This is a genomic window from Paenibacillus taichungensis (assembly GCF_047302525.1).
In the GTDB taxonomy this organism is placed as follows: Bacteria; Bacillota; Bacilli; order Paenibacillales; family Paenibacillaceae; genus Paenibacillus; species Paenibacillus taichungensis_B.
Map to the genome: position 1 here is coordinate 4,031,920 of NZ_CP168020.1, position 57,671 is coordinate 4,089,590.

Here is a 57,671-nt window from a genome sequence, read left to right on the forward strand (position 1 = left end):
TTTTCTTTTGGCTAAATCGCCAGTCGCACCAAATAAAATAATGCTCGTTGGTTCCATCTCACTATTCTCCTTCCAAGTAACTCTGGTTTCTTTGCTGTAGTTACACTATAATACGTTTCATAGCCATACAAGTAATTAATATATTTCACAGGAGCTATAGACGATATCTATGACAACAAATTATGAATTATATAAGGTATTTTACTGGGCTGCCAAAACAGGCAGTTTAACCCAAGCCGCCAAAGCGCTATATATTACTCAACCTAGTGTCAGTCACGCCATCAAACAGCTGGAGGAAAGTTTTGGTCTTACGTTGTTTTACCGGAATTCCAAAGGAGTTGCTCTAACACAGGAAGGTGTAAGTTTGTATTCCTATATTGAACAATCCCAGATTCTGATCTCGCTGGCCGAGGAGAAAATGGCTGCATTGAAGAGTTTAGACAACGGAGAACTAAGGATTGGTGGCAGTGATTCGCTGTTCAAGCATTACATGCTGTCCTATCTGGAAGAATTTCATGTGCTCTACCCTAACATCAAGCTACATCTAAGTCATGGGACAACGCCGGAAGTCATCACGTTTTTGAAAGAAGGCAAAATTGATTTGGGTGTTGTGCGGATGCCCATTGTTGATCCGCAACTTGAGGTCAGGGAAAGTATCCAGCTCAAAGACTGCTTTGTCGCGGGCGAACGTTATGCTCAACTGAAGGATAAAGTTATGACTTTGGAAATGCTGCTGGAGCATCAACTGATTCTTTTCTCCAGAAACAGCCGGGTTCGGATGGCAATTACGGAACTGTTCAATAGCTATGGCTATACACTCAAACCCGAGATCGAGGTCGGCAGTGTGGATTTGTTGATTGAATTTGCACGGCGAGGATTGGGCATATCGTATGTCACTCGTGAATTTATTTCCAAAGAGCTGGAAGAAGGCTCTCTCTTCGAAATTCAGTTGGATGTTTCTTTGCCCCCTTCACATGTAGGCATCATGACCAAGCGTAATATGCCAATTTCCCTGGCAGCCAACCGGTTTATGGATCTCATTTTCAAGGCGGTTTAGATTCGTTGGTCTACAGGTCTACAAAAAAAAGTGCCTCTTCACCCCAAAAGGATGATGAAGCACTTTTTCTCATCTTAAATCAAGTTCTCTCAATCTGCTCTCAATTCGCTCAGGAATCATAGCAAACAGTTGCTCCCAGGGCATGAATAGACTCGGCTCAAGCAAAAACTCTTCAAACTCCATTGAGGGAACAAACGCCTTGGTCTGCAGAAAACTCCGCACGCTGGCGTCAATTTCTTCATTGGTTTCGAAATAACCTCTGAACATCTCGTTCACGAGCAGGCCGTCACAACCCGCATTGGCGCCTGCTGCACTATACATATCTGGCAACAGTTCAAACACCACAGGGATTGGTGAAAAAGCATGCTTCCCTGGCTGCGAATATAGACACACATGGCGTCCAACCACATTAACTCGATCCTTCAGCAATCCCCGAAGTACTCTGCCATGGAAGCTGGCTTCACAATCCACGACTTCACCGTCATCGCCCACATATATCCAAACATGCTCCATTTCGTACAAATGCCCAATTTCATAATCCCACCAAATCGAAAATTCAATCACATATTGGACTGCCTCCACCGGAAAATGAATTTCCCGCTGAAATGACGGTGAAGGTCCCGATTGATCCAGAATGGAAACGCCTACAAAATCCGGGTAAAAGGGTTCATTTCGATCAAACATCAATACAGGTGCATAGCTCATCGCGGTTTCCAGCATTTCCTGCTCAGTCATGGTCATGGATCGTCCCTCCACATTCTTTGAGTGCTACTACTGTAACAAGCCAATGTTATGCCTATCTTAACAGAGAATTCGGAATGTGTTAATTGGAACAAAATTTAAGCCCGTAATCGGATAATTTTCCGGTCACGGGCCTGAAATCGGTCATTTGAAAGGAGAACGAGATAACGTTATCCCTTTGAGTTTTTGGATGATTTAGAAGCTTTGATCGCCTGATCGGAAACAGAATCTACACAACCAATCGGCGGTCCCAAAATAGCGTCATTTTTGATGGATGCCACTGCCGTCCTGTACGCCTCCTCATCAATACAGTATGCACGATGGGCAACTTCAGGCGGTGTTGCAGCCAGGAAGTCAGCCCCCAGCACAATGTCTGGTGTAGGTTGGTCAAAAATCGTCAACAAGTGCACATCATCGGTCTCCGCCACAAACCAGTGAAACCATCCTTGAGGGAATATCGAAACCTGACCTGGCTTCAAGTGATAACTTATCCGCTCCCGCTTGAACGGATCGTAGACAGAGGTGGTAATTTCCCCGTTGATCAGAACGACCATCTCGGTCACATTTGTATGCCAGTGTGGCTGCACAATAATTCCTTTGCTCATGTGTACATTGAAGAAACCATTTTTGATCGTAGGCAGCTGCGGTCCAAACAACTGAGTAATATAATTGCGCGAATCACGCTGATAATTCAACACCGCTGTCGAATCGGCCGCCAGCTGAACATTCGGGGCTTGCAGAATCGGATTAGTCATACCGCTGTTTCCTCCTTATAGGCATACATCTCATTGTTGTACTGTATGCGCTAATTAGCGGAGATAATACCGAGGACACGGTTCCATTGCAATTTTTAACCGCCTGTGTAACTTCATAATATATTAAGCAAGCCCCGGGTATCTTCCCCCTGCGGCGAATCCTTTGGGAGATATCCGTTCAATCTCAGCCAATTCATCATTGGTGAAAGAAACCTGCAAAGCACCAAGATTCTCGTGAACTCTCTCCAAACTGCGAGTACCAGGAATCGGAACGATATGTTCTCCCTTTTCAAGTAACCAGGCGAGTGCGAGCTGAGAAGCACTGCATCCTTTTTGCATAGCCAGCTCTTGGATCAGGCGCACCACCTCTAAATTTTTCTCGAAATTCTCACCCTGGAAACGTGGATAATGACGACGATAATCGTCCTGCGGCAGGTCGTCTATCGATCGGATCTGACCTGTTAAGAAGCCGCGCCCCAATGGACTGTAGGGTACAAGCCCAATGTTCAACTCGCCGAGCAATGGCAATATCTCATCTTCGAGCTCACGACTCCACAATGAATACTCCGTTTGGAGTGCTGTGATGGGATGAACGGCATTCGCACGACGAATAGTCTCTGCAGACGCTTCAGACAGACCTATATAACGAATCTTGCCCTGCTGTACCAGATCAGCAAGTGTTCCCACCGTTTCCTCAATTGGAGTATTGGGATCAGGGCGATGTTGATAATAGAGATCTATATAATCCATCCCCAGGTTGTACAGACTGGCATCCACGGATTTTTTGATATACGCCGGATCTCCCTTTGGGCCCTGGGTATGTGTTATACCGAACTTGGTCGCTACAATAGCATCGGCTCTTCTCCCTTTGAGCGCTCGCCCAAGCAATTTTTCGTTACCTCCAAATCGCTGCTTTTCATATTCACCGTACAGATCGGCTGTATCGAACATCGTTACTCCTGCATCCAGCGCACCCTGGATTGTATGAACGGATTCTTGGTTGTCTGGCATCATCATCACGCCCAACCCAAGCCCGGATACCTGCAAATTATCTCTTCCCAACGTTCTTGTCTTGATCATGTGGTTCCCTCTTTTCGTTAATAAATAGAAAGATATTGAACTTGTATTCATTCTATTTCACGAACAGAGACCCAACCACAGTCTGTTTATGCTAGTACTAGAATTACCACCCCTGATCGTTATTGTCACTCCACAACGGGGATGTACACACAACAATGAATACCTGACTGTTCGTTGAGATTGCTCATGGAAAAGATATCATAGGCATGGGCAATGCCATCCGTCCGATCTGTTCTCTCGAGAAAGATCCGGTTGACCTTTTTCTGTTTAATTTGGTGCAGGTTCCAAATGTGTTGAAAATCCGTGCTATCCTCGTTCAACTGTTGAACTATTTTGGAAAACTCAACTTCGCCCGGATATTTGTCATAGTACGTACGAAACACCGCTACCGAATGTCGTGCAAATTCATCCCAATTATGCATACGTTCCCGGATCGTTGCATCTAGAAATAACATTCGCATCATCACACGGTCGTTCACGTTCATCGAGGAAAAGTCGAACAGCTTTTCATTCGCTGCCTCATTCCATGCAAGTACTTCAGACCTCTCATTCGTTATAAATGAAGGATAAGCAAGTTGATTAATGATGCTCTGCCATCCCGCTTCGAGATGTGAATAGGAGGCAGGGAATACATGCTCTGCATTAGGGTCCCATAAACGAAATAGGTGGTCCTTCTCTTCCTCACTTAACTGGAGTGCATTTGCTATACTTTCCATTACCTCTCGAGACGCGTTAACCTCCCTCCCCTGCTCAAGCCACGTATAGTAAGTTGCACTGACACCTGCAAGTACCGCGACTTCCTCACGTCTTAATCCAGGCGTTCTGCGCTGTCCATACGATCCGGTGATCCCGACTTGCTCTGGTTGAATTCGGCTCCTCCGAGATTTCAAAAATTCACCTAGTGTTTTACTTCGGCTAATACCTGTAGTCATAAATAACCTCCCTTAAATGTTTAGATCTCTATGGATTCAAATACGGCTCTATCCAAAATGGATGTGATTGAACGCCTTTGATATAATTCTTTTATTATCTTTTTGCAAAATCCTTAGTTTACAAGAAGCTTAGCATTGATTCATGCATAACGAAAGGAGCACAACATGGTCCCAACGGTCGGAGACATTTACTGTGTATACGTCGGAAATTTACAACAATATGCTGCCTGCCAGGTCACTGGCCTGAAAGAAACCGGTAGTAAGGGATCACGCCAGCTTGCCGCAATCCTGCAATTGGACTGGACAGGAGATCAGCCGCCCGATGAAACGGAACTTCTGGATATGAAACCACTGAGCTGCAATTACTATTTTTGGAAAGGCGATTGGGATCACAGCTTCGTGCAAGCTGTGATTCCACCGCATTATGTTCTTGCTGGTAATCGGGCTCCTCTCGTAACGGAAGAAACCCGAAGTTATAGCTCAGGGTGGCAGATTGGAGAGAGTCTATACCGGCAACGTCAATGGGATGCCATCGATGAATCGCGAAGGGAACACTTCAAACAAGCTGCCGAAGACTATAGTGTAATTCCATTAGGTGATGCAATGGTGGGAAAAAATACCAGTATCTTGCGCAACTTCAGACCAACGTCTGCCGAGGATGTCGCAGCACTTGTTCAGTTTCCTTGTCTTACACATATCGAAATGCACGGATATACGGAAGGCATCATTCCTTTTTTGGAGCAGAATCCCTTTATATATGAACTTCATATTCATGAACACGGACAATCCGCGCTGGATTTAAGCAAAACACAACTAACCAAACTTGTGCTGGATATGAACCGTTTGAACAGCTTGACTCTTCATTCCAGAATCGACTTTCTGAGCTTCATGGGAGACGTGCCCCCTGACTTGCATGTGAATGCTTATGAAGATGGCCAACGAATGACGTTGAGTGTAGCATCGACTGTGCCTCAGGTTATAGCATTATCTCGGCTTGGAGGTTTGCATGTTCGAGAGATTACGGAACTTGATTTACAGCCTGTTGTACATACTTATCCTGAGCTTACTGAATTAAGATTGTGGGGAAAACCCGGCAACGTAAGCAATATACAGTTAATTCAGCAATTGACCTCTTTGAAGACCATATCCCTGAACGATCTTTTTGGATTTAAAGGAGAAGATTTTCCTGGCCCCGAGCAGTTTCCCGAACTAAGTACACTCTCGCTGACCAGCCTTCCCTCAGACGCCGCCAAATCCATTAAGGCAAACTATAAAAAGGCGGCGCAAACCCGAATCGATCTGGAGATTGGGAAACCACGCAAACCGGAATGGCTTTCCGAAAATCTCAGCAATCCCTTTCGGGATTGGGACGGAAGGGATCACATCAAAGCAGCGCATGCCAAAAGAGCAGCTAAAACCTACAAACAACACCTCAAGGAAATTCGAAAAATAAGTCAAAATATGAGCGATTTGGACCTTATACAGAAACAACTGATGTTATTAGTGGAGGTGTACACCGAGACGTTTAACCAAATGGAGGCCAAAGCCAACTTTATTGATACAATCGAACGTGAAGAAATTTATAACGCCCTTGTTGAATTGTTGGATCAACTGGAATCACAACCGGGAATTGACCAGACAAGTGCTATTAAGGTTAATCGCAAGGAGCTGGATGAAGTGTTTGAACGCAGGAGAGTTTTTTAGATTCAGTATGAATGAGATAAGAGGTTCTTTCTCTTACTTTTATCCGCAAAACGGGCTAAAAGATAAAAGGCTGACTCCATGTAGGAATCAGCCTTTTATCCTTTTCGTATCCATTCTCAACCATTTTACAGTGCTTCAACAGTTGTTCCAAAATACTCACAATCCGTGGATTGCTTCCGATATACCTTCGCCTTCGCCCCACATCCCGGACAACTCACCGAAACCTTCCTTTGTGGTTCCTCGACCTTTTCTTCAGTGTCTTTCTCATCGGATGTATTAATTTCTGTATAGTTGATTGTATTGTGACTGGTGTAACTAACGGTATTGCTATTGTAACTTGAATAAGCATGCACATTTTCATTTTCGCGATCAAGATTACTTCCATAGTCTGCACCATAAAATTTCCGTTGTGGGACACGTTTTTTTCTCAGCATTTTAATACCAAAATACAAAAAAATACATTCAAGAATAATAAATTCAACGACAACAACCATATCCAATCTTTCGATGAGATTCTCTTCCATAAGAAGTCTGATCGGCATGGCAATTGCAAAGAACATAAAAAAGAGTCCAAAAAACGTTCTCAACTTCATTCCTCCAAATAACAAATAGAGCAAACTGTGGTTACAACTCGTATCAACAAAATGGTCAGATGTCTATTATTTAAGCTAGGAGATCCTCATCGTTGTTCCGCAATACTCACAGTCCGAAGACAAATTCGGATATACCTTTACTTTGGCTCCACACCCCGAACAATTCACAGATACAGGTTCTTGCGGTCCCTCGTATTCATGATCGTGGTACTCATCCTCATAATACCCTTCATCATCATATTCCTCTTCATTGTCATAATGGTAGTGATAATGATCAACCTTGGGATGGAATTTAGGTCGACTACACATTTTAATTCCTGTAACAAGTACGATAACGCCGGGTATAAAAAGAATAATCGTACTAATAATAGCCATTTCGGTTCCCTGGGATATTAATAATATAGATAATAAGATCGTCAGAGATGAAAGTATAATGAATATAATTCCAAAAAATTTCTTCACAGCTTTTCCTCCTATGAATTTATGATTTGCTTGTCACGATCTGTTGATTCCGCTCTTTCAAACGGGACTTTAACCGGGATAGTTGTGAAGCAAGATGCTCGCTATTCACCAGTTCCCCTGCTTCGTAATGAGTTGAAAGCTCACTGTTCATCTTTTCAATATCCATCAAAATCTGGCGGTCATTATATTCAAGTGAATGTGGAGTGATCGGGTCACTATATTTTACAAGTTCTATTAATGTTTGAAGGGTCTTCCTCTCTTCTTCCGCAGTCAGAACGGAATGGCGCTCCATCGTGTGAAGCAGCTGCTCCAAAGCGTTTTCAATCAAATGTAGATTGACCAATTTCGTTTGCTCAACGGCTTCATTACGACGTGTACTTTGAATAAAGATCAAAATGATGCCACACAGAATGAGGGCGATGGCTAGAGTTACCGTATGTAACAAAACGAACCAGCGGAGACCATGATCTGCTAAACCTGTAAACAGAGAATATATCATTACACAAATCAGATACATCACCAACACGATCCCTAACGCTGTGTAACCAGGAACCAATTCTTTAAAGCGATCCATATGTAGCATAACATGCCTTATATAAATCCAAATCGCCGTAATCGCGACATAAGAAGCCACAAGATTCATCCAGAAAGAAAGCGATACAATGGCATGATTAAACACTGTAAAAGAAACGACTGAGGCTACCAGCATGCTGATCAGATAGATGGCATCCAAAATGAAAAGTTTGCTCCGTTTAATTATCACTATGCCTGCCCTCCATCTTGCAGATTGTTTCCGCAATCCAGACAGAACTTCTGACCGGGCTTCACTTCATGTTGACATTGACTGCATTTCAAGGACAGACTGGAGCCGCAATTGCCGCAATATTTAGTTTGACCCGAATTCATATGATTGCACTTGGGGCATGGGCTAGGCATCGGTTCGTGACACTGAACACATTCCAAAGCATTCTCCGCATTATCCGCCCCGCAGGATGGGCATGCATGATATTTGTCACCACAATTGGGACAAAATTTGGTCCCTTTTTGCAAGGCATGTCCACAGTTGTTACAACCGGTCGTTGCTGATTTTTCGGCAAGTGAATTGCCACACTTGCTGCAAAAAGAACTATGCTCCTGGTTCGGATGACTGCAATGTTTGCATATGCGTACAGCAGGCGTTTCCGTTGTAGCCATCACTTTGGACATCTGGGACATCTCGCTGCTGAATGATCCTCCCAGTCCAACACCCATCCCCATACCAAGCCCTGCACCCATTATATCCGATTGCATGCTTCCTTCATTTTTGGCTGCACCTTCAAGCGTATCGAATGAACGCTCCTGTTGATAGGTGTACCCGATAATATCCATTTCGGCTTTGCGTGCCAACGCTTCTCTCAATCGTATGACCGAAGGGTCCTCTTCAGGCAGATTGACATTGTGGATATACAGGTTGATTAACTCAATACCAAACTCTTCAAAAGCAGATGCAATCGTATCAGCAAAATGTCGTGATATTTCTGCGATATAAGCATTGATTTCCAGTACACTTACTTTTCTATGTATTAGATAGGAAGACAGCATGGAGTTAATGTTCATAATAATTAGCCCGCGAAAGTAATTGACCATATCAGCCTGGTTAAATTCAGGCAGTGTTCCCACAAGTTTGACCAGAAATTTGCGAGAGTCTGCTATTTTTATTCCCATCTGTCCAAATGCTCTCACGGGAACGATAATATTATATTTTGGGTCCTGTACCTGAATTGGATTTGCTGTTCCCCATTTCACGTCTAGTGCGCTTACTTGGTTGACGTACCACACTTCTGCTGCAAAAGGTGATTTACCTCCGAACGGAAGGTTAACGAGTCGGTTTAAGATCGGGATATTCGCCGTACTTAGCGTATGTCTTCCTGGGCCGAACATATCAAGCGCCCTTCCATCCTTAAAGAGGATTGCCTGTTGGGATTGATTCACAATCAACTGGGTCCATGTTCCCAATTCATTCTCAGGGTGCTTCCAAGCAAATACATCAGGTGAACCGTCATACTTGATTACGTCAATAATGGCCATTTCTCTTCCTCACTCCATAAGTAGAATACTATAATTTCATTGAAACAATCGTACTAACAATCGCTTTCTAACAATCTAAAGTTAAACCATTTAATATCTTATTTATCTGCTAATCTTTCAACAAAAATGTTTTTTCATGTTTAGGCATTGCTATTTTACCATTTATAACCTCCTTTCGCACTAGTATAGTTCATATTTCATGAGATATTTTTCCTATAGATGAATGGTATAGACACTAAAAAACCTCCTGTATATCGACAATATACAAGAGGTTCTTGTGATAGTGGAGTCCCTCTGGTTAATTCAGAAGATTATCCATATATGATGCGGGATCGGCCATGAACGCTTCGAACGTGGAGATCGTTCCAATCTCCTGATGTTCAATATCTGCGTAGCCAATCATTTTTTTGCTTGGATTCCAGACGATCAGGATATGGGAGTACTGATCCACGTCAGAGGATATGCGCAGCAGTTTCTGTCTGCCCAGCTTCATCTCTACGGTATCGATCAGATGAAAGAATTCGAGGTATCCCACGCCGGACGAATTGTCCGGCAAGTCGATTCTTCGCGGACCTTCCGTTAGAAAACGGATTAGTGCACCAGGCAGCTTGTACGCTTTGAGCACATGCAATTTATTGCTCAGATTGTGAAAGTCATGCGGCTCATGAGCTTTTCAAATACTCAGCCATTTCTGTGTTCTTCTGACTGACCGCAATTGTGTATGCTCGTTCCCCGTCCTTCTCCTGAATGGTCACATCCACGCCCTCGTCCAGCAAATACTGGACCATCTTCATATCGTGATTCGAAACGGCTTTTCGTAACGTTTCCCCACCATATTTTCGAATATCCAGTCCGAGGTCCTTCAGCACTGCGATGTTCTTTTTGTTACCGTAATAGGCTTCATCATACGCATTCGACTTCACCTTGCTCAAACCACTCAATTTGGCACCCTTCTGATGCAAATATCGGATGATCTCTTCCCCGCCATATCTGACCGCCTTAAGGATCGCTGGATTATCCTTTACATTCAAGTTTACTCCGTTATCCACCAAAAGCTTGACCACTGCCTGTTGATTGGTGATTAGAGCAATATCTAATGGCGTCAATGCTATGTATTTGCTGAGCGTAATCTCTTTTTCGAGATCCATGCCCTGTTTAATGAATTCTTCTACAGCAATAACATCTCCCTTGTAAATCGCTTTGGCGTGATCAGGCAACGTTTCAAACGTTCCTTGATTTCCGATTTTGAACAAAAGGTGTAACCTCCCTCTGGTTAATATCTCATGACTAAAAGCCCCTGATGCTCATTATTATTAGTATACCTGCTATCCTTTTCATTTGTACAAACCTCTACCAAAATCATGATTCCAGTCCTAAAGCCTTTCATACAAACCAACCCCGAAACATATAGTTCCGGGGCCAATATCATCCTTTAAACCACATCACACCAACTCAATCAATCATGCGCTAAATTCGTTGGGTCTGTTGGCACAATATCACCCCCCTTCTCTAACCCCTTAATGGATTTAAGTTGAGAAGTGATGGCTGCAATAGCGATAACAAATACTCCTGCAATAATAAACAACAGCGCAATGCCTCTTCCCGGGCCAACGCCGATATATGATCCTACGGTCGAAGCGAGTGCTCCACCTTCCAACAAAAGCGGGTTAAAGACACGGTCTGCCAAAAATCCTGCGAGACTATAGGATACAATAAAACCCAATTGCGATAAAATGCCGATGATGCCCCACACCCTGCCTTGCTTCTCGTTGGATATGTTATTGCGCACCAATACTTCTGCACTCATGTTGACAAAGGGCAAGGAGGCCAGAAAAAGGAAACCCGCAAAGATAATGAAATAAATATTTATTGAAAATCCCAAAAGGGAAAATGACAATCCGGACATGATCAGACCCAAAACAAGTGTTTTTGAATATTTTTTACTTAGGGTGAACATGCCAATACACAGACTGCTGATCAGCATACCGATCGCGCTCACAGATAGAAACGTGCCAAGCATCCTTGAATCCGAAAATGATAAGATCATAGGACCAATGAGCGTCTCAAGGAATCCCAGATAGAACGTGATGATCGAAATAATGATAACAAGCAGAAGCACGCCTTTATTCGTCGTGACTTCAATCCAGCCTTCGTTAAGCTCAGCAAGCCAGTGGTTCCTCTCAGCATCTCTTCGCGCTGCTTTAATGCTTTTACGGATAACAAGCACCGCCACGATCGCAACCAGATACGTCAACATATTAATGACCAGAATGACTTCAATGGTTGTTATACCGAGCAGAATGCCCGCTATAATGGGCGAAAATAGAAACTTGGATGATTCGGCAAGCTGCATCAAGCCGCTGCCCTTTGAATATTGATCTTTATCGAGCAAATCGGTAGCTGAAGCCTTGTACGCCGGACTTTGAATGGCCGAGAACACGGAACTGAAAGCGACACCAGCATAGAGATGCCATAGTCCAATTTTTCCCGTCAAGATCATGGTCAAAATAAAAATTAGTCCAGCTGCAGAACCAAGATCACCTATGACCATCATCGTGCGCCGGTCAAAACGATCTGCAAGGACTCCACCTATAGGACGCAACAAGATATTAGGCAAAAAGGTAAACAGTGTAATCAGCGCCACAGCTGTCGCCATATGGGTTTTCTCAAATGCGTACACTCCAAGGGAGAATGCCGTCATTCCGATCCCCATTGTAGATATGAGCTGTCCGAACCATACCATTAAAAATTTTCCAAATGACCCGTGTTCCATCTGTTTCATTGGATAAGCCCCTCTCCAATTAACCGTGTTAGAACCCGTGATTCGTTAGCCACTTACCTAAGCTGCTCTCTCTCGCCTTAAGGTCATGCTGCTTGTTAAACTTGCCCATGTTATGATCTGCCACCAGTTTGCCGTCCATCATGAATAATACCCGTTCAGATCGAGCTGCGACTTTGACGTCATGGGTAACGATTAATATCGTTGTTCCAGAAGCATTAATGTCTCCAAGAATATCCATGATTTCATTGGTTGAACGTGAATTCAGTGCCCCTGTGGGTTCGTCGCCAAACAGAATATCAGGCTGATTGATCAGTGCCCTGCAGATGGCGATCCGTTGCAATTGCCCACCCGATGCCTGAGTAATATTGTGGTTGGCCAGTTCTTTAATTCCCATTTTTTTCATCAAATTGAGTGCTCGTTTATTAATGGAATCTCTACTGCTTTTTTTGGCCAGATAAGCAGACAGAATGATATTGTCGAGTAGATTCAGATTTTTCAACAGATGCATGTTCTGAAATATAAATCCCATCTTGTTCAAGCGAAGCTGTGCCAATTCTTTCTCCGAGAAATCCGAAATTTTCTTGCCAGCAAAATAAACACTCCCGCTACTTACTTGATCCATGCCACTGACATTGTATAGCAAGGTTGATTTTCCTGAGCCCGACGGACCCATAATGGAGACAAATTCGCCCTTCTTCAATTGAAAACTAATATCCTTCAAAATAGGATGCTTCTCACGCTCACCAGTACTGTACGATTTGTTCACGTTTTTGGCTTCCAGGATCATAGTCATGGTCGTCCCCCTATTCGACAATCATTTTGGAAATGCTGGTTTCTTTGATGGATTGAATACTGATTAGAGCGGTACAGATAATAGTTGCTGCCAGCAGTAGCGGACAAAGTACGTACGCTTGTAGCGGGTCAATGACAAAAACAATATGGGACGCTCCGAAAGAAGCCATTATTGCACTGATCAACCACTCGCCTGCCGTATTCGATAACAAGGTTCCTACAAGGACCCCAACACCCAAAACAATAAGGGACATCGATACATATTTGAATTTAATTGTGGAGATGGCAAATCCCAAACTTCTGAAAATCGCGATATCACTGCTGTCCTTTGCGACAAGCATTTTCAGGAATAATGATGTGATCAGGATAGTAACCAATACTGCCACAACAAGCGCCAACACCGTAACCAGCTTAAGCTGATGAATTGTTCCTCCAAGCGTTTGATATAAGTACCCTTTTAAATCGGTCACCTTTGCAGGTGAGAATGCCTGCTCATATTCCGAAATTTTATCTGAGATCTTACTACCGTCATCTTTCAAATCCAGACTCAAGACATACCAGAGCACACGATCTTTGTTATAGGGCAGCCGTGATTTTGCAGTCTTTCCACCATTGGTCACATCCTGATATACACCACTGACGGTCATTGTTTTTTCCTGTCCATTTACGATCAGTACCAAGGTATCTCCCGTCTTCTTCTCCATGTCACTACTGTTCGCATCAGACAAAGCAATTTCATTTTCATTTTTCGGTGCCGTGCCGTTCACGTAAGACAAAGGAAAAACGTCAAAATCACCTGTCTCTACGCTTAAATGATCATAGCTACCTTCACTGTTCAACACTTTGAATTGGCTTGTGACAAGGGGGGAGTATCGAAGTACGTTCTTATCCTTTTGAACATAATCAATTAATTCTGCGTAACGCTGCTCGATATCTTCAGAGTGCCTCATATCAATACGCATATCGCTTTGACCTACACCCATGTAAGAAATGAAGCTAGGAGCTTGTAACGTATGGAGGAAATTTATAGGTACGATCATAATAAATGAACTTATAATAAACACTAACAACAGCAAACGGAACACTTTCAGTCGTTGGATGACTTCTTTTAAGCCCAGAAAAACCGGAACCGATAACCATCGATTTTGGGACAGGCTTAGTCTGTTTTGACTCATTCTCGTTTCACCCAGACCGCCTGAATGTAATGCTTCAACAGCTGAAATGTGATCAAAACGCCGAAGCACACGGTTGCAGAAAAATACAACGATGGCAAAAATGAAGACAGCCGCAAACAATGTTATGCCGTAGTGCAACCATGTTTTGGGAGCTGCCCCCATGTAGAGCATCATATTGGACATGAAGAAACGGTTAACCCATAGTGATGCAAGAAAGCCTGCGATGGAGCCCAGTCCTGCCATAACAACATATTTGCTCAAGTAGAGTTTCTTAATATCACGCTCGGATATGCCAATAGCTTTCATGACGCTAATCTCTCGATAATCTTCTTCAATGGTAGCGAGCATGGTGAAACGAATGCAGAGTACAGCGATCACAATCAAGATCAAACTGACCAGAATGACTACAGCTGCGACTACCCCATCGGTCAACGCATTCAACAACTGAAACAGATTGTAGTTCACAACAGGACCAGCGTTCGGCAAATTCGTATTTTGATAGGCTTGGGTAAAGTCGCTGATCATCTTTGAATCTCTAAGTCGAAATTCAATCAGATACTCCGACTCTCCCGTATTTTGTTTCAAGGTTTGGAATTCACCCTGACTGATGACAAAACGTTTGGAGTGAATAATTGATGGATTCATTTGAGCATCACGTACAAATTCCACGATCTTGTATGTTCTGCTGAAAGAACCGTCTTTAATATGAATACTGTCACCAATGCTCAATTCCTTCTGCTGCAAGTAATAAACGGGAACCGCAATTTCTCCATCATTTACCCGCACAATCTCACTATCCAGATTCAGCAGAAAATCAAAATCCTGATTTTGTACAACAAAATCAATATCCATAATACTGTTTTTCTCGGCCTCCGCTCCAAACAACAAATGAGAACCGTCAATGTTAATCATTTCTACGATCTGGTGTTTATCTACCATCTCATTGGCCTGTGCCCACTCATTCACCTTTGGTTCATCCAACTCACCTGCGTGCATTTGCACCACATGTGGCGTCTTGGATTCCGTAAATAAATAGTGAATTGAACTTGTTAGCTCCATAATCATTCGTGTACCTGAAGAAACAAGCAAAGCAGCCAGCATAATAAAAACGAATAAAGCGATGTTGATTCCTTTTTTCCTGATCAGATCATTCCTCAACATACGTAATAACATAAACAATCACTAGCTCCTTTGCATCGAACACCACTTGGGGATAATCAGGTACACTATATGTAATTTATTTCCATGTATGTCGAACCCTCTGAACCAATATACACGCCCTTCCCACCTGTAAAATATACCCATATGTTACTGACCTGAGTGTATCAATAAATATGAACTTCTGAATCAGTCTGCGGTCCAGTCCTTTCTAATTCCCGAGTCTGAGGTGTATGGATTGAGAACTTATTTATTGGTATGCTAAGATAATGGTTCAAACCTTTTTCTAGAACAATCAATTTATGGGATAAGACCCAAATAAGAAAGGACACTATGAATCCTTCATCCATACCATCCCTGTTGCAACCAATGATTCCGCCGCTGGATCTGCGTAGTTGCTTAGTCAGCGTACGTGGTGAGCTTATATACGAGCACTACCGCAATCAACAAGCAGCAACTCATATTGCAAAAATCAATTCCTGTACCAAAAGTGTGCTGTCCGCACTCATATGTATTGCGATGGATCACGGGTGGCTGTCCAAAGCTCCTACTCCAATCTCCACCTTTTTCCCGCAGTTGGTGTCAGACCCTGACTCCCGTAAACCGGAGATTACGTTAGAGCAGTTATTAACGATGACGGCCGGATTCAACTGGGACGAATTCGGAGGACAGAATTCATTTCCGCGCATGACACGTACGGATCACTGGGTGAAATTTGCGTTGGAACAACAATTAAGTCATGTGCCAGGTACATATATGGAATACAATTCGGGGGTATCACAAATATTGTCTGCCATCCTCATGCAAAGTACAGGTATGTCCGTAGCCAAGTTCGCGGAACGTTATCTATTTGGTCCTTTGGGGATCCAAAACTATGAATGGGAAAGTGACCCACAGGGTGTGCATACTGGGGGGTTCGGCTTAAAGATGTTGCCTCAGGATTTGCTGAAATTCGGGCAACTGTTTTTGCAACAAGGCATGTGGAACGGGCAGTCGCTAATTTCAATTGATCTGGTTAGTCGCTCTACAAAACCTGCCATTACAGTTACTCCACCCAATCATGGTAGTTACGCTTGGCATTGGTGGGTGGATGCCTATACCAACGAAACTTCAGAAGCTAAGGTTGCGGAACAGGAACAGCCCACTCCCATACTCCATTATTACTACGCCCGTGGATTTGGCGGTCAATTTGTATATATCGTCCCGGATCTGGAACTCGTTGCCGTGCTCACCAATGACAAACGAAAGAAGGAAAAACCGCCGCTGGATGTGTTCCCCAAACGGATTGCACCCCAATTGGCGAAACTCTTATAGACCTTTTCTTTAAGTTGTGGATCATACAAAATAACCCCATAGTTTACCCGGCATTCACCGGTAACTATAGGGTTATTCAATTACTTCTTAACATCAATCCTCAGACCAAGGTCATCTCACCAGAACCTCTTCCACAGCAAAGGTTATGGGATAAGGACCCGATTCTTTGTTTGAGAGGACAACAACTTGCACGTTGTGATCTGGATATACGGAAGACATGAACGACACGCCAGGATCGAAACCCATCACATGATATTTAAATAACTGTTCCCCTCTCCGATCAATCCAGATCCCCTGCCCATAATAGGTTTCATCATCCTCATGAACATATGGCATGATTAACTTTCCCGTTGTTTCTTCGCCCAACAGTTCATTACTGAATAACGCATTCCAGAAACGAATCATATCCGGCGCTGTTGTATAAGCTCCACCATCAGCCCCACCCTTAACAGGAATGGAAAAAATGTTACTTGTCCACGAGCCGTCCTCCTGATCCATATATCCGATCGCAGTATTACGGGGAAGACGATCTGTCTCGAAGTAACCCGAATCCAACATGCCGCACTTTATAAAAATATATTGCTCTACATAGTCCGTAAACGACTGCCCCGTGTGCTCTTCAACAATGAGGCCCAATACGATAAATGCCGCATTATTATAATGGAACCGTTCACCCGGAGCTGATTTCATGTGCTGATGCTGAAACATCGGCAGAAAATCATTCAATTGCCGCATCGAATAGACGGGCCGTTCCTTCCACAACTCAGCGAAATCCTCCATCACTTCTTCATCAAAATAGTCCGGGATGCCTGAAGTATGTGTTAACAGCTGCTGAATTGTAACTCCTTGATCCCATAGAGGAAACTTAATGCTCAAGACATCTGCCAATCTGGAATCATACGATAATTTCCCTTGTTCAATCAATTGGCATATACTCACTGCCGTAAAAATCTTGCATCCAGATGCAATGGCAAACCGTGTATCTGGCTGATTCAAACGTTCATCACTTCGATTGGCATATGCACGAGTCGTACTTAATAGTGTATGCCCGTTTTGTTTTATCAAAACTACGCCCGAAAAATCAACGTTCTCCATCACTTCTGTTATTCTGCGAGTTAGATCCGTTATACGCTTCATTCATCGTTCACCTAACTTCTTCTAATTCAATTTCCATGCTCAGATGCTGTTCAATCACGTTATTGTTCCAATGTTAAACAGTCCATTACCGCAAGCCTTGCAGATCCGCCTCGGAACTTCCAAGCTCCGTCTTCCTACGATGTGTATTTATTAAATAATACAGCGTTACGTAGATCGTAAGAATAAATGTGCCAAAAAACATACAAAAAGCAAGTGACGGACGACTTACGCTCTCATGCATAAGTTCAACTAGCATCTCGCGATTGGTTAACGCATCCCAGCTGTTCAGGCGATATACACGTCCCAGCAGAACACCGTAACTACCCAGAGCACAACCCCCAAGCACAAAGATCCATGAAACCCAACGTCCCATTTTGTAATGGATCACTTCCTGAAGCTGATACATCGACAGGAATCCGAGCAACAAGCCCGTCCAAACGAACATTAAGACCACGATTAAGTCATACCAGTACTTGTAGTCCAATCCATTGCCTCCGCCATAATAACGGGAACTGCGTGCCGTCAGGTGAACAAGATCCGTTACAATGTAGGAAGAGTTGGGAAAGAACAATAGCCATAGCAGTCCGCTCGCAACGCCAAGCCATGCTGCCCCTTTCCATTTTACATGGCTAAAGCCATAGGCCACATATGAGAATACAAAAGGTATCCAGCCCAAGAACAGGTTCCAGATGAGGAAGCGAAAATAGCGCTGATCCAGCCAATCTGCAGCCGCGTAATACAAACCAAGGGTCACCATCGTGACCACACTAAGGAAAATAAATATTTTGATATAATTCAGTTTTCTCAATGATATTTACCTCACTTGATCCAATGAAATACATTCAGTTCCGAAAATAGCGGATAATCTCTTCCTTGTTCTTTTCCACACGTAGATTCAGTCCACGTTTATCCTTTAACCCATATTGCTTTAGTTCATGTTCCGGATCAAGCACCAACGGTTTGGTTGCTACATCCTCCAACAAGTTCATTGTCAGTTGATAGGCTTCACGAAGCTTATCCACCGGAATAATGGATTCATACCGCTTAATCAACTCAATCAGACGTTCCGCATACACCAGACGCACCATACTGTCCGCACTCGTCAGTTGTCTTGATGCGAAGGCTGTAATTGCAGCGATAATCAGCGGATTCGCATGATATCTGGCAATCGACGTAAGCTCATCAACTGCGCCCCAGTTCATGATGGATAATTCAGAAGTTAACTGATGTATCCTTTCTTCCATCCATGACTGCTCCAGCTCTTGCGGCACATCCCATTGTTTATATTCCGCATAAACACCACCATGATGCATTTGAATAGCGCTCCCATAATGTTTAACGAATAACCCTTTGGGAACACTCCAATCGGTTTCCATCCAACCACCACCATACCTGTCTCTATTTTCGTTTATAACCTACACACATTACATAAATTTACTGTTGAAGACCATACTAGGATCATACCACTTCCCAAAGGAGAATCAAATTCACAATGAATCCAAATTCAATGCAACCCCAAAACCAAATGCAACCTACAACTAATGCAAATCCAGGTCTCACCCCTCAGATGAACCATGGCGGACATGAAATGTTCGATATGCATGAAATTCTGTCAGGAGCCATCAACGTGTTGGATCAATACATGATCTTCAGGACATTTGTACAAGACACTGAACTTCTTAGTATTCTTGATCGTCAATACAACTTCATGTTGTCCCAATATAATCTGACTGCAGAATGTTTCTCAACTGGACAAAAACCGCATCAGGAGACGGCAACCTACATGATTCCAAATATCGTTCCTCCTATATATGGCCTTAAGCCGTCCGCACCGAAAAAGCCGAATCAATCCCTTTCCGATGTCAAAGATGCCGGAATCAGTGGTCATATGCTGGGGTTGATCAAATCACATGCCTCCCTACTGGCCATGTCTGCTCCTGAAATTACAAATGGAGCCGTACGCCGAGTCATCGCTTCGCAGGTGCAAGAGTTTGTCGAGATGGCCTACGAAATTTTTATGTATCAAAATCAACACGCCTATTATCAAGTTCCTCAACTGGATGCAAATGATACCACACAGATGCTTCAGGCATACGTTGCAGCAAACGGTGCACCTCAGATGCCAAAGAACAATAAATCGCATCTTCATTAATTTAAATTGTGTGGTGAATAAGGAGCAGCATCTTCAACCCACCCAGGGTTGTAAGATGCTGTTCTTTGTTTTTTCATGAATCACCTGATTTTTGAAGCAAACCTTGGATAACACATTTTTAAGGGAATCATACTTGATCCGATTACCAGAAACTGGTTTAATCAAATAAAACCTGTACATCTATGACCGATCCATAACATCTCTAATACCTGCATCATGCTCTAATTCCGCTCATAACAATATAAATACATATGTGATCACAACTACTCATTATGTAACAGAGGAGGTACTTGAATGCGATTGAAGCCATCTATTAAGCTCGGTTTTCTAGCCATTACCCTAAGCTTTACGGCTATTGGTGCGACATTGACATCATCCCCAACCACGTTGGCTGCGCCTGTTCCAGCTTCCAAAGCGGTATATCATCAATTTCAAATCTATTCAAAAAATGCAGTGAAATCCACGCCCAGCCTGGTTCAGGCACGTAAATATCTATTGAATCATATCGATGAAGTCGGCCCTTGGCAGTCCACTTTGATGACCCTTCAACTGGAAAATTTGCAAAAGATCAGACTGGCTGACTTGGATCAAAAAATGTATACAGAATTGTTTCAAAAAGTTCTTTACGAAGCGCATTCCAACATAGGTTATGAACAAAAGCTTACATATAGCAGTCTGCTCAAAGTGATTAAAGATCCGATGGTTCGCAAACTCTTGCAGGAAGCTTCCGATCTGGGATTCAAACTGGAAACCAGTGAAGGTCTGTACTATCCCATTATCAATTATGAGATGTACAAAAAGTTTCAGCCCTACGTGAAACCTGACATTGTTGCTTACATTGATATTATGGCTGCGGTATCCAACCAGTCCACGACTTCCGATGCGGCCTTTATCATAAGCTGGGATGAACTCATCCGGCGTACTCTAGAGAAGGAGGCTTTCCTGAATAACTTTCCAAGCTCTAATCGTGCGTCAGCAGTCAAGAATTCACTGTACGTTGGTTACCTGTTTTATGGAAGTGATAACTCTCCCGCCTATGATTGGTACACGGAAGAAGAAATTCGTACTATCGATCCAGAAGTGAAAAAAGCATACCAGAAGGCTGTGGCAAATAGGGAGCCCAATACGAAGAGTGTCCTTCTGGATACAGTGGAGAAGATTTTACATCTTCTCGATGAGAACAATGACGAACTTACCCCGGAAATTAAAGAAATCACTGACCATGTTGAAAGCCTGTTTGCCAATGATTAATGAGTGTAACCGGTCCAAAGTAAAAAAAGCGGCACCCTCTTTACAGGTGTGCCGCTTTTGCTTGCCTTTATGACTTCTTATTCCATTCCGTTCCAATATTGTACTATGTCGTCGATACTGATGTAAGTTTGTCTGGATTCACAACGAGATAGAATCCCTCAATCCGTTCTCCGAGAGAGTCCAGCTCCAGACACAGCACTTCGGACAACCGCCCGTTCTCCAATAACGCAAAGTGAGACTCTCCGTTGATAACTGTGGGCACCCACTCTCGTTCTCGCAATCGGGTAAGCACCCGACGAGAGGTCAACAAAGCCAGTACGCCCTTGCGAACTCTCATCGTTCTCATGACCGTATGCACACGCCCACCACCATCTGCAGTAAATACAGGTTGTTCGGCCAACAAATCCAGCATCTCGGAGACATCATAATTTAGAAAAGCCGTTGTAAAACGGGCAAGCAATTGCTCTTTTGCAGCATAATTATCAGAACTCTGTTCCATCGGTGGAAGTCTATCAGGCAGTTTGCGTCTGGCCCGACTAAAGATCTGACGACAGTTGCTCTCTGATTTACCCAGCCAATCCGCTATTTCCGTATATTCATACTGGAATGCCTCACGAAGTACAAAAACGGCACGCTCCATGGAGGACAGCTGCTCCAGCATAACCAGATAAGCGTAGGAAATCATCTCCTTCTGCTGCATGGTTTCCTCCGGAATGTTCGCTATTTCACCGACACTCATTGGCTCAGGAAGCCATTCCCCAACATAACTTTCCCTTTGATTGCGGGCAGAGTTTAGCAGATTCAAACTTCGGTTTACGACCAGTCTTGCAATATAGGACTTGGGATTACGGATGTCATTAAGGGGCTTGCTCTGCAGCTCTGCAAAACAATCCTGCACAATATCTTCAGCCTCCACAACACTGCCGAGCATGCGATAAGCAATGGAAAAGGCATAGGCTTTGTAACGAATATACAATTCACCAACTTCCAGAGAAGACACTTCTTGCTCATTGGTGAGGGAATTGGATTTCATGAGAATGGCCTCCTCTGGCAGATGATCGAATGTTTACTTAATTAAAGCAGCCAGGATACATCCCTGTTGTAATCGCAATCCGGTTCCAGTTATTAATGGTGTTGATTGCCAGAATCAGATCCAACAGTTCGGCATCACTGAAATGTTCTTTAACTTTTTCATACAATTCAAGTGGCACGCCTTGATCCGAAATAAGGGTTACGGCTTCAGCCAGTTCCAGCATAACACGTTCTTTTTCCGTAAACAAAGGTACCTCACGCCACACACTCAACAGCAAAATGTGATCGGCGTAATCTCCAAGCTTCAACAGATCTTTGGCATGCATATCGAGACAAAACGCACAGCCATTGATTTGCGATACACGGATTTTCAACAGCTCATATAACACTTTATCTTCAAACTGACCCGAAACATGCTGCTCCATAGCCATCATTGCTTTGAAAGCCCCTGGATTAGCCACTCTATAGTTTACTCTTAAACTCATTGCATTCGCCTCCGTATTTTGGTCTACAACCTTAAGACAAATCAAGGCTCACATCTGTGACATTTTTTCTATAAAAAATTTCTTCAGCATATTCGGGCACAGATTTAGCTTAAAAAAGTTAAGATGATTAATCTGCGTGGAGCTTGCCCGGCATGAATATATTTCACATAAAGCGTTATGTATAAACTGATAATTCCGTATTTATGTTAGCTGTTTGATGTTTTGTTTGTGATTTTGAACAAATAATGATTATACATATTGATACACGAAACAAAAGAGTAGTAACATACGGCTACAAAGTAAACTTTCCTAACATAAAAAAATGAACGATTCATTATCCTAGCAAGGAGTGACTTCCATGATAACTTCCAATTCCAATCCTCAACTTACATCCGAACTGCCTCGCGGCTGCACGTTCTCCGCTGAAGACTGGCATGTATTATCTCAATATTGGTATCCGATTGCCCAGGCAAGCGAAGTGACAGATAAACCACTGGCCGCTCAATTGCTTGATGTCCGCTTGGTACTGTATCGCAGCAACGACAAAGTTGTAGTTGCCAAGGATCTTTGTTTTCACCGTGGTGCTCCGCTCAGTAAAGGTTGGGTAGAAAATGGAGAAATCGTCTGCCCTTATCATGGTTTCCGTTACAACTGTGAGGGTAAATGTACCGTAGTTCCTGCACACCCAAGCTCCAAAATATCTCCCAAACTGAAACTTATCGTATATCCTGCGGTCGAACGTTATGGCCTGATCTGGACTTCACTCGCAGGTACCGACGAGCAGATTCCTGCATTCCCGGGATGGGATGATCCGGATTATATCAACATCCTGCCCCCTAACTTTGATATCGCAGGTTCTGCTGGGCGTCAAATGGAAGGATTTCTGGATGTATCCCATTTTGCCTACGTGCATACCGAGACGTTCGGGGACCGAAACAACACGGAAGTGCCCCAATACAAAGTAAAACGCGAAGGCAATGAACTGCTTGCCGAATACTGGAGTTCCGTTAGCAACTATGGCAAAGGTCAGGATAATGTGGCACCCGAAGGTTTTCAGTGGCTGCGTGAATTCCGCGTATTTCCGCCATTCGCCGCATCACTTACCGTTCACTTCCCGGAGAACGACAAGCTGAACATTCTGAACTGTGCCTCTCCCATCTCAGCACGTTTTACGCGGTTGTTCTGTCTGATTACCCGTAACTTTGACAAGGATGCTCCGATAGAAGATACAATCAAGTTTAACTTGCAGGTGTTTGAGGAAGATCGTGAAATGGTGGAATCTCAAAAGCCAGAGGATTTGCCGCTGGATCTGCATGCAGAAGCGCACATTCCCGCAGACCGTACCTCTATCGCTTATCGTCAGTTATTGACAGAACTTGGTTTGGGACGAAATTACACATCATAAATTGAACAAAAATGAACAAAAAAAGAAGTGTTCATACGAACGCTTCTTTTTCTATAATTGCTACACTTTCGCTCGTGACAATGTACTGGGGTTGATCCCACTTATGATATGCCTATCTGTGTGACTTACCCTTGATTACTCGTGCTTACAGGAAGTTCTGTATAATACGGACAGCCTGGTTCGTGAATAATACGGGGATCAACCCATGTTCCCCAATATGGAAGGCGATTCACATACGGCTGTGCGTTAGGCTGGCTATTCGGGTGTGGCATGTTTGTGGCTGGGGAAACTTGAGTAACACAGTCCACAGGCGGTCCAACGATTACCGTTTTTTGAATTGGAGCAAGCGTTTCCTTCACCTTGTTCTCATCCAGACAATACGTGTGGGCCAGAACACTCGCAGGTGTCAGTCGTAAAATGTCCGAGCCAAATATAGCTTCAGGAACCGGGGCATCGAAGATAGCCAGCAGATGGGTCTGATCTACCGTTGCAATTTCATAGTGCCACCAGCCTTGCGGAACATTCGCTACTTGACCCGGGGTAATCGTAAAGTTTAACAACTCATTGGTAAATGGATTGATGAGGGAAACGACGGCTGAACCACTGATACAATACACCAGCTCGGATGCATTCTGATGAATATGAGGTTCAACCACATTGCCCGTGCTAAGAAAAATGTCCAGCAAGGACACGTTTCCCAATGTGTTTAGTTGATGAATGGAGAGAAAGTTAATATAGTTATTTCCGTCTTTTTTGAAGAAAGGATTCTGGTTCACGTCAAATGTAAATTGGGTGGTTGGTAAGGTGTAGTCCATATAGGAAGTTGCCAAAATAAAACGCCTGCCCTTCGCTCTCGGTTTAGGTCATAACCTATACGCCAGCTTATGCTCTGGGCTTCTATGCGTGAGCCCATTTATGCCCAAGGCTCGTTTATCTAAACAAACCCTGGCGCTGAAAGCATGATTAGGGCTTGTTCGTTATAAATCTTCTTTTCCCGCCAAAATCTCTTCCAAACTGATGCCCACTCGTGTATTGGACAATTCCACATGTTGCAACCAAATCATCCGCGAAACGACTTCAGGAGTCTCTTCAATTAAGCTATTCGTCACACCCAGATAACGCAGATTCTTCAACTTCTCCAGCTCAGGAGGAAGCTCACGTATGCCAGAATACCCAATGTTTAAACTCACTAATTCGGTCAGTTCTCCTATCTCCACAGGAATAGAATCAAAACTGAGCTCTGACTTGGGCTTCGGTTTCCATCCCGGCACCACATGGTGGGAGCTTCCACAATAAATCGTAAGTCGTTGTAACTGCTTTAAATGACTGATCCCTTTCGGAATGCCTTCCAAATCCGCAGTCATAATCTCCAGTTCTTCAAGTGTTGTTAGTTCAAACAAAGCCGGAGGAAGCTTAAATATATCCTGCTCAAAAATCTCAAACCTCTTCACATGCGTTAGTTCCCGAATCCGTTCAGGAACCTCAGTCAAATGATGGGAGCTGATCTGGAGAATATCGGACTGATGTCTGATCGCATCATCCAGATAACGTTCAAATTCACGATGCCTGTCCAACCTAAAAAACAAGCCAGGTATTCGCTCCATCAACTCGCTAGCCTCTTCTTGGGTAATATGCATTCCATATATATTCTCATGAGCAACACTAAAGAAATAATCACTTCCATCCTCTTTCAAAAAACAAAGATCATCCGGCAGTGATGGGTACAACCAGTCATGAAAACGTTTTGCTTCTTCCTTAAGTATCTGCCCTGATTCCTGTGTACAGCGATATATGTAATAGATCCCCTCTGAATACATGGCACCACTTTGCATCATCATTTCTTCCATCGTACAGCTTTCAATAAGGTAAGGCTGGAGTCTTCGCAATACTTTTGAAACCCCTGGTGGTTCGTCTTCATTGTACCGTCCTCTGTCAACTAGTAAAAAACGATCAGTCTTCTCGATCAATTTGTCAATCAACTGTTCATAGGCAGTGCCTCTTGGATCAGTATGAAAAGAAACGGTCAACACTCATCTCCCCCTCTGCGCTTGATTCGTTATGTAAAATCCGTTGTGTCATCTGTTTACATCGTGGCATAGGCTAATATCATCAATTGAGTCATTGGAGGCATGCAACATGGCGTACGGCCCTAGTTCTGTTTCATCCCCGCAACCAGCGGGTTATCCTTACCCTTATTATCCACCACCACCTTATCCCTACCCTTATCCATATCCTTACCCGCCCTTCGTCCCGTTTCCACTGCCATTTCCGATCGGTGGTCCTTGGTGGCACGGTGGCTATCCGGGTGGTGGCTACCCAGGCGGACCACACGGTCCATTCCCTGGAGGTGGCTATCCTGGCGGTCCTCATGGCGGAGGACCTCATGGAGGAGGGCCTGGAGGACCAGGGGGTCCTGGTGGACCTGGCGGAGGTTTCCACGGCCATCGTTTCTTTCAATGGTAAAATAGCAATGCAGGAGCTGCTACCGGCAGCTCCTGTCCTTGTTCAACTTTCTTTTAAAACACCTCATGATTCCCTTCTTTTGAACGGCTTACTGCCTGCTCAATACTCAATCTCATCCATAATCTTCAGATTACGGTTGGACAATTCCAGCAAGTCTCTAAACGTCTCAGACACATAATAAACAAAATCCGGATCATGCACATACATAATAATCTGTCCGTAAGTCCCCTTCTCTGCCGGATCAAAATCAAGCATCAAATAAAGGGAGCCTCCCGCCATCGTTGCAAAAGGTATCCACGCTTTATGGAATAAATAGGGCTTAATCTCGGGGTCCAGTTTGCTGATCTCTTCCGCGGAATAGTACTCGTCTAGCTTCTCATCCACTTCACAGAAGTATTGTTTGGTTTCTCGAATTTCCTTCAATGACATCAGATAAAACGGGTTACATTCCTCTGCCTCCGCATCACCCGGATACAAGATATGAAATGCATAACCACTACCGTCCTTACGCTTATAGAAGGCACGAAAATCCTCCGGCAGCCGGACGCCATATTCCGTTTCAAATGTGGTTAGACTGTGCTTAGAAGCACCCTCCCGATGCTGGTATTCGTCATATAACTGCCGAATTTCGTCATCTTGGATTTTTTCGTTCAGGAGCTCATTCAGCGCATCGAACAATTCATTCCATTTTGCATTAGCCTCAGGGGTCATGACACATCCCTCCTTATTTCAACTCTTCTCTTCAGTCTCCATCTTCAATCTTTGGGGTTTACCAGCGCACAGGTTCTTCTCCACGCCATAACACGTAGCGCTCAATTTCACGGAGGGTGCCTGTGCCTATACCATACTCATCCATCTGATCAGAGTGCAGATTAAGAATATGCAGCATGCCACCGAACGTACCCACTGCAAGCTTGGACTGGTCAGGAGAGCTCGCCAAGGAATAGATGGTGCTACCTACAAAATGTCTCCAAACTTCCTTCCCCTCACCATTCACACAATATAAATATCCGTATGCGTCACCAAGCACCATGCCTGCATCCAATTCCGCTGCAGCGTAAACACGAGCATTCTCATCCATTACAGGCCAATCTTCCTTACTCTCATTACCATCGATCGTTTCCAGCTGAACTTGGATAGTAGCTCCGTTATAAAAGTGACATGCATTAAACCATACCTTCAAGCTGTCTGCGGTGAATACCGCATAATGAGGATAGCTGGATTCAGGATAAAGCGAATACGTCTTATTCTGTTCGCGATCCAGAACCATATGGTTACTTACCTGGCTGCCGTAGGCAATCCAGCGACCGTCACGTGAGACTGCTGCATGACCCATATCAATCTGTGTATCTTCCAACTCATATTCTTCGATCTCTGCAGGATCCGGGTGCAGCAGGGATACCTGCTCTTGGTCTACCAGGTAGATTCCATAATTGGAGAAGATAAGAACGGATTTCCCATCATTAAATGGAATAAGTCCTTCAAGTGTGCGTTCCGGATGCTCACAGTCAGCAAGGGATTCAATGCGTGGCAAAGCCTTCTGAATACTGGATTGAATATCTTCCCAGCGATACACCGCAAGCTCTTGTCCTCCCAGATCGCGATCTGGTTTCCTGATGATGCGAATACCTTCTGATCCGGCCAGCGCATAGTCTACACCGTCTGGCGAACAACCTGCGAAGGTATACTGAGAGAATGGCAACCATCCATGTTGATCAGCCGTATATACACAGCCATTCTCCGTGAAGGAGCCGGTTGTGAATACTATTGTTTCTGTGTTCAGATAACCTACCACCCGAACGGCCTGCATGGAAGATTGAAAATTTTCGTTCATTGGCCATGTTGCAGCAGGCAGTTCAAGCCGAAGCCGTTCCAAATCCCCTTGAAGATTGGCTTGCTTCACCATATTCCACACTTCAGTACTAATCGAGGCTCTGCCATCCGCCTCCAGCTCCGATTCTTTCACTTGCTCTCCTGCCATGCCTCTGCGTACAAATGCATTGACATCTTTTGCGTATCGTTTGCCTTCACTTCGCCACGTTTCTGCAATATTTTCTTTCAACCAATTCAATTGTTATTCCTCCACTCCGCCTCTATTGACGACTGTACAATGATGTGCCAGCAAAAATTGATCCAGATCGTGATCCCTTGCACCTTCCGTCCCGTGCATCTCTTCATAGAAAAGCGCAATTTCCCTGCCGTTCGCATAATTAAAACGTAAATATCCACCCATGGAGACCATAAAAAGCTTACATGTGTGCTCATTTTCCATCACTGTATCCCACTTGAATTTACTCTTACACAAATCGGCCAGTTCTTTCATGGATCCTTCACGCTCAACGTTAACCAAGTGGTAGAACGTATGGTTTCGCAGCTCATTCCACGGTTCGAAATACGCTGGGATCAGCGGTTTATCCTGATGGTAATATCCGCAATAGATCCGGTCCAATGTCTCTCCAAAGTCAACTTCAGAGCACGTCCACAAGATAATATGCTCATCATGACGCGGGAGCCACAACAATCCCTTCACCTCTGGATGAATCGCCAGGAAATCACCATCCACCGAACTGCCGATACTGATGCACTCCTGAAGCTGATCCTGAGTAACTGGTGTATCCTCCGTGTGCATCCAAAAATCATACTCAGCAAAAGGTTTCAGTACCTCCTGATCCGGCCGCTGCACATTCATCCAGCCCGTATACGTCCCTTCCCCGTATTGTTCCAGCCATTGGCGATATGACGCAGGTAATGAGAGGGAATGCTGTTCTTCAAAATGATCCAGTTCCTTAGCCGGTACGGGCTTCAACGCACGAGTTACTATATACATTCACAACATCTCCCTACGATCGTTTCGTTCAATCACGACAGTTCACTCAGTCGATCAGCAATTCAACCAGGTTAAAGACTAAGCCAGTTCTTCCTGCACAATCTCGGTTAGTACACCCTTGCGGTTTACAATGCTAATAGCAAATGCATCATAACCGTCACGTTTCACCTGCTCAAAATCCATGCGCTCTCCCGTAATTAATTCGTAGGTTCCATCTTCATCCACATCTTCCCCGAACTCTTCATCCCACGGCACATTGTAGAAGGCAGATAGCTTTACTTCAAATATGTCTTCTCCTTCGACGTCCAAGTAGGGCCGTACCGGCCTGTTATTCAGGTCTTCCTCCGGATATATCTCACACAACATGGCATCATAACCGTGCTTGGCTGAATCGATGAGTAAGTAACGTTCTCCTGTTACGGTATGCTCTGCATATACGATGAGTGGTGTCGAATCATGCCAGGTTATCAGATCATCTTCGGTTAAGTCACCATAATAAAAAATATGGAACTTGTCGTGTCCATCGCTCGTTTGCAATTTGCCTTTCCATTCGACTTCATGAGTCTGAACATCCGAAATCTCCCGAACCAAACCTTCCAAATATGTAGGTCCTTTATGTACACCAAATAAATTCATCATCTCGCCTCCGCTTTATTCATTCGAATGGTTACGACTTTATGTTCTTCATCCACATCCAGCTTCACACCGATGTCTAACTTATCATTGAACAAAGCCGTAACGTTGATATAAGGATCACGAGCAGCTTCGCTGGCTCCATTGCTAGAACGACTCATTCCCTGATGGATGATGGATTGGACCAGCTGTCCATCCCCTTTTCCAGTATTTTGATAAGTATAAATCACCTCTTTGTCCTTATTATAAAAATTCAATACTGTTGTAAAATCTTTGGCATTGGTATATTGCTTTTCGGATTTTACATATTCATTTTCTGTGGATCGATAGCTCACTGTACCCGCCAGATAGGGATTATCTTCACTGGGTCGAACATCAAACTCCTGATAAGCGATGTGAAAAAGGTATTGGATATGATTCATATCTACCCGATAATATAACTGCCTGTTGTCTTCCTCCTTGTCCATGGCAGCGAAACTGTTGATGAGCGGCCCAGGCTTCATAGGATTTGCCATTCACGTCTACAGCAAGAGCATAGTCAGAGAGTACCTTCTCTTTTTGAAACACACCATACGTCTGTAAAATGAAATAGACTGGAATGAGTAATACGCCTATAATCACTGCAAATATCGTAATCTTTAAACGGAATTTCATGATCGACCTCCTTAACGACTCGCGTTCTGCTGGTTTATCCAGTCTTATGTTGAAGTTTGGTCAATGTGCGGACAACCAGCTCCCTGTTCTTGGCGTTCTTGATATAAACGGGGATGGAATGTGAAGCCGTCTTCAAAGGTACATTTCCAGGTTTCACGCGCAAATCAGCCGAAATATATGAGATCAGATAGTTTAAATGCTCCCGATTAACAGCCCACATCACTTTGCCTCTGACATAGTCCAGAAAATACAATTCCATATCAAAAGTAGGATCGCGCCCATCTCGAATATCGGGGTAGTACCCTCTACAAGCAAGCTTTTTATGTAATTCGACATGATTAACAGTCCCGCAGTGCGGGCATTCGATATGTGACGATTTGTGAGTTATCTTTTTCTCATCCGTCACTTCAACATTGAACCAGCGCTCACATTGGGCGCAATTGTCCTTGGCATTGTACTGATATTCCGTCTCTAGCATTCCATGAGCGTAACATTGCGAACATTTCCACGCCAGATGGTCATCTTCTATGACAATAAAGGCGTGCCCGCCGCATGGTTTACATTTCACATCGACCTGCTCTCCCCGGCGAAGAACAGCGTAGAAGCTATATTTATAAGCCCCTTCATCCTCGAAACGTTTCATTTTCAATCCCCGCCTTTCCCCTGCATGATGACAATCGCTAAAAGCAATCACTCAACATTTCCCAATTGTTCTACCTAAAATTATATGTAACTCCAGTGCTTAGCACAAGAAAACACAACGTAAAAAAAAGAGTACCTTACTCCAGATCATCATCTGAAAGGTACTCTTCTCCCCCATTTAACTCAAGGAATCAAAGGTCAAGCAAAAGAGATACAAGCAGTCCCATCGAAGCAATAAAGCCTACCACGGGCCCGCCTTCTTCGAACGCTTCTGGCATCATGGTGGAGCAGATCATCGCAATAATGCCTCCTCCGGCAAATCCCCCAATAGCCGCGGCCATCTCATCAGGAAGCTGCTCCAGGAACCTGTACCAAAAGCCATGATCCAGCCTATAACTCGTTTGGGGATTTTCAGGAAAAGCGCAGCAAGTGCTCCAATGACAACAGCCGAGGCGGAGATGGCGCCCCACATGAATGCAGTCCACATCCGGGATGACCCCTCTCATGTTCATATATGATCTATCACTCCATTAACCGGAGCATAGAGAACAAAAACAGGGGACATGACCAGGTTAATAAAAAACCGCAAATACTAAACCATCATTTTCCGTAGTGAAGATATATATCTTGAACGAATGACGAAGAAATAGAAGGTCTGTGCCAGTAGAAACGCGCCAAACACAGTTAACACAGGCACCGAATATTCCGTGATACCGAATTCCTTCAGGAACGGTTTTACCACAACGAGCGTTTCAACAATTGAGATCAGGATTGGTAAGAAAAAGAGAACCGCGATCTGAATTGTGGATGATCGTTTCATCTCCTGAAAACTGAGACCCATTTTAGACAAGGAATGCACCATTTTGCCATCTGCCTCAAGATCCGTGTGCAGTCTGAAATAGAGAAAGCTGGCTGAGGAGATCGAGAAGATCAGTCCAATGAATATCCCCAAAAAGGTAAAGAGTGCCGTCGTCTGTCTAAAGTTTTCAAAGTCTCCATAGCGGGTCGTGAAAAAGCCGGAAAAGCCTTTATCATTAGAGTTATTTCTAATGATCTCATCCATGCCCTCCAGCCGATCGCTCACCATCGCTTCGGATGATTGCCGATCGGGCACCGATCCACCCCATGAAGGGATATGATAAAGATACTTACCGGAAACAGCATCTTTGTCCAATTGTCCGGCAAGAGCCTTAAACTCTTCATCACTTACAATAACTAGGGCTGATGTATACAGAAGCCCGTTGAATTCCGGTTCATTTTCAGTGTATTTAATATCGAGTGAAACAGGCCCTGAATTCATAGCCAGCGTTAACTGATCCCCCTTGGCATAGGCACGAAATCTTTCCTGATGACGAGGCTTATCCAAAACGCGAGAATCAATGAATATGCCGGTATGGGATGCGAGCGTATAGGTCGGTTTGTTCTGGATTGTGTTGAACTGGTTGAAATCACTTAGAGACATCACACTGATGCCACTGTCATCTGTACTTGCCCAAAAATATTCCAGATAAGCATCCTGATATTGAAGACCGGCAGCATCAAGAACCTCATTGACTGGTGCCATGTTAGGCTTTTCCGATGCACTGTACACGTTATAACGAATCGGAAAATGATTGTCTCTAAACACTTGTCGATTCTGTTGATCCAGCGACAAAATGACCACTGCACTCATGGAAGCAATCGCAATAACCACTGTCACCATAAACAGCATGCGTGCGTTATCTTTTATTTTGTAACTCATCTCCGAAATCCACAGCAAGCGTGTACCATGCCACACCCGTTTGCGGTTACGTTTCAACAGACGAATGGCCAGCACGGAAAGCTGCGAGTAGAAAAAATACGTACCTGCAATGCCTGTCACAGCAGCGATCAGAATACTCTCACTCGACAAACTGCCGTATAGCGCAATGAATCCCGTAGCCAGAAACGCAAGCCCAAGAATAGAGAATACCCATGATGCTTTAGGTTCCTTTTTGGGTTTGCTCGTGCCCGTTAGCAGCTCCAATGCCCGCTTATTTCCGATAAAGATCAGTGTGAACAGGGAAATACAAAAAAACAATACTAAAAAAGCAATCACTGTAATCAACATGGCCTTTACCGGGAAATAAAAAGGCAGGTCTTCCATACCGATAAATCGGGTGGTTAACATCAGGAACAGCTTGGATAATAACATGCCTCCACCTATTCCAGCCACAATGGACAGACATCCGATAAACATATTTTCCAGAATGACCAGTCTTCGGATCTGTCCCGGTTCTGCGCCCAAGATGGTTAGAATACCGAATTCCTTGTTCCGTGATTTCAGAAATGCACTAATAGAATACATAACAAAGAAGATCGCGAAAACGTATACGATGACGGAGGCAACCTGCATTCCCGCTGCCGTGGTCTTGCCAATCGGCAATTTCTCAACAAACGGGTGGTAGATAAACATCGCATACGCGAAGAAAATCATGACCATGAATGCACTGCTTAGGAAAAAGGCGATGTACGCTCGTACGTTTCGGCGAATGTTGTTAAAGGCGAACTGAGGAAAGCTCATGCGAATTCCCTCCCCAGAAGGATAATGTATCAATAATCCGTTGAAAGAACGTCTGGCGGTTATCGCCACGATGCACCTCGGCTGCGAGCTTGCCATCCTTGATAAATACAATTCGATGGCAGTAACTTGCGGCAAGCGGATCATGTGTGACCAGCATAATGGTTGTTTTCTCTTGCTGGTTGATCTGTTCAAGTGATTCCATTACCGCTTGAGATGACGTGGAGTCCAATGCACCAGTCGGTTCATCGGCCAGTACAATAGATGGCATATTAATCATGGCTCTGGCAATGGCTGTACGTTGCCGCTGTCCGCCCGAAATTTCATACACGCGTTTATCCAAAATGTGATTAATTCCAAGCTGAGCGGTAATCCGATCGAGTCTGCTCTCCATCTCCTTCAGCTTGACCTTGTCCAACGTCAATGGGAGTACTATATTTTCAGCAACGGTCAAGGTATCGAGCAGATTAAAATCCTGAAATACAAACCCGAGTTCCCGGCGTCGGAACATGGCGAGTTCTTTCTTTTTCATATCAAACGGATTCATGCCATTAATCAGCACCTTGCCTGAACTTGGCTCATCAATGGTCGAAACCATATTGAGCAAAGTCGTTTTCCCACTGCCCGATGGCCCCATAATCCCTACAAATTCACCCTGCTTGATGGTCAGATGAATATCACTAAGGGCTTGAGTCTGCACTTTGCCCTGATACACTTTGTTTAGTGCCGAAACTTGCAACATTTCCATGGTGTTTCCCCTCCAACTAAACTATGCTTTCTTTTCATATCCTTATCCTAAACTACCTCCTACAACCCTGCTATCGATTTACCTTAAACTTTCCTTACACAGCGTTTAAGGTTATGTTCCCCCTTCTTCCTATTCCATAAAAAAAAGCACCTCGCCGATAGGCAAAGCACCTCTATTTTCGATTCATCCAGCTGAATCGGACCAATGTTCCTTCATCGGGTTTGGAGAACAATTCTATCTGGTTACCCAAACGTGTACTGATCTCACGGACCAGATACAGTCCCATGCCCGTAGATTCATGATACTGTCTTCCCCGCTCTCCGGTGAAGTAAGGATTAAACACACGTTGAATATCTTCAGCCGATATGCCGATACCCTGATCCTGAATATCTAATACAATTCGTTCTTCCTCAATATAGGCGGTAATCATGACTTTTTTACCTGCTTTGCTATCTGAGTAATTGACAGCATTGGTCAAAATTTGTGTAAACATGAACCGCAGCCATTTGGAGTCACTGTAGACTTGAAGGTCGTTGTCCATTCGGATATCCGGCGTAATTCCTCTGCGAATAAACAAACGTCGATTCTCAGCTACGCTGCTTCGAACCACCTCGGGTAGAGATAGAAGCTCTACACGAAAATCCCCCTCGAACTGCTCCAGACGTGAAGAATGAAGTACCATTTCCAACCCTTTGCGCATTTTATCCAGCTCATCCTGTATGCTGCCTGCAGTTTTATCATCATCCAAATCTTCCAGGGTCAACTGAATAATGGACAAGGGGGTCTTCATCTGATGCACCCAACGATTCATGAATACAACCTGCTGCTCATTATGACTGCGCAATTGACCAATCTCATCCTGACGGTTACACTCCAGTTCACGCATTAATTCCTGTAATGAATCAGCCACAGGGGCATTGCCAAGTGATTGGAAAGGCTCCTGTACTAACCGTTGTGGTTGCTGGAGCACGCGGTAATATGGATGGAGCTGAAAATAACGCACGGTCAGATACACGATCAATACCACTGTACTCAGTAACATGCCATAAAGGACAATTCTCATGGGGCGTCCCTCACCTGAGAGCCAATATACACATGGGACAAGCAGCATTTGCAGCAAATAAAATCCGATGAGGGGTAGCTGATCTCTTAAGAACAGTTTCATTGTCGGTCCTCTTGGACAGGTGACCCCAAATCAAGCAATCGGTAGCCCGCTCCGCGAACGGTTTCCAAAACTTCTTCAGCCCCCAGATCCTTCAGCTTGCGGCGAACACGTGTAATGTACACATTCAACGTATTATCATCAATAAAATGCTGATCTTCCCACATCAGTTCGAGCAAACGTTCCCGGCCCACCACCCGACCGGCCTTGGCCATCAGCGCTTCGACCAATATGGATTCCTTCTGAGTCAGCTCCACGGAAAGACCATCGAACTCCAGTACATATCTTTCGGGGTACAGTAGCATAGAGCCATTTTTCACTTTCATTTCTGGTTGAAAAGCTGCATACATCCCATATGCTCTACGCAGGTGACTACGAACTTTAGCAAGTACGACCTCATATTGAAAAGGCTTCGTAATATAATCATCCGCCCCATGTTCCAGCGCCATAACCTGATCCATGCCACTGTCACGAGCCGAAATAAATAGAATGGGACATATGGAATGCGAACGGATCTGTCTACACCAGTAGTAACCATCAAATTGAGGCAGATTTACATCCATCAATACCAAATCCGGGCCGATCTGCACGAATTCATCCAGAACATGACGGAAATCTGCCACAATCTGCACTTGAAAACCATTTCGGATCAGATATTCACCCAGCAATCCTGCGAGCTTGGCATCATCTTCAACCAGCATTATCGATTGCATCGTCAACCTTCTTTCCGTTCCCTGACATATCTTCTACATCTAGTTTACCATTCTAGTCAAAAACGGATTGGAAATAAAGGATTAGACCACCAAACGTCCACGTTTCTCTGCCAAGCCAATAGTCGCTTCCACTCCGGAATTAAATTCGAGAAAGTCCTGTTCTACCCCGTCACTGAAAATAACGCCGTCCTCCGGCATCTGGGAGACAATCTGCAAAGGCTGTTTCGGATGAATCTGTCCAAACACCAGATTGGTCGCAGTCGTTCGGCTGGGAAAGGGTTCACGTACTGTAAAATACAGATAAGGCGCATCCCAGCCGAAGTGATTCATGCCGCTCATGCTTGCCTGTGCAGATACTGTCGCAGCGATATGTGCTTCTGAATAACCATTCCCTCTAGGCCTCGAGCCTGAATGAGAGCTTCTGCTGTCTCTATCGTGGATGAACGATTCGCCCGATTGGATGTGCTGCCACGCTTCCGAGCCCACGACTCCAGCAGCACCTGCCAGCACACTTTTGAACCAGCCCGTCGATCCCATTCCCGTGGATACAATCACTCCGCTGGAGGATTGTTGTTCTACCGATGAACCCATGCGAACTTCATAACGAGCAGATACATGCGTCTTGCGGCCAATGAACAGATCGTTGACGCCATAAAGATACTGCCCATCATTCAGCTCCACTTTGGCCAGAGTCACTTCTTTCAGGGAGCGGCGTTTACGAATAACATCAGGAATTATCAAGCTCAGATCCTCTACCGTAAATGGCAGCAATACCCCATCCCAACGCATTGGGTCAGGATTCACACCAATGAGCGGCTGCTCGGTTACATACTTGAGCGTATTGGCAACAAGTCCATCTTGTCCGATTACTACCACAATGTCCTGTGCTCCAAAAATAAAGTTGGGCACATGTTCCCGATCAATAGTCTGAACCCGGCCCAGTTGGCTGAGCTGCTGCTGGGCCTGCTGCACGGAATGATGATAACGTCTGTCCTCCTCCAGGTAATCACTGAAGTCTGCTCCCAGGCGTTCAATATAGAACTGGGCTTGTTGGACCGTGTTGTAGCGGACCACCAATTCTTCCAGCCTCGTTCTGCGTTTGACCAGAATCAACTTGTATTCGGTCATTGGTTCTCCTTCAGTAATGTGTGCGGCTACAGTCTGACTTGCCTTCCCAAGTCTCATCGTGCGCGACCTCCCTGCTCTCTTGTCGGTGGGTTCATCAATCCTTGCAGCAGATCCGGCGAAATGTTAAGCTGTCCAATTTTCCCGGCATTCTCAGCCAGCTCCTGGAATGCAAGGGCAATCAGTTTATCCGAGTTCATACCCATGTTAGCCATCGCCTGTAGCACGCTAGGTTCCACCTGTTGTAACGAGTTCATCACGGCTGCAATTTCATAGGCTTTGGCATCAGCTTCAGCATTCTGATTGGCAATCGTTAATTCAATAAACTGTTGTTTCCGTTCCTCCATCACCGTATTGAATTGGAGCTGTTCCTGTTCCATCTCATTCTGTTTCTGTTTCACCGAACGCTCAGCATGTAATTGCGTTTCTCGAATCTGCTGTTTCTTCGTCTCAACGGCAATTTCCGTGTTCAGTTCGTTCTCCTTCACTTTCCGCTCCTGTTCAATGGATGCATTGCGACGTACATACAGCGCTTCGTCGGCTTGGCGTAAAATCTCTTCCCGCGCTTGTGCTTCCAGTGCACGCATCGTCTCTTTATTGGGCAAAATGGCCAGAATGGACAGACTCATCAGCTCTACGCCCAATTTCTCCAGTTCCTCACTCTGCACCACTTCCCGTTTCATGCTGCTGGCCAGCCGTTCACTCGATTGAATGGCTTCCTTCAGGGGCATTTGCTCCAGATGTTTTTTGGTCAGCACTTTGGCGGTCGTAATCACACGTTGATCCAACTTGCCAGGATCGTCGGAGATATATCTGTTTTTGCGCAAATTGTACGTGTAGTTCAAGCTTTGGGTGATTTTCATATAATCAACGATACGATAGCTCAGTTGACCCTGAACCGTAACTGTTTGATAATCGGCTGTTATTTCTTCGAACATAAAGGGTACATCCACCGAAGATACAGGCAGAACTACCACCGATGTCGTCGGCTCATAATAATAAAAGGATAAACCTACACCTTGACGCTGCACCTGCCCATTTTTCACTTTCATTACGTACTCACTGGGTTGAAACTTCACGAATTGGAATCCAAACATCGCTCATTCCCCATTTCTTAATATTGTCATTTTGATATTGTCGAAATGATAACAAATGAATTTGATATTGTCAATATGACATTAACAACTTTTTTTTGCTTATGACATAAAAAAAGACCTACCTTAGGCAGAAACCATAAGGCAGGTCGATTTTCTATAATTATAGTCAGTAATGACAACTCATAATGGGTTAGGCGAGGCGCTAGCCTAACATTAGGAGCCATCACGTTGTTCATCATTTATTTGTTTTGTTCAGCGCTCTTCAAGATCAGATCAACAAACAAATCAATCTGGGCTGTAATGGCGATCGGATCATATCGATAGAATGTGTCAAAATCATTCTCGAAGAATCGGTAATTCTTCACCGCATCCAGACCGTTCCATACTTTGGACTGTTTGAATTCCTTCAGCGTTTCGCCTTTTTTCTCAGGATCATACACCGTCATGAACATGTAATCGGTAGCGTATTCCGGCAGTACTTCGAGCGATAGCTGCACAGTCTGATTGTCTTTGCTCACCTTGCTCGGCATTTTCAGCTTCAAAGCATTGTATACAACTTGTCCGCCCCGGCCTGCGTTGTCGCCAAAGATCCACAGATCTCCTTTGTCCGTCAACTCGTATAACCCAACGGTTGTATTTTCGTCCACGATGCCTTTCAGCTTCTCGCGTCCTTCTGCCGCCTTTTTCTCATAATCGGCAATGAACGCCTTCGCCTGATCAGGTTGACCAATCAAATCACCAAACAGCTCAACTGTCTTGTAGATATCTGTGGCTGTACCATATGGGATATGCACAGTTGGTGCAATTTTGGAAAGTTCCTCGTAATTATCATCATACATCACAACGATCAAGTCAGGCTGTAATTCCAGCGTCTTCTCCACGTTAACCGGATAACCCACGTCTGTAGTGTCTTTTAGCTTGTCCTTAATAAACGGATTATCAAAGGCACTTGGCTCCACACCAATCAGATTACCGCCTACAGACAGAATTTCGCCCCCATAGTAATCGGTCACGATGCGTTTTGGATGTGCAGGAATGGTAACAGTCCCTTTATCCGTCTCATAATCGCGTGTTTCACTTTCCGTTGATTCATTCTGAGCTATATCGGTTCCAGTGGATTCCTGATTCTCAGTCGTCTGTCCTGATCCGCTCCCCGTTTCATCCGTTGCCTTTCCTGTATTTCCGCAGCCCGCAAGAACAAGCGTAAACACAATAAATAACGTGCAAATGGAAAGAATTGATTTGGATTTAAACATAAACATGATGGCCCCCTATAATTCAATGCTTTTTGTGATAATGGTAATCATTATCATTGAAATCATAGCAGAATGGGTTCCTTAATGTCTACATTTTTAGTTGAATACACAAATATAGAGATCGAGCCAGAAAGACCCGATCCCTATTTCATGTATACACTTAGAATGAATAGATCTGCTCCATCATTCTGGCTACAGCTACTGCCCCCTGTGCACGGTTGGCATGCTGTTTAGGCGCAAACGAGCCATCTGCCTTTCCTCTAAGCAGGCCTTGCTCCTGCATGGCTGCAACAGCTTGTTTTGCATATTCAGCGATATCTGCATTGTCATTGAATCCGATACTACCTGATGAAGAATCAACGGCTGCACTGGTGTTCTGCTTCATGACCTGTATCGCACGGTTTAACATCACCGCCATGTCCTCGCGGGTAATACGTTCATTTGCTGCGAATGATCCGTCTGCTCGGCCTTGCACGATTTCCATCTCCAGACCAAGACGTACGGAATCTGAATACCACTGATCATTCTTCACATCCATTGGAGCTGAAATGGATGTATCCGGCAAACGTGATTCGCCAATGCCCTTCATGATCATTTGCAAAAATTGTGCTCGTGTCAGTTCTCCTTGCGGACTGAATCTTGTATCTGTCATGCCTGAAATGATTCCTTTTCCATACAGACTCTGAACCTCTTTTATAGCCCAGGAGTAGGATTGCAAATCATTCAACGGTACCTGCACTTCAGTAATCACGAAACGGCCTGATTGAAGCGGCTTGAAAGCCAGGCTTTGGGTCATTTCATCATATTGAGTAAAGGTTACTGGTTTCATTTCACCATTTGGCAAAAGGGATTGGATAACCAGCACAACGTCTTCTGCATTTGAATTTTGAACATTCGACATCGCAATTTCAATGGATCTATCAGTCCACTGTAACGGCTGTCCGTTTAACAACAGATCCACGCTGACCACGTTGCGGTTACCGATGGCTTTCTTTTGCGCTTCAGACAGATTCGCTGTGGAGTCTTCGGCCAGAATGACATCCATTGTATCCCCATCTTCACTACGAGCATCCTTCAATAAACTTAATGGGATGCGGGCAGATGTCTGTTTCATGGTCAGCTCCAGCGACTGTAATGCCTGAGTACGTGCCCATTCCTGAAGTTGATTTGCATTGAGCCGAAAGGTCACAGCCTTTGTATCCTTAGGAACATCTGCAATCAAGGTTAGCTTTTTGCTCCCTGCTCCCATTCCGTCAATCATTTGAGACAATTGTTTCATCTCAGGTTGAATCACATAGGTGCCCGCTCCGGTACTTGTCCCTTTGAATGTAATGGAACCACTTTCTCCTGGATTACCGGATTCAACAGGTGGCGTTACAGGAGGATTGCCGGGATTCTGGGATGATCCAGGCGTGGAAGGCTGCGCAGGTTGACCGGGCTGTGACGGCTGACCCGGGGGCGACTCTTGCCGTACAAGCTGACTAACCGCCTCTTTCAATGCGTTATCCGCAGCACCGATTTCCTGTACACTGGCCTCTGCATCATCCATAAGCACACGAGCAAACGACAGTGCCTGTGCAAACCCATTCCAGCTTGCGGCCGTGTAATTACTTTGATGCAGCTTCGCAGCGGAATTTACTATAGTCTCCAGGGCAGATTTGTCCGCCGGGAACACCCCGTACGCTTCAAAATCCATAAAGCCTACCCACTCAGAACCTGCCGTTACTGTAAGTCGAATATAACGCGCCTCCGTACCTGCGGGCAGGATATGTCTTGGACTGGTGGATACAACCACATCACTTGTTGTATCCACGACTTTGACAAAGTTCTCGTTATCGTTGGATACTTCGATCTTGTATTTAATGCCTCCACTCCACATGGACATTTCCAGCTTGCGGATCACAGCGGTTGCTCCCAGATCCACTTGCCACCAACTACCTACGCTCTGATCGGTCCCCCATGAAGTATTGGGATCACTGTCAATCGCTCCCTCAGGCGAGTTGGTTTTTCCACCACCTGTACCTGCACTGCTTGATGCGGTAGCTGTTTTGCCTGTTGTTAATGCATCCAGCAAAACAAGGTTGTTATTCGCTTTTTGAAGTGCAGTCAGTGCCTCCTGCACTTCGGATTGTATGGCATCCTGCTTATCTCTGACCGTGATTGCCGATAACAATGCCGCTTTCAGGTTTGCCCAGCTTCGCTGTGTATATGACGACTCGGTCAACTGCTGTGTTTCACCGATGAAGTGTATCAGCTCAGTTTTGTCTACATTGGACAACCCATGAATTGCTGCTTCCACTTGATTTGCTGCTGTATTCACCTCAGTCTGGGTGGCTCTTGGGTCTGTCATAACCTGTTCTGCACGAGTAAGAGCCTTGGTCAGAACAGCCCATGTTGCAGCAGACCAATCCGCTTGTTTATATGCTTTGGCTTCGGCAATGATCGCTTCGAGAGCGTTCCGATTCGCCGCTATAACATCAAGCTGCTGCATAACCTCATGAAGAGCGGTAGTCGCAGCGTCTGTATCCTGTTGTGTCACACCAGATGTATAAGCCAAATTGTACGTATGCTCGGCTGCCGCAATGGCTGGAGCGAGTGTGCTCCAGCTTTCAGGTGTAAAATCACTGGATACCAGCGCCTTTGCACGTGTAATCGCTGCCGACAGCTCTTTCCGATCTGCGGGAAGAATGTCCAGGCCGCGTTTGTACACATCCAGCGATGGTAGGGCACGCCCTTCATACGAGTAACCGCCATTCGCCGGATATTCGTCATAATCGAACATGGCGTGATTTTCCCATGCGTCTCCCTCGGAAGCAATCCAGCCTACATTGGCCGCAATCCATGCAGGCTCCCAATAGAAGAAACCCGCTCCCTTCTGATCCCGAACTTGTGAGATCATGTCCATGATGCCTGCAATGGCATCGTATTGTCCCTGCACGGTTGCCGGGAAGGTAGCACCTCCCACATTCAGCGTTTCCGGGTTGCCGATAATATTGCCGTGAGCGTCCCCGTTTTTATACGAGAATGGATATGACGTCTCAGCAATAATGACTTCTTTTCCATATTTCGCAGATACTTCATTCATCGTTTTGCGCACATCTGCGAATGTTCCGTGCCAGAATGGATAATAGGAAAGCCCGATGATATCGTACTGCAGCCCCTTTTTCTGCAATTCGCCGAAGTACCAGTCAAATGTATCGGCTTTGCCCCCTTCAGCCAGATGGATCATGATTTGAACCTGATCTCCGCCTTGGATCGCGCGAACGCCATCCACTCCTCGCTGAAGGAAGGCAACGTTTTCATCAAAGTTGACGTTACTCTTCAATCCGTTTAACACGCCACTGTTGATTTCGTTACCGATCTGTACCATGTCGGGCATCGCGCCCGCATCCTTCATCTCGCCTACCACTTCACGCGTGTAATCATACACCGCCGTCTTCAAGTCTTCGAACGAGAGATTTTCCCAAACCTTGGGACGAAGCTGTTGACCGGGATGTGCCCATTCATCGGAATAATGGAAGTCGAGCAGGATCTTCATGCCTTTCTCTTTTACCCGCTGGGCCAGACGAATCACATCTTCCTTGTCGTTGTACCCATTGGATTTCTGTGGATCATTCCACAGACGAAGCCGTACATAATTCACACCACGATCTTTGAGAATATCGAGCAGATCGCGTTCTGCGCCATTACTGTCCAGATAGTAACCTCCATTATCCTCAATGGCTGTTAACGTGGAAATATCCACCCCTCTGACAAAATCACTGCGATATCCTTCTACCGTAACGGTAGCTACAGGTTGAACGGGAGCTCCATATACATCACCTGTAACGGTAAAGCTGCCTGCTGATGCATATTGTGAAGGGGCAACTTCCTCCCATGCAACCGGGACAAGGCCCGATTTCCCGTTCTGGTAATGCGCCGTGACTTCTGCTGGCAGAACAGGAGCAGTACGACTTACGGTAGACACGTTGACTTCATCATAATCCACGATGTCTGCTGGGTTCCGTACCTCTTCCTCTCCCCAGATTTGAAGCTCGGAAATGCCAGGCCACCAGTCGGTACCCGCATAATAAGGAATGGTGATCTTAACATACTGAACCACATCCGCCTCGAAATCCAGCTTGACCAGCGACTCCGCTTTATCGTTCGCAGAGTGATCCGCCACAGGTGTCCATGTATTTCCGTCCTCAGAAACTTCAACCAAAAACTTCACAACTTCGTTTGCATCCTTCCACGTTAGTTCCGCACCGGAAAGGTTGTATGAAGCTCCCAAGTTTACCGTCAGCCAATGCGGCTGATCCACTGAGGTTGCACTGTTCGCGCTCCAATTCGTATCTCCTTTGCCATCCACCGCATGTTCCTTATTTCCTCCCCACTGTAGATCCTCTGAGCTGACCGTAACCGCCTTATTCAGCGAAACGTTTACTTTCGCCGCTGCCGCTGCGGGCCGAACTACTAGACCCAGATCACAGAACAACATCAGTAATACGAGACAGCCGCTTATGTATCTTTTGTGCACGCTTGATCTCCCCCTTATCATTTGTCTGGTTCAACTTTGAACAATGAATGTTGTAAATCATTATCATTGTAAGCGCTTTACACCAAACGAGGACACGGTATTATGCCAAGGAAACAGCAGTTATTTTAACACATCGAATGGTAATTCCTTGCTCACTGTGGATCGATTCCCATTCCTAACAAAAAAAATCTGTCCCTCTGCCTCATTAGGCAGATTGGAACAGATTTTAGCCTTACTATATGCTTACTTGCTGAGCTTCAGCTCCAGTTGAACCTGAATGTCATTTTCAGTAGAAAGGACCACCGAATGTGGATTCTCCATACCAAAATCTTCAAAGGTAACCATCGTTGTGGCGGACAACAACACCTGGTCATTTTCGTAAGCAGCTTTTACGTCAAACATTACCTCTTTTTCAATCCCTTTTACCGTTAGGGTTCCGTTCATTTTAAAATCTACAGTTTGCCCTGCTGGCCATTCCGTGGGTACACCTTCAAATGAGGTAGCCTTAAATGTAGCTTCTGGATAAGTGCTTGCATCGAAGAAATCAGCCCCCTTCACATGATTATCCCGCTGACTGTTGCCCGAGTCTATTGCACTTATCTCGATCTGTCCATCCGCTTTCACCTGGGAAGCATCGTCTACATTAAGGGTCAGGTTACCACTAACCTGCTCGTCCGCAAAATTGACGGTCTCCTGTGATGTCGTTACCGAGAAATATACTTTTGAACCTTCGCTGATGCTCCAGTCTCCATTCAATTGCTCTGCTCCCGCTGCAACGTTGGACACGCTTGTGCCACTGTCCGATCCGGCTTCCGTTGTGGACGCTGCAGTGCTGGCAGGAAGCACCTGTTCAATCTCAACGTTGTTCCCCAGGTAATTGTTCGCGAAATAGTACCCTCCGCCCCCAAGAATAACGATTGCTGCCGCACCTGAGATCATCCATGTTTTTGTCTTTTTATTCATCTCTATTTCCCTCCAATGGGTAACTGTATAAGTTGGTTATTTATCAGCATCTTACCAGCCCAATGTGTCAGGATGACGTCAAGAAATGATGTACAACGCATTTTTTTCTGAAAATAATTGCCTCATTGGCATTGTGCTGCCACTCATGTAAAATCAGTACACAAGCTTCTGACGTGAAAGGAGACACCTTCTTGAAATCCATACTCATCGTCGAAGATGAACAAGCCATTGCACGTGTGCTGGCTGCCTATCTTCGAAAAGCGGGATTCGACGTTCGTCATGCAGCGGATGGACCCACTGCCCTAACTCTATTTGATTCGGATGTGCCTTCCTTGGTTTTGCTGGATGTCATGCTGCCCGGAATGGACGGTTGGGATCTGCTGCGAATCATCCGCGAAAAAAGTGCTTGTCCCGTCATTATGTTAACCGCACTGGATGATATTCAGGACCGCCTGAATGGGCTGAATGCCGGTGCTGACGATTATATGAGCAAACCTTTTGTGCCCGAGGAAGTGGTCGCCAGGGTCAATGCTGTGCTTCGCCGCAATCCACACTGGACAGCTGAAGGTGAGGGCAAACGTTATTTTGGTAATCTGGTCATTGATCTGGCTGCCAAACAGGTACTTTTGAACGGTGCCGAGGTTGCACTCACACCACGTGATTTGTCACTTCTTCTGTTTCTATCGGAATACCCCAACCGCACATTTACCCGGGACCATCTCATTGAACAGGTATGGGGCATGGATTATGACGGAAGTGACCGGGCTGTGGACCTGTCGATCAAACGGCTGCGTCAGGCGTTATCCCACTGGCTGCCGGAAACGGGAGAAATTCGGACTTTACGGGGAATGGGGTATCAATTTTGGATCGCCAACTAAAACGAAATACAACCAAACGTAAAACATCCATTCTGTCCTACTGGACGCTTCGATATTTTCTAATCCTCTGCATCGGTTTCACCATTATTGTTGCAGGGGCACTCTACTGGATCAGAACCACTTCCATTGAGAAAGGTCTCAAAACGGCCCAGCTGCTGGGGTTGGAAATCGCCGAAAAGGTAACGGGAGCGGAAAACAAACTGCATATTCCCCCGGATCTCGACAGGCTCATGGACAAACGTACCAAGCTTTTCAATACAGATAATTACTTTTGTATTATGGTGCTCGACAACAATAATCAATTGATCTATTCGAAACCGAAAATGACACAGCAAGATGTGTATAATAGGCTGTCTGACGACCTACGCGAACCAAGAAACAAAAAATTCGCCGGGGTAACGGTCAACGTCACAGATGACGATCAGACGCTCGGTAAAGTGTGGGTCATGCAATCCAAAAAGTCCATTGCATACAATCCGGAAACGATGCTGGTGGTGTGCATCCTGTTCGTTGCTTTAATTCTGTGTGGTTGGTTTACAATCTACCTCCTGTCCCGCAAGCTCTCCAGGCCTATTCGCCAGGTCGCCCACGCCGCGGAGCAGATTCGAAACGGAAACTATGAAGTCAATTTGGATCTGAACACACGGGAAAGGGAGATGAATGAACTCGTTGAATCTTTTCGCGAGATGTCCATTCGTTTGCAGCAATTGGAGGAATGGCGTGCCCTGTCACTTGCTGGGGTAACCCATGAATTGAAAACGCCGGTAACGTCCATTAAAGGACTTGTGATGGCTGTCCGGGATGATATCGTTAGTCCGGAGGAAGCGAAGGAATTTCTGGACATCGCACTCAAAGAATCCGAACGTATGGAACGCATGGTCGCTGACCTGCTGGATTACAATGCGATGAGCGCTGGAAGTGTCGCTGTTCGTCGGGAACGCATAGATTTGAATTTGCTGGTGGGTGAGATTATCTATCAGTGGAAAATCGCTTATGAGGACAAGTCTCCCGAGATTGAATTGCATACACCTTCGGGTACGCTCTATACCATCGGTGATGCCCTTCGCATTCAGCAGATTATTGTCAACCTGCTCAATAACGGACTGCAAGCAGCCGCTTCCGACCAAGCTGCCGTCTTTCATATCCGTTTGCGCGCTGAGGCGGAAAACTTGTTTGTTGATGTGCAGGATAACGGTACGGGTATCACTAAAGAAGATCAACCCAAGATCTTCGAACGTTTTTACCGTGGCGAGATCAAAAAACGCCGTACCCGCGGGCTAGGTCTGGGACTGACCTATAGCCGCTTGCTTGCTCGAGCTCAGGGAGGGGATTTATCCCTGACCTCCAGCAGTCCTGAAGGCAGCCTTTTCACCTTAACTTTGCCACGATGGTCTGGTCCTGAAAAACCAGAAACAGAACCATCTTACCGCGCAACGGCTAACGCCTAATTCAATGCATGCATGTCATAAATGGGCTTTCTTCATCTGCCAAAGAACCAAGAACAAACGACCCATGTAACTTGCTGAAATATCGAATAGCCCTACATTCCTTCATAGGAGCCGGGCTATTCATTATGTGACAGTAGTTACTGATATTTATATACAAGCTATGTGGCCAGTACCCGCGGCATATATTCTGCATACGCGTCATTAATTAATTGCTCATGTAATGGGCTGTTAGCAATAATGGCTTTCCGCTTAGCTTTTAAAACAATCTGCTCTACATCCGCATAACTGCATCCTGTGAGGCGTTCACACGTGAATTCTTCCAGTCGGCTCTCCTGCTCAAACTGCCCCATCAGCTTGCTAATATATAATCTACGGCTTGATTTATCCGGCATCCCATAGGTCATTTTGGTATCAAATCGCCGCCATATCGCATGATCCAGCTGGGTCTCCAGATTCGTAGCGGCAACCAGAATGCTGTCTCCATCGAATTCATCAAGACACTGCAACAATGTATTGACGACACGAGCCATCTCTTTAACCTCATCATTACTTTCACGCGTACGACCTACGGCATCAAATTCATCAAGAAATAGCACACAGGGATTAGCCCGTGCATATTCAAATAGTTTACGGACATTGCTTCCCGTCTCTCCAAGGTGGCTATGAATAATGGCATCGAGTCTTACAAGGACCAGCGGAAGCTGCAGTCGGTGTGCAAGATGGAAAGCAGTTAATGTTTTGCCTGTGCCCGGAGGACCAAACATCACCATTTTGTTAGGCATCGGTACATCATGTTCTGCAAACTGATCTTTCATACCGAGAATGGTAATAAACTCCTCAACAACCCGTTCATTGTCTGCGGAGAATACAATATGCTTTGCCTTGCGACCACACTCTTTTGGTGAATAAAAAGCGGCCATATCAATGCCTTTCGCTCGGGGTATCCGGTTTATATGGTTGGTTTTGCTCATCGTTGTTCGTTCTCCTTCTTCTATGTCTCAGGGAATCATCCAAGTTAAATACTATCGATTCATTCTCATTCATATTTAACGATCTTTTAATCGTAATTATTACTATTAAATCATAACATAAGACGGCCTCTTTGCAAAGTTCCATGACTTGTCCATCATTTTGCGTAAGGCCCCGTCCAATTTGTTGCAAGCGACAGCAAAATTTGCTATTCTAAATATGCATCGTTGTGTATAACGCAAAAAAGCCCTCTATTTACTTGAGAGAGCACAAAATTTTTCCGGATTTGCAAGCGGCAACTTGCCATTTCCGGATGTTCTTTTATACCAACGAATGTACTCCAATCAAAGCGAGGTTATCAATCATGGCAAAAGACGTATTATGTGAGGTTAATTCCTGTCGTCACTGGGCTCAAGAGAACAAATGCAACGCATCTTCAATCTACATCGTGAGTCACAGTTCCAAAAAAGTAAGTGAATCCGCTGAAACGGATTGCAAAACATTTGAAGTAAAATAAAAATTCAGTTTGTACAAGTTAAAGGAGCCTTCGCGGTTCCTTTTTCTTTTTCTATTGTAACAAGAATGATAATTATTATCAAGCTCTTTTCTGCAAAAACTGAACTCCCCTCTCTTCATGCACATTGGACTGCCTATTAACGTACACTACGAGAGCAGTCAAACTGCCCATGAACGAATAGATCATAGAGGTGAGTAACGATGCCCGTAAAAAGTGGCAAACAGTATATCGAACGTATCGATGCCCAGACAGTCCCCTGCTGGTACAAAGGGGAGCTTATTACCGGAAAACGTTCTGAACATTTTGCGTTTGCAGGTTTGATGGAAACACAAGCGAAGTTGTACGATCTTCAGTCCGATCCACATTTAATCGATACGATGACTTATGCATCTCCTGCTGACGGAAAACCAGTAGGTATGTCCTTTCTGCCTCCAACCAGTGTGGATGACTTGCGCAGACGTCGAGAAGCAATGAATATTTGGTCAGGGACTCACCATGGTTTTCTGGGACGATCACCCGATTATATGAACACAGCAATTATGGCCTTTTATACTGGAGCAGATATTCTTGAAGAAGTATCGCCACAATACGCCGAAAATTTGAGAAACTACTATGCCTACTGCCGGGATAATGATATTACCCTCTCCCATGCCTTTATCCAGCCTCATGCCAGTAAAATTTCGGGACAGTTGGACGTGACCGAAGATGCGATTGCGGCTAAGGTGGTCGAACGTACTAATGAAGGTCTAATCATCAGTGGTGCGTTTATGATGGCTACCCAGGCTGCAACGTCAGATGAAATCCTGGTGTATCCTTCGCCTTCACCGGCACCATTCGACGATGAAAATCCGTTCGCTTTTGCGTTTGCTGTGCCGAATGACCTGCCTGGAATTAGCCTGATCTGCCGGGATACCTACGCAGCCGAATCCAATTTCAACTATCCACTCAGCTCCAGGTATGAAGAGATGGACAACATCGTCATTTTCGATCATGTGCTTGTTCCTCATGAACGGATATTCTTCGCCGGTAATGAAGAAATGTCCGGTCGCCTCTTTAGCGGAAGCCATTTTCACATTCACGTAGGACATCAGGTCATATGCCGATATATTGCCAAAACGGAATTTGTCCTCGGCACGATCCAGTTACTCGCTGATACGCTCGACCAGGCTACCGAAACTCATGTGGTAGAGAAAACAGCCCGGGTACTTGCTGGCCTTGAATCGTTAAAAGCACTGGCCGTGGCGGCAGAAGCTGGTGCCATAACGGACGAACGTGGATTTGTGTTACCTGCCCCCAAACCATTACTGGCAGCAAACCTGATGTACCCCAAGCTGTATCCTGAAATGATTGAAATATTGCAGCTTTTGGGTTCCAGCGGCGTAATTATGGTACCTCAGGAAGAAGAGTTCCGCTCAGATATCGCTCCACATCTGGATACTTATCTGAGAGGAACTGACATGGCATCGCAGGAGCGCACAGCTTTGTTCCGTCTGATCTGGGAACTTGGGGCAGGATCATTTGGCGGAAGACAGACCCAGTTCGAACGGTTCTTTTTTGGCAACTCGATCACCGTGTCAAACCGCTTGTACTCTGCCTCTTCTGCAGATCAATCGTATCGTCAGCTCGTTCGTAATTTTATTGCCAAGACCGGCAAATAAGAATGAGGGATGATTCCCTCGTTTAAACCAGATGGTCATAGACCGTCATCAGTTCAGAGGCTGGTCTGCCTGCGTCGGTGTCCCGAAGTGCAGACTGGTCTCCGTAACCGATGTGGAATACACCCAATACCTTTTCCTCACGCGTTAAACCCATCAAATTCATAAACACGGGATGCTGTTGATAATCATTGATCTTCCAGACGGCATTCAAACCTTGTTCCGCCGCTAGGATGCAAAAACGTTTGCTCCAGGCTTTTGCAGGCAATAAATGGTCCTCCCTGGCACTTGAAGGGGCGACAACAACCAGATGTGCCGGAATAGCTTCTGTATATTGATATGTAGCCCAGTCCCCGTAACGATCTGCCAAATGTGGTGGGTAACTCTGTCTGACCGCCTCCAGATACAGTTGACGTCCTTCCCTGGCGAACAACATAAATCGCCAAGGCTCTGAACTCATCACATATAAAGATGGATCTGCTTCATCCAGCAAACGTCTTATAACCGACTGTGGTACAGGCAACGGGCTGAATTCACAAGTTCCTGTACGTTTCTTGCCGCTTACTGCATCTTGTCTCAAACCGGTAGACATGGCTCATCCCTCCTTAATCTGCACGATATATCACAACATCCCTTGTCATTCTTCACATCAACCAGTTTTTTTTCGGTTCAGTCTCACTTCTCCACCGATCGACCTCTTCATGCACTCTGGCTTTGTCCCGAACCGTAAATTGGTCAGATTCCACCTTCTCTGCGCTCGGAATGCTATCCCGAATCAGTCGAATATAATCCATCGAACGGACAAGCGATTGACGTCCCGGGATATATCGAATCTTGCGACCTTCAAGCAAACAATAGATTTCGATCATGCCTGGCAACTTGCCAAATGCTTCCCAGCAGAACGCGCTCACCATATGCTGGAACGCCTCAACGACGTTTGGATCATGGACAACCATATATTTTTGGATGAGCAGTGAATCCCAGCCCTCTGGCTGCCAAGCCGCCTGGAAGATCATGGACAGATGCATCGATAAGGTAGGAAGCTCCGTTCGCCATTGTTCAAATAGAATGGTCGGATGCTTCAGATCATCGTTCATGGCAATTGCAAGGGATAATTCATCCGTAATTTTGTTTTTTACATCCCAGTAATGAAGTACCGATTCGAAACCGGTTGCCTTTCTAGGCCACCACTTTTCGAGTAAATACTGTACAGGCACCTCTTTGCGTACTTCCGGGTCCAAACTGTAAAAAGCATTAACTGCATGGCTAACTGCATATTGTACACGGTGTCTCCATTGCAGCGGAGAGCGCTGTTCAGCCTCCGGTTCCGGGCGGATGAACCGATGCGGGCTGCGCAACATCTCTTCCAATCTGTAATCTTCAAGGAGCCGTACAGGGGCGTCTGACATACCCGGCTGCAGAGCTGCCTGAACATTATGTCTTAACATGAATTCTTAGGACACCTGTAATCCGGCAGCAGCAAAACGTTTGCCAAAGTCACGGCACGTATCCTTCTCCTGCTCCATCGGACTGTATTCAATCTTCAGCATCTCTGGAGATACCTCCGCCCCACGTTCCACCAGCTTCGCTGCCGCGAGATCTACGGCTCCGCAGTACTGCTCGTAAGAAGTATCCCCGCTTCCGAACACCGCTGCCCGTTTGCCACTCAGATCAAGCTCATCCAGCTCTTCGTAAAAATCGAGGAATTCATCCGGCAGTTCACCGTCTCCCCACGTGTATACTCCAATGAGAAATCCGTCATAATCAAGCACATCAGCTGCATTGCAATCCGTTACGGACTTGAGATCCACTTCATGCCCACCTTGTTTAATTCCTTCGACGATCAGTTCCGCAATCTCTTCCGTATTTCCTGTCATACTCGCATAAGCCACTAACAATTTAGCCATCTATTTTTCCCTCACTTTTTATTGATCATGTCATACTGTTCCTGAAGAAGTAACATTTGAATTTATCAAAATCATATGTGATAATGATTATCATTGTCAAATTAAATTTTCACTCGCTTTCCATTTCAGTATATGGTGATGAACCAAATTCAACACCATATTCAGCACTGCACCCTTTCAGGCGCCCACCACAACTGGCGTACAGGCCCTTTTTTGTTGTACAATAGTATCCAAATGACTTTTGAAGGATGGATAAATCATTATGTACGTAGCAAAGAACTGGAAGGACTATGAAGTAATCGATACAGGAGGCGGCGAAAAGCTCGAGCGTTGGGGCGATGTGATTTTGCGCAGACCCGATCCACAGATCATTTGGCCCCTTGAAAAAGAAACCAATGAATGGCGCCAGGTTCACGGCCATTATCACCGCAGTTCTTCGGGCGGCGGCAGCTGGGACATGAAAAAACCGATCCCGGAACGCTGGACCATCGGATACGAGAACCTGAAATTTCATATTAAACCAACCAGCTTCAAGCATACCGGCCTGTTCCCTGAACAAGCGGCCAACTGGAGCTGGATGATGGATAAAATTGCTGGGGCAGGCCGTCCCATCTCTGTACTAAACCTGTTTGCGTATACAGGCGGTGCAACAGTTGCTGCTGCTTATGCCGGAGCTTCAGTTGTCCACGTGGATGCAGCTAAAGGCATGGTACAGTGGGCGAAAGAAAATGTTCAATTATCTGGCCTCGCGGATCGTCCTGTTCGTTTCATTACAGATGATGTATTCAAATTCGTACAGCGCGAACAACGTCGCGGCAATCGGTATGACGCGATTATTATGGACCCGCCTTCCTATGGCCGCGGCCCTAACGGAGAGACATGGAAGCTGGAAGAGAACCTCTATCCTTTCCTGAAATCGTGTATGGAAATTTTGTCGGATAACCCATTATTCATGCTGGTCAATTCCTATACAACCGGTATTTCCTCTACCGTTCTGCGCAACATGCTGACAATGACGATGTCTGCCCAATACGGCGGTCAAATTACAGCAGGTGAAATTGGTCTTCCAATTACCCGTAGTGGTCTGGATCTGCCATGCGGCATCTTGGGCCGCTGGGAGTCCTGATTATGTCCGAACATTCGCAAACAACCGGTAATATTCCGATTCTGTTTGAGGACAACCACCTCCTAGGCATTACGAAACCGGTTAATGTACCTACACAGGAAGATGCATCAGGTGATCCGGATTTGCTTACACTGCTGAAACAGGATTTGAAAGAGCGGTATAACAAACCTGGTAACGTTTATCTCGGATTAGTGCATCGTCTTGACCGCCCCGTTGGTGGTGCGATGATTTTTGCCAAAACATCGAAGGCTGCTTCAAGATTATCCGAGACAGTTCGGGGACGTCATTTCCGTAAAATATATGCGGCTGTTGTACATGGCAAGCTGCCTGCACAGCAAGGTACGTTAAAACACACGCTGCTGAAAGATGCGCGTACGAATACCGTCACTGTTGTGCCTAAGGGTGCAGCTGGTGGTAAAGATGCTGTTTTGGATTACCAGGTTATCGGCGAAACCGACCGTTATAGTCTGGTTCACATCGAGCTGCACACAGGCAGATCTCATCAGATTCGGGTCCAAATGAAAGAAATTGGCTGCCCACTGTTCGGAGATCAAAAGTACGGTGCAGGTGTGAATAAGCCCGGACAACAAATTGCTCTCTGGTCTGCCATCGCTGCTTTTCCCCACCCGGTAACGAAGGAGGAAATTGTCCTGCAGTCCCTGCCTCCTCGTGAATTCCCATGGGCAGAGTGGCCGACTGCAGTGTATGATAAAGCATTTAAAGCGGATTACTAGTCATTACGTTTAATAAATCAATCATATTCACAGGGTCAGGTCAAATCTGACCATAAACCGTGTCATCCAGATTCCTTATCTGAATGGCACGGTTTTTTTGATCTCTTTCCATTCAAGTGATATGATAAACTATTTTTAAGGAATTACCACAATACTTAGACCCATATTGGTTTACTCAAATGGAAAGGAAGACCCACTATTATGACACCTTTTACGAAACAGGTCGTCGCCATCATCGCAGCAATCCCTGAGGGAAAAGTCATGACCTATGGACAGATTGCCGCTCATGCAGGCAGCCCAAGAGCTGCCAGACAGGTTGTACGTATTCTGCACTCCATGAGCCGGAAGGAACGCCTTCCCTGGCACCGCGTCGTCAACGCCAAAGGTCTGATCTCCATTCCCGACGAGCATTCACGTCTGATGCAGGAGACGGAGCTTATTAGCGAGGGCGTTGAATTTCAAATGGATGGGAGCATTAACCTCAGACTCTTCGGTCATGATCCTGGTCCTACATTCCTTCTTGATCCATCGACCGATGAAAAATAAAGCCAAAACAAGGCATAGCAAAAAGAGATTTCAAGCAGTGTGATCTGCCTGAAATCTCTTTTGTATATTAAAAGCCTTTATTGAATGAATAAGAACATTAACCTAAGTACGGTTTAAGCTGTTGCATTCACTTTTTGCTGCTCAACCGTTACAGGTTCAGTAGCCGGTTTTGTTTTACGGATAAAGAACGCCAGGAACAAAGCAACGACTGTCATTGCGGTCGCTATAATAAAAGCATAGTTTACCCCGTAGATGGTTGCATCTGCGGTAGCACGGAGCATTGCAGCCTTATCATCTGTAGCGATTTGGCCTGTAGCCAGGGTATCTGCCAGATGGGATTTCAGCTTACTGCTCATAATTGTAACGAGAATCGCTGTACCAATCGCACCTGCAACTGTACGCAGTGTATTGGACATCGCAGTACCATGCGCGTTCAGGCGCTGTGGAAGCTGATTGAGACCTGCCGTTTGAATTGGCATCATCAACATCGACATACCAAACATACGAGCTGTGTAGATAAACATCATGTAACCATAAGTTGTGTCGATCGACAGGCGGCTGAGCCCCCAAGTTGTGATGGCGGTAATTGCAAGACCGGCAACGGACAACCAGCGTGCTCCCACTTTATCGAAGATGCGACCTGTGATAGGAGACATAATCCCCATCAGGATAGCGCCTGGCATCATCAGCAAACCAGATTCAATCGGTGAGAATCCACGAATATTTTGCAGGAAAATCGGAAGCAGAATCATACCGGCAAACATCGCCATCGTAACGAGCATGTTAATGATCGTTGTTAAAGTATACATGTTGTATTTGAAAATACGGAACTCCAAAAGCGGATGATCTGTTGTCATCTGTCTAATAACGAACAGAATCAGGGATATGGCCCCTACGACCAGACAAGCAATAACAATTGCACTGCCCCATCCGTCTGTACCCGCATCACTGAAGCCGTACAACAAGCTACCAAAACCGAGTGTGGATAAAATAACACCTGGATAGTCCAATTTAGGTTTGGATTGACGTGTTACATTTTTGACAAAAGCAATACCGATTGCAGTTGCAATAACGGAGAATGGCAAAATGATATAGAACAACAGTCTCCAAGAATAATGTTCAACCACATAACCCGACAACGTCGGTCCAATGGCCGGAGCGAGAATCATCGCGATCCCCATCGTACCCATAGCCTGACCACGCTTCTCAATCGGGAAGATCGTCAAGAATACAACCGTCATCAGAGGCATCAGGATACCTGCGCCTGCCGCTTGAATAACACGACCTACCATCAGGATACCAAAGTTCGGACTTAAACCACAGACCAAGGTTCCTAATGTAAATAGCGTCATGGCTGTAATAAAAATTTGACGTGTCGAGAATTTGGCGATCAGATACGCCGTAACCGGAATCAACACACCATTGACGAGCATGTAACCCGTAGTCAGCCATTGGGCTTTATTCGCTCCGATGCCGAGGTCCTCCATAATTTTAGGAAGAGCTACGTTCATCAAAGTTTGGTTCAGGAAGGCGACGAATGCACCGATTAACAATGCGGCCACAATCGGGCCTTTCTTAATGTTGTCCATCGCTGAGGATGGCGCTGCTGCTGCAGTAGTACTCATTGGTTGTTCATCTCTCTTCCTTCTAACTTTTCAATCATTTGATTATGAATTCTTAGCAGATGCTCAAGGTCTTCCTTCGGGATATCTAGGATAGGTGACACTCGCTCCATCCACAAATGGTGTGTTTCCTGCTGAGCCAGTTCCCCTTTGTCCGTAATCTGAAGCTTTACGGATCGGCGGTCCGAGTCGGAACGCGTTCGAACAATGTACTCACCCTTGACCAGACGCTCCACTACAGCACTCATGGAACTGCTGCCCATATGACAGAGTTCAGCCACTTCATTGATACCGATAGAAGGACGCTCCTTCAAAATGGATAACACCATAAATTGAATCGAAGTGAGCTCAATTTCCTTGTTTTCATTCCAGAATGCCCGGAAGAGCAGTTGATTGACCTGCCGAAACGAATTAATAATGTAGAATACTTCGTATGTGTCAGACATTAATTCACCCTTTTTACTTATGGAATATAATATTTCGTACACGAAATATCAGGGGAACAATTACTTATTATAACAAAAATATTTACATAGTCAACTCTTTACATATAAAATTTTAGAAATTATTCTTAGTCATCCAATGAAGGCAAAACTCTTAACTATTTCATAAATAAAAAATAACCACAGCCCTCCTGCATTTTCAGCAAGAGTTCCATGGTTACTATTATTCGTGCGTCCATCGTCATTAAGATGTGGACAAGGCATGCTCTTTTGTTTTTGGTGTCGTCATTTTGCCTAGCAGATAAATCAGCAACTGCTGGTTGTGCATTGAAATGTTGCTGAGAACCGAATTCATAAATTCATTGCGAATCGTGATTCCCCGTTCAGTCTCCATGCGTCCCTTATCAGATA

At 45.1% G+C, this 57,671-nt stretch carries 57 protein-coding genes and 1 pseudogene (2 of these 58 only partly in view); 14 read left to right on the plus strand and 44 right to left on the minus strand.

Translation table 11 applies throughout. The features are described 5' to 3' along the window. Positions 1-57, minus strand: the 5' end (the start) of a protein-coding gene (gene zwf, locus ACDJ58_RS17925; protein WP_413372219.1) for a glucose-6-phosphate dehydrogenase. It extends 1,461 nt beyond the left edge of the window; the window shows 57 of its 1,518 coding nt (coding positions 1-57); its start codon is at positions 55-57; the stop codon falls past the left edge of the window. 112 nt (positions 58-169) lie between these two features. Between zwf and ACDJ58_RS17930 the strand changes: the two genes are divergently transcribed. Then, positions 170-1,057: a LysR family transcriptional regulator gene (locus ACDJ58_RS17930; RefSeq protein WP_413372220.1), complete on the plus strand. Its 888-nt coding sequence runs from the start codon at positions 170-172 to the stop codon at positions 1,055-1,057. 69 nt (positions 1,058-1,126) lie between these two features. On the opposite strand, the gene ACDJ58_RS17935 is transcribed toward ACDJ58_RS17930, so the two are convergent. The 4 genes from ACDJ58_RS17935 to ACDJ58_RS17950 all read right to left on the minus strand — a co-directional run bounded on the left by ACDJ58_RS17935 (position 1,127) and on the right by ACDJ58_RS17950 (position 4,565). After that, entirely contained in the window at positions 1,127-1,798 is a 672-nt protein-coding gene (locus ACDJ58_RS17935) for a hypothetical protein (RefSeq protein WP_413372221.1), read from the minus strand. Positions 1,799-1,968: 170 nt separating this feature from the next. Next, entirely contained in the window at positions 1,969-2,553 is a 585-nt protein-coding gene (locus ACDJ58_RS17940; protein WP_063563127.1) for a cupin domain-containing protein, read from the minus strand. A gap of 123 nt (positions 2,554-2,676) precedes the next feature. Beyond that, the gene (locus ACDJ58_RS17945; protein WP_413379725.1) at positions 2,677-3,630 is read right to left on the minus strand and encodes an aldo/keto reductase; all 954 of its coding nucleotides are present in this window, start codon (positions 3,628-3,630) and stop codon (positions 2,677-2,679) included. A 128-nt stretch (positions 3,631-3,758) separates the two neighbouring features. Next, on the minus strand, positions 3,759-4,565 hold the full coding sequence (locus tag ACDJ58_RS17950) for a helix-turn-helix transcriptional regulator (protein WP_413372222.1): 807 nt from the start codon (positions 4,563-4,565) through the stop codon (positions 3,759-3,761). A gap of 165 nt (positions 4,566-4,730) precedes the next feature. On the opposite strand from ACDJ58_RS17950, the gene ACDJ58_RS17955 reads away from it, so the two are divergent. Next, positions 4,731-6,269 (plus strand): hypothetical protein, encoded by a 1,539-nt coding sequence (locus ACDJ58_RS17955; RefSeq protein WP_413372223.1) that lies wholly within the window; start codon positions 4,731-4,733, stop codon positions 6,267-6,269. A gap of 125 nt (positions 6,270-6,394) precedes the next feature. Here ACDJ58_RS17955 and ACDJ58_RS17960 read toward each other — a convergent pair whose 3' ends face one another. The 9 genes from ACDJ58_RS17960 to ACDJ58_RS18000 form a co-directional block, all read right to left on the minus strand. Beyond that, positions 6,395-6,856, minus strand: a complete 462-nt coding sequence (locus tag ACDJ58_RS17960) for a hypothetical protein (protein WP_413372224.1) — start codon at positions 6,854-6,856, stop codon at positions 6,395-6,397. Between the two features lie 81 nt (positions 6,857-6,937). Continuing rightward, positions 6,938-7,324: a hypothetical protein gene (locus ACDJ58_RS17965; protein WP_413372225.1), complete on the minus strand. Its 387-nt coding sequence runs from the start codon at positions 7,322-7,324 to the stop codon at positions 6,938-6,940. 19 nt (positions 7,325-7,343) lie between these two features. Beyond that, positions 7,344-8,087 carry a hypothetical protein gene (locus ACDJ58_RS17970; protein WP_413372226.1) on the minus strand — a complete coding sequence of 248 codons (744 nt, stop codon included), beginning with the start codon at positions 8,085-8,087 and terminating at the stop codon, positions 7,344-7,346. Beyond that, complete coding sequence (locus ACDJ58_RS17975) at positions 8,087-9,391, minus strand: SPFH domain-containing protein (protein ID WP_413372227.1); 1,305 nt, start codon at positions 9,389-9,391, stop codon at positions 8,087-8,089. The genes ACDJ58_RS17970 and ACDJ58_RS17975 overlap by 1 nt, the downstream gene beginning before the upstream one ends. A gap of 298 nt (positions 9,392-9,689) precedes the next feature. After that, positions 9,690-10,022, minus strand: a complete 333-nt coding sequence (locus ACDJ58_RS17980) for a hypothetical protein (protein ID WP_413372228.1) — start codon at positions 10,020-10,022, stop codon at positions 9,690-9,692. Between the two features lie 31 nt (positions 10,023-10,053). Then, positions 10,054-10,644, minus strand: coding sequence for an ankyrin repeat domain-containing protein (locus ACDJ58_RS17985; RefSeq protein WP_413372229.1), 591 nt, complete (start codon positions 10,642-10,644; stop codon positions 10,054-10,056). 203 nt (positions 10,645-10,847) lie between these two features. Beyond that, complete coding sequence (locus tag ACDJ58_RS17990) at positions 10,848-12,173, minus strand: MFS transporter (RefSeq protein ID WP_413372230.1); 1,326 nt, start codon at positions 12,171-12,173, stop codon at positions 10,848-10,850. A gap of 28 nt (positions 12,174-12,201) precedes the next feature. Further along, entirely contained in the window at positions 12,202-12,966 is a 765-nt protein-coding gene (locus ACDJ58_RS17995) for an ABC transporter ATP-binding protein (RefSeq protein ID WP_413372231.1), read from the minus strand. 10 nt (positions 12,967-12,976) lie between these two features. Next, on the minus strand, positions 12,977-15,313 hold the full coding sequence (locus ACDJ58_RS18000) for an FtsX-like permease family protein (protein ID WP_413372232.1): 2,337 nt from the start codon (positions 15,311-15,313) through the stop codon (positions 12,977-12,979). A 318-nt stretch (positions 15,314-15,631) separates the two neighbouring features. On the opposite strand from ACDJ58_RS18000, the gene ACDJ58_RS18005 reads away from it, so the two are divergent. Continuing rightward, entirely contained in the window at positions 15,632-16,612 is a 981-nt protein-coding gene (locus ACDJ58_RS18005) for a serine hydrolase domain-containing protein (protein WP_413372233.1), read from the plus strand. Between the two features lie 111 nt (positions 16,613-16,723). On the opposite strand, the gene ACDJ58_RS18010 is transcribed toward ACDJ58_RS18005, so the two are convergent. The 3 genes from ACDJ58_RS18010 to ACDJ58_RS18020 all read right to left on the minus strand — a co-directional run bounded on the left by ACDJ58_RS18010 (position 16,724) and on the right by ACDJ58_RS18020 (position 19,125). Continuing rightward, entirely contained in the window at positions 16,724-17,749 is a 1,026-nt protein-coding gene (locus ACDJ58_RS18010) for a serine hydrolase domain-containing protein (RefSeq protein ID WP_413372234.1), read from the minus strand. 85 nt (positions 17,750-17,834) lie between these two features. Further along, a complete protein-coding gene (locus ACDJ58_RS18015; protein WP_413372235.1) occupies positions 17,835-18,557 on the minus strand; it encodes a DUF1361 domain-containing protein in 723 nt (240 codons plus the stop codon). 34 nt (positions 18,558-18,591) lie between these two features. Further along, positions 18,592-19,125, minus strand: a complete 534-nt coding sequence (locus ACDJ58_RS18020) for a hypothetical protein (protein WP_413372236.1) — start codon at positions 19,123-19,125, stop codon at positions 18,592-18,594. Positions 19,126-19,256: 131 nt separating this feature from the next. Here ACDJ58_RS18020 and ACDJ58_RS18025 point away from each other — a divergent pair, with 131 nt between their 5' ends. Next, positions 19,257-19,901 carry a spore coat protein gene (locus ACDJ58_RS18025; RefSeq protein ID WP_413379727.1) on the plus strand — a complete coding sequence of 215 codons (645 nt, stop codon included), beginning with the start codon at positions 19,257-19,259 and terminating at the stop codon, positions 19,899-19,901. 294 nt (positions 19,902-20,195) lie between these two features. Continuing rightward, the gene (locus ACDJ58_RS18030) at positions 20,196-21,152 is read left to right on the plus strand and encodes a hypothetical protein (protein ID WP_413372237.1); all 957 of its coding nucleotides are present in this window, start codon (positions 20,196-20,198) and stop codon (positions 21,150-21,152) included. A 103-nt stretch (positions 21,153-21,255) separates the two neighbouring features. Here the strand turns inward: ACDJ58_RS18030 and ACDJ58_RS18035 are convergent, their stop codons facing one another. Next, on the minus strand, positions 21,256-22,185 hold the full coding sequence (locus tag ACDJ58_RS18035; RefSeq protein WP_413372238.1) for a sigma-70 family RNA polymerase sigma factor: 930 nt from the start codon (positions 22,183-22,185) through the stop codon (positions 21,256-21,258). Between the two features lie 37 nt (positions 22,186-22,222). Next, entirely contained in the window at positions 22,223-22,669 is a 447-nt protein-coding gene (locus ACDJ58_RS18040) for a carboxymuconolactone decarboxylase family protein (RefSeq protein ID WP_053780789.1), read from the minus strand. A 358-nt stretch (positions 22,670-23,027) separates the two neighbouring features. Between ACDJ58_RS18040 and ACDJ58_RS18045 the strand changes: the two genes are divergently transcribed. Continuing rightward, positions 23,028-24,074 (plus strand): Rieske 2Fe-2S domain-containing protein, encoded by a 1,047-nt coding sequence (locus tag ACDJ58_RS18045; RefSeq protein WP_413372240.1) that lies wholly within the window; start codon positions 23,028-23,030, stop codon positions 24,072-24,074. Positions 24,075-24,199: 125 nt separating this feature from the next. On the opposite strand, the gene ACDJ58_RS18050 is transcribed toward ACDJ58_RS18045, so the two are convergent. Both ACDJ58_RS18050 and ACDJ58_RS18055 read right to left on the minus strand, forming a co-directional pair. Beyond that, positions 24,200-24,904 carry a cupin domain-containing protein gene (locus tag ACDJ58_RS18050; RefSeq protein WP_413372241.1) on the minus strand — a complete coding sequence of 235 codons (705 nt, stop codon included), beginning with the start codon at positions 24,902-24,904 and terminating at the stop codon, positions 24,200-24,202. 147 nt (positions 24,905-25,051) lie between these two features. Continuing rightward, entirely contained in the window at positions 25,052-26,104 is a 1,053-nt protein-coding gene (locus tag ACDJ58_RS18055) for a leucine-rich repeat domain-containing protein (RefSeq protein ID WP_413372242.1), read from the minus strand. 106 nt (positions 26,105-26,210) lie between these two features. Between ACDJ58_RS18055 and ACDJ58_RS18060 the strand changes: the two genes are divergently transcribed. Further along, entirely contained in the window at positions 26,211-26,537 is a 327-nt protein-coding gene (locus ACDJ58_RS18060) for a hypothetical protein (RefSeq protein ID WP_413372243.1), read from the plus strand. A 99-nt stretch (positions 26,538-26,636) separates the two neighbouring features. Here ACDJ58_RS18060 and ACDJ58_RS18065 read toward each other — a convergent pair whose 3' ends face one another. The 16 genes and pseudogenes from ACDJ58_RS18065 to ACDJ58_RS18140 form a co-directional block, all read right to left on the minus strand. Beyond that, positions 26,637-27,248, minus strand: coding sequence for an SMI1/KNR4 family protein (locus ACDJ58_RS18065; RefSeq protein ID WP_413372244.1), 612 nt, complete (start codon positions 27,246-27,248; stop codon positions 26,637-26,639). Between the two features lie 58 nt (positions 27,249-27,306). Next, positions 27,307-28,608, minus strand: a complete 1,302-nt coding sequence (locus ACDJ58_RS18070; protein ID WP_413372245.1) for a hypothetical protein — start codon at positions 28,606-28,608, stop codon at positions 27,307-27,309. Positions 28,609-28,611: 3 nt separating this feature from the next. Beyond that, complete coding sequence (locus ACDJ58_RS18075; protein ID WP_413372246.1) at positions 28,612-29,364, minus strand: SMI1/KNR4 family protein; 753 nt, start codon at positions 29,362-29,364, stop codon at positions 28,612-28,614. Between the two features lie 78 nt (positions 29,365-29,442). Then, a complete protein-coding gene (locus ACDJ58_RS18080; RefSeq protein WP_413372247.1) occupies positions 29,443-30,003 on the minus strand; it encodes a hypothetical protein in 561 nt (186 codons plus the stop codon). After that, entirely contained in the window at positions 30,000-30,512 is a 513-nt protein-coding gene (locus tag ACDJ58_RS18085) for a hypothetical protein (RefSeq protein ID WP_413372248.1), read from the minus strand. Before ACDJ58_RS18085 ends, ACDJ58_RS18080 begins: the two co-directional genes overlap by 4 nt. A gap of 173 nt (positions 30,513-30,685) precedes the next feature. After that, a complete protein-coding gene (locus tag ACDJ58_RS18090) occupies positions 30,686-31,294 on the minus strand; it encodes a hypothetical protein (RefSeq protein WP_413372249.1) in 609 nt (202 codons plus the stop codon). Between the two features lie 190 nt (positions 31,295-31,484). Then, positions 31,485-31,622 (minus strand): annotated as a pseudogene (locus tag ACDJ58_RS18095) (ZIP family metal transporter); the annotation flags it as partial. 263 nt (positions 31,623-31,885) lie between these two features. Continuing rightward, positions 31,886-33,835, minus strand: a complete 1,950-nt coding sequence (locus ACDJ58_RS18100) for an FtsX-like permease family protein (protein WP_413372250.1) — start codon at positions 33,833-33,835, stop codon at positions 31,886-31,888. Then, positions 33,810-34,580, minus strand: a complete 771-nt coding sequence (locus ACDJ58_RS18105; RefSeq protein ID WP_413372252.1) for an ABC transporter ATP-binding protein — start codon at positions 34,578-34,580, stop codon at positions 33,810-33,812. The genes ACDJ58_RS18100 and ACDJ58_RS18105 overlap by 26 nt, the downstream gene beginning before the upstream one ends. 172 nt (positions 34,581-34,752) lie before the next feature. Then, positions 34,753-35,745: a sensor histidine kinase gene (locus ACDJ58_RS18110; RefSeq protein WP_413372253.1), complete on the minus strand. Its 993-nt coding sequence runs from the start codon at positions 35,743-35,745 to the stop codon at positions 34,753-34,755. Next, positions 35,742-36,455: a response regulator transcription factor gene (locus tag ACDJ58_RS18115; protein WP_413372254.1), complete on the minus strand. Its 714-nt coding sequence runs from the start codon at positions 36,453-36,455 to the stop codon at positions 35,742-35,744. Before ACDJ58_RS18115 ends, ACDJ58_RS18110 begins: the two co-directional genes overlap by 4 nt. An 81-nt stretch (positions 36,456-36,536) precedes the next feature. Next, positions 36,537-37,640, minus strand: a complete 1,104-nt coding sequence (locus tag ACDJ58_RS18120) for a sugar kinase (RefSeq protein WP_413372255.1) — start codon at positions 37,638-37,640, stop codon at positions 36,537-36,539. Then, complete coding sequence (locus ACDJ58_RS18125; RefSeq protein ID WP_413372256.1) at positions 37,637-38,677, minus strand: SPFH domain-containing protein; 1,041 nt, start codon at positions 38,675-38,677, stop codon at positions 37,637-37,639. Before ACDJ58_RS18125 ends, ACDJ58_RS18120 begins: the two co-directional genes overlap by 4 nt. Positions 38,678-38,916: 239 nt before the next feature. Next, complete coding sequence (locus ACDJ58_RS18130; protein WP_413379729.1) at positions 38,917-39,933, minus strand: iron-hydroxamate ABC transporter substrate-binding protein; 1,017 nt, start codon at positions 39,931-39,933, stop codon at positions 38,917-38,919. A 160-nt stretch (positions 39,934-40,093) separates the two neighbouring features. Further along, a complete protein-coding gene (locus tag ACDJ58_RS18135; protein WP_413372257.1) occupies positions 40,094-44,452 on the minus strand; it encodes a glycosyl hydrolase 53 family protein in 4,359 nt (1,452 codons plus the stop codon). 243 nt (positions 44,453-44,695) lie between these two features. Next, positions 44,696-45,415 (minus strand): YceI family protein, encoded by a 720-nt coding sequence (locus tag ACDJ58_RS18140; RefSeq protein ID WP_413372258.1) that lies wholly within the window; start codon positions 45,413-45,415, stop codon positions 44,696-44,698. A 191-nt stretch (positions 45,416-45,606) separates the two neighbouring features. On the opposite strand from ACDJ58_RS18140, the gene ACDJ58_RS18145 reads away from it, so the two are divergent. Next, positions 45,607-46,293: a response regulator transcription factor gene (locus ACDJ58_RS18145; RefSeq protein ID WP_091000319.1), complete on the plus strand. Its 687-nt coding sequence runs from the start codon at positions 45,607-45,609 to the stop codon at positions 46,291-46,293. Further along, complete coding sequence (locus tag ACDJ58_RS18150; protein WP_413372259.1) at positions 46,278-47,741, plus strand: ATP-binding protein; 1,464 nt, start codon at positions 46,278-46,280, stop codon at positions 47,739-47,741. Before ACDJ58_RS18145 ends, ACDJ58_RS18150 begins: the two co-directional genes overlap by 16 nt. Positions 47,742-47,899: 158 nt before the next feature. On the opposite strand, the gene ACDJ58_RS18155 is transcribed toward ACDJ58_RS18150, so the two are convergent. Then, positions 47,900-48,712, minus strand: a complete 813-nt coding sequence (locus ACDJ58_RS18155) for an AAA family ATPase (RefSeq protein WP_413372260.1) — start codon at positions 48,710-48,712, stop codon at positions 47,900-47,902. Positions 48,713-49,074: 362 nt separating this feature from the next. Here ACDJ58_RS18155 and ACDJ58_RS18160 point away from each other — a divergent pair, with 362 nt between their 5' ends. Together ACDJ58_RS18160 and ACDJ58_RS18165 are read left to right on the plus strand one after the other, a co-directional pair. Continuing rightward, on the plus strand, positions 49,075-49,227 hold the full coding sequence (locus tag ACDJ58_RS18160; protein ID WP_072733378.1) for a DUF1540 domain-containing protein: 153 nt from the start codon (positions 49,075-49,077) through the stop codon (positions 49,225-49,227). 200 nt (positions 49,228-49,427) lie between these two features. Continuing rightward, the gene (locus tag ACDJ58_RS18165; protein WP_413372262.1) at positions 49,428-50,885 is read left to right on the plus strand and encodes a 4-hydroxyphenylacetate 3-hydroxylase family protein; all 1,458 of its coding nucleotides are present in this window, start codon (positions 49,428-49,430) and stop codon (positions 50,883-50,885) included. Between the two features lie 22 nt (positions 50,886-50,907). On the opposite strand, the gene ACDJ58_RS18170 is transcribed toward ACDJ58_RS18165, so the two are convergent. Genes ACDJ58_RS18170 through ACDJ58_RS18180 form a run of 3 tightly spaced genes read right to left on the minus strand, consistent with a single transcriptional unit; the run spans position 50,908 to position 52,789 of the window. Then, positions 50,908-51,474 (minus strand): nitroreductase family protein, encoded by a 567-nt coding sequence (locus ACDJ58_RS18170; protein ID WP_413372263.1) that lies wholly within the window; start codon positions 51,472-51,474, stop codon positions 50,908-50,910. A gap of 52 nt (positions 51,475-51,526) precedes the next feature. Next, entirely contained in the window at positions 51,527-52,330 is an 804-nt protein-coding gene (locus tag ACDJ58_RS18175) for a hypothetical protein (RefSeq protein ID WP_413372265.1), read from the minus strand. A gap of 6 nt (positions 52,331-52,336) precedes the next feature. Beyond that, positions 52,337-52,789 (minus strand): flavodoxin, encoded by a 453-nt coding sequence (locus ACDJ58_RS18180; RefSeq protein ID WP_064636952.1) that lies wholly within the window; start codon positions 52,787-52,789, stop codon positions 52,337-52,339. 262 nt (positions 52,790-53,051) lie between these two features. On the opposite strand from ACDJ58_RS18180, the gene ACDJ58_RS18185 reads away from it, so the two are divergent. The 3 genes from ACDJ58_RS18185 (at position 53,052) to ACDJ58_RS18195 (ending at position 55,195) form a co-directional block, all read left to right on the plus strand. Then, positions 53,052-53,915, plus strand: a complete 864-nt coding sequence (locus ACDJ58_RS18185; protein ID WP_024630567.1) for a class I SAM-dependent methyltransferase — start codon at positions 53,052-53,054, stop codon at positions 53,913-53,915. 2 nt (positions 53,916-53,917) lie between these two features. After that, positions 53,918-54,649, plus strand: a complete 732-nt coding sequence (locus tag ACDJ58_RS18190; RefSeq protein WP_413372266.1) for an RluA family pseudouridine synthase — start codon at positions 53,918-53,920, stop codon at positions 54,647-54,649. A gap of 201 nt (positions 54,650-54,850) precedes the next feature. Beyond that, positions 54,851-55,195 carry an MGMT family protein gene (locus ACDJ58_RS18195; protein ID WP_413372267.1) on the plus strand — a complete coding sequence of 115 codons (345 nt, stop codon included), beginning with the start codon at positions 54,851-54,853 and terminating at the stop codon, positions 55,193-55,195. Positions 55,196-55,308: 113 nt separating this feature from the next. Here the strand turns inward: ACDJ58_RS18195 and ACDJ58_RS18200 are convergent, their stop codons facing one another. The 3 genes from ACDJ58_RS18200 to ACDJ58_RS18210 all read right to left on the minus strand — a co-directional run. After that, positions 55,309-56,820, minus strand: coding sequence for a DHA2 family efflux MFS transporter permease subunit (locus ACDJ58_RS18200; RefSeq protein WP_413372268.1), 1,512 nt, complete (start codon positions 56,818-56,820; stop codon positions 55,309-55,311). Beyond that, positions 56,817-57,263 carry a MarR family winged helix-turn-helix transcriptional regulator gene (locus tag ACDJ58_RS18205; RefSeq protein ID WP_413372269.1) on the minus strand — a complete coding sequence of 149 codons (447 nt, stop codon included), beginning with the start codon at positions 57,261-57,263 and terminating at the stop codon, positions 56,817-56,819. Before ACDJ58_RS18205 ends, ACDJ58_RS18200 begins: the two co-directional genes overlap by 4 nt. A 241-nt stretch (positions 57,264-57,504) precedes the next feature. Further along, positions 57,505-57,671, minus strand: partial view of a MarR family winged helix-turn-helix transcriptional regulator gene (locus ACDJ58_RS18210; protein WP_413372270.1) — the final stretch only. The gene runs 271 nt beyond the window's last position; 167 of the gene's 438 nt are visible here — the last part of the coding sequence; its start codon lies beyond the right edge, outside the window; it ends in the stop codon at positions 57,505-57,507.

Bases quoted from the DNA above. Each gene is read 5' to 3' on its own strand.
- ACDJ58_RS18075 (WP_413372246.1), bottom strand. From the start codon at position 29,364: ATGTATATAGTAACTCGTGCGTTGAAGCCCGTACCGGCTAAGGAACTG.
- ACDJ58_RS18105 (WP_413372252.1), bottom strand. From the start codon at position 34,580: ATGGAAATGTTGCAAGTTTCGGCACTAAACAAAGTGTATCAGGGCAAA.
- ACDJ58_RS17995 (WP_413372231.1), bottom strand. From the start codon at position 12,966: ATGACTATGATCCTGGAAGCCAAAAACGTGAACAAATCGTACAGTACT.
- ACDJ58_RS18170 (WP_413372263.1), bottom strand. From the start codon at position 51,474: ATGTCTACCGGTTTGAGACAAGATGCAGTAAGCGGCAAGAAACGTACA.
- ACDJ58_RS17950 (WP_413372222.1), bottom strand. From the start codon at position 4,565: ATGACTACAGGTATTAGCCGAAGTAAAACACTAGGTGAATTTTTGAAA.
- ACDJ58_RS18115 (WP_413372254.1), bottom strand. From the start codon at position 36,455: ATGCAATCGATAATGCTGGTTGAAGATGATGCCAAGCTCGCAGGATTG.
- ACDJ58_RS18110 (WP_413372253.1), bottom strand. From the start codon at position 35,745: ATGAAACTGTTCTTAAGAGATCAGCTACCCCTCATCGGATTTTATTTG.
- ACDJ58_RS18035 (WP_413372238.1), bottom strand. From the start codon at position 22,185: ATGAAATCCAATTCCCTCACCAATGAGCAAGAAGTGTCTTCTCTGGAA.
- ACDJ58_RS18025 (WP_413379727.1), top strand. From the start codon at position 19,257: ATGCAACCCCAAAACCAAATGCAACCTACAACTAATGCAAATCCAGGT.
- ACDJ58_RS18155 (WP_413372260.1), bottom strand. From the start codon at position 48,712: ATGAGCAAAACCAACCATATAAACCGGATACCCCGAGCGAAAGGCATT.
- ACDJ58_RS18045 (WP_413372240.1), top strand. From the start codon at position 23,028: ATGATAACTTCCAATTCCAATCCTCAACTTACATCCGAACTGCCTCGC.
- ACDJ58_RS18065 (WP_413372244.1), bottom strand. From the start codon at position 27,248: ATGACCCCTGAGGCTAATGCAAAATGGAATGAATTGTTCGATGCGCTG.
- ACDJ58_RS18030 (WP_413372237.1), top strand. From the start codon at position 20,196: ATGCGATTGAAGCCATCTATTAAGCTCGGTTTTCTAGCCATTACCCTA.
- ACDJ58_RS18085 (WP_413372248.1), bottom strand. From the start codon at position 30,512: ATGGCAAATCCTATGAAGCCTGGGCCGCTCATCAACAGTTTCGCTGCC.
- ACDJ58_RS18080 (WP_413372247.1), bottom strand. From the start codon at position 30,003: ATGATGAATTTATTTGGTGTACATAAAGGACCTACATATTTGGAAGGT.
- ACDJ58_RS17990 (WP_413372230.1), bottom strand. From the start codon at position 12,173: ATGAAACAGATGGAACACGGGTCATTTGGAAAATTTTTAATGGTATGG.
- ACDJ58_RS18000 (WP_413372232.1), bottom strand. From the start codon at position 15,313: ATGTTATTACGTATGTTGAGGAATGATCTGATCAGGAAAAAAGGAATC.
- ACDJ58_RS17955 (WP_413372223.1), top strand. From the start codon at position 4,731: ATGGTCCCAACGGTCGGAGACATTTACTGTGTATACGTCGGAAATTTA.
- ACDJ58_RS17975 (WP_413372227.1), bottom strand. From the start codon at position 9,391: ATGGCCATTATTGACGTAATCAAGTATGACGGTTCACCTGATGTATTT.
- ACDJ58_RS18175 (WP_413372265.1), bottom strand. From the start codon at position 52,330: ATGTTAAGACATAATGTTCAGGCAGCTCTGCAGCCGGGTATGTCAGAC.
- ACDJ58_RS18205 (WP_413372269.1), bottom strand. From the start codon at position 57,263: ATGTCTGACACATACGAAGTATTCTACATTATTAATTCGTTTCGGCAG.
- ACDJ58_RS18140 (WP_413372258.1), bottom strand. From the start codon at position 45,415: ATGAATAAAAAGACAAAAACATGGATGATCTCAGGTGCGGCAGCAATC.
- ACDJ58_RS18190 (WP_413372266.1), top strand. From the start codon at position 53,918: ATGTCCGAACATTCGCAAACAACCGGTAATATTCCGATTCTGTTTGAG.
- ACDJ58_RS18125 (WP_413372256.1), bottom strand. From the start codon at position 38,677: ATGTTTGGATTCCAATTCGTGAAGTTTCAACCCAGTGAGTACGTAATG.
- ACDJ58_RS17940 (WP_063563127.1), bottom strand. From the start codon at position 2,553: ATGACTAATCCGATTCTGCAAGCCCCGAATGTTCAGCTGGCGGCCGAT.
- ACDJ58_RS17935 (WP_413372221.1), bottom strand. From the start codon at position 1,798: ATGACCATGACTGAGCAGGAAATGCTGGAAACCGCGATGAGCTATGCA.
- ACDJ58_RS18200 (WP_413372268.1), bottom strand. From the start codon at position 56,820: ATGAGTACTACTGCAGCAGCAGCGCCATCCTCAGCGATGGACAACATT.
- ACDJ58_RS18130 (WP_413379729.1), bottom strand. From the start codon at position 39,933: ATGTTTAAATCCAAATCAATTCTTTCCATTTGCACGTTATTTATTGTG.
- ACDJ58_RS18100 (WP_413372250.1), bottom strand. From the start codon at position 33,835: ATGAGCTTTCCTCAGTTCGCCTTTAACAACATTCGCCGAAACGTACGA.
- ACDJ58_RS18040 (WP_053780789.1), bottom strand. From the start codon at position 22,669: ATGAGTTTAAGAGTAAACTATAGAGTGGCTAATCCAGGGGCTTTCAAA.
- ACDJ58_RS18160 (WP_072733378.1), top strand. From the start codon at position 49,075: ATGGCAAAAGACGTATTATGTGAGGTTAATTCCTGTCGTCACTGGGCT.
- ACDJ58_RS18005 (WP_413372233.1), top strand. From the start codon at position 15,632: ATGAATCCTTCATCCATACCATCCCTGTTGCAACCAATGATTCCGCCG.
- ACDJ58_RS18120 (WP_413372255.1), bottom strand. From the start codon at position 37,640: ATGAGACTTGGGAAGGCAAGTCAGACTGTAGCCGCACACATTACTGAA.
- ACDJ58_RS18195 (WP_413372267.1), top strand. From the start codon at position 54,851: ATGACACCTTTTACGAAACAGGTCGTCGCCATCATCGCAGCAATCCCT.
- ACDJ58_RS18185 (WP_024630567.1), top strand. From the start codon at position 53,052: ATGTACGTAGCAAAGAACTGGAAGGACTATGAAGTAATCGATACAGGA.
- ACDJ58_RS17930 (WP_413372220.1), top strand. From the start codon at position 170: ATGACAACAAATTATGAATTATATAAGGTATTTTACTGGGCTGCCAAA.
- ACDJ58_RS18020 (WP_413372236.1), bottom strand. From the start codon at position 19,125: ATGGAAACCGATTGGAGTGTTCCCAAAGGGTTATTCGTTAAACATTAT.
- ACDJ58_RS18090 (WP_413372249.1), bottom strand. From the start codon at position 31,294: ATGAAACGTTTCGAGGATGAAGGGGCTTATAAATATAGCTTCTACGCT.
- ACDJ58_RS18060 (WP_413372243.1), top strand. From the start codon at position 26,211: ATGGCGTACGGCCCTAGTTCTGTTTCATCCCCGCAACCAGCGGGTTAT.
- ACDJ58_RS18165 (WP_413372262.1), top strand. From the start codon at position 49,428: ATGCCCGTAAAAAGTGGCAAACAGTATATCGAACGTATCGATGCCCAG.
- ACDJ58_RS18010 (WP_413372234.1), bottom strand. From the start codon at position 17,749: ATGAAGCGTATAACGGATCTAACTCGCAGAATAACAGAAGTGATGGAG.
- ACDJ58_RS18180 (WP_064636952.1), bottom strand. From the start codon at position 52,789: ATGGCTAAATTGTTAGTGGCTTATGCGAGTATGACAGGAAATACGGAA.